Source organism: Chryseobacterium sp. Tr-659 (genome assembly GCF_011752975.1).
In the GTDB taxonomy this organism is placed as follows: Bacteria; Bacteroidota; Bacteroidia; order Flavobacteriales; family Weeksellaceae; genus Chryseobacterium.
The window spans coordinates 173,015-230,685 of the sequence record NZ_VWWP01000005.1 but is presented as its reverse complement, the minus strand read 5'-3'; the positions used below and the strand labels follow the sequence as shown (position 1 = coordinate 230,685).

The 57,671-nt window shown below is 36.4% G+C and carries 48 protein-coding genes (2 of these 48 running past the window's edge); 30 read left to right on the top strand and 18 right to left on the bottom strand.

Going from position 1 to position 57,671, the window contains the following annotated elements:
• Together F3J23_RS13175 and F3J23_RS13170 are read left to right on the top strand one after the other, a co-directional pair.
• On the top strand, positions 1 to 482 hold the 3' end of the coding sequence (locus F3J23_RS13175) for a TonB-dependent receptor (RefSeq protein ID WP_167029611.1). The gene continues 1,729 nt to the left of window position 1, outside the view; 482 of the gene's 2,211 nt are visible here — the last part of the coding sequence; its start codon lies off the left edge, out of view; the stop codon is at positions 480 to 482.
• A gap of 123 nt (positions 483 to 605) precedes the next feature.
• Positions 606 to 1,310 (top strand): class I SAM-dependent methyltransferase, encoded by a 705-nt coding sequence (locus F3J23_RS13170; protein WP_167029608.1) that lies wholly within the window; start codon positions 606 to 608, stop codon positions 1,308 to 1,310.
• A 204-nt stretch (positions 1,311 to 1,514) separates the two neighbouring features.
• Here the strand turns inward: F3J23_RS13170 and F3J23_RS13165 are convergent, their stop codons facing one another.
• Both F3J23_RS13165 and metG read right to left on the bottom strand, forming a co-directional pair.
• Complete coding sequence (locus tag F3J23_RS13165) at positions 1,515 to 2,177, bottom strand: hypothetical protein (RefSeq protein WP_167029605.1); 663 nt, start codon at positions 2,175 to 2,177, stop codon at positions 1,515 to 1,517.
• 165 nt (positions 2,178 to 2,342) lie between these two features.
• Complete coding sequence (gene metG / locus F3J23_RS13160) at positions 2,343 to 4,382, bottom strand: methionine--tRNA ligase (protein ID WP_167029602.1); 2,040 nt, start codon at positions 4,380 to 4,382, stop codon at positions 2,343 to 2,345.
• 333 nt (positions 4,383 to 4,715) lie between these two features.
• Here metG and F3J23_RS13155 point away from each other — a divergent pair, with 333 nt between their 5' ends.
• The 4 genes from F3J23_RS13155 (at position 4,716) to F3J23_RS13140 (ending at position 12,421) form a co-directional block, all read left to right on the top strand.
• Complete coding sequence (locus F3J23_RS13155) at positions 4,716 to 7,451, top strand: SusC/RagA family TonB-linked outer membrane protein (RefSeq protein WP_167029599.1); 2,736 nt, start codon at positions 4,716 to 4,718, stop codon at positions 7,449 to 7,451.
• Between the two features lie 6 nt (positions 7,452 to 7,457).
• Positions 7,458 to 9,056, top strand: coding sequence for a RagB/SusD family nutrient uptake outer membrane protein (locus F3J23_RS13150; protein WP_167029596.1), 1,599 nt, complete (start codon positions 7,458 to 7,460; stop codon positions 9,054 to 9,056).
• Positions 9,057 to 9,074: 18 nt separating this feature from the next.
• A complete protein-coding gene (locus F3J23_RS13145) occupies positions 9,075 to 10,190 on the top strand; it encodes a SusE domain-containing protein (protein ID WP_167029592.1) in 1,116 nt (371 codons plus the stop codon).
• A gap of 74 nt (positions 10,191 to 10,264) precedes the next feature.
• Positions 10,265 to 12,421: a glycoside hydrolase family 97 protein gene (locus tag F3J23_RS13140; protein ID WP_167029589.1), complete on the top strand. Its 2,157-nt coding sequence runs from the start codon at positions 10,265 to 10,267 to the stop codon at positions 12,419 to 12,421.
• A 60-nt stretch (positions 12,422 to 12,481) separates the two neighbouring features.
• Here F3J23_RS13140 and F3J23_RS13135 read toward each other — a convergent pair whose 3' ends face one another.
• Entirely contained in the window at positions 12,482 to 13,465 is a 984-nt protein-coding gene (locus F3J23_RS13135; RefSeq protein ID WP_167029907.1) for a sterol desaturase family protein, read from the bottom strand.
• A 201-nt stretch (positions 13,466 to 13,666) separates the two neighbouring features.
• Here F3J23_RS13135 and F3J23_RS13130 point away from each other — a divergent pair, with 201 nt between their 5' ends.
• From F3J23_RS13130 to guaA, 12 genes are all read left to right on the top strand, one after another.
• Positions 13,667 to 15,526 (top strand): glycoside hydrolase family 13 protein, encoded by a 1,860-nt coding sequence (locus F3J23_RS13130; protein WP_167029586.1) that lies wholly within the window; start codon positions 13,667 to 13,669, stop codon positions 15,524 to 15,526.
• A gap of 10 nt (positions 15,527 to 15,536) precedes the next feature.
• Positions 15,537 to 16,058, top strand: coding sequence for a nuclear transport factor 2 family protein (locus tag F3J23_RS13125; RefSeq protein WP_167029582.1), 522 nt, complete (start codon positions 15,537 to 15,539; stop codon positions 16,056 to 16,058).
• 15 nt (positions 16,059 to 16,073) lie between these two features.
• Complete coding sequence (locus tag F3J23_RS13120) at positions 16,074 to 17,456, top strand: MFS transporter (protein ID WP_167029579.1); 1,383 nt, start codon at positions 16,074 to 16,076, stop codon at positions 17,454 to 17,456.
• 297 nt (positions 17,457 to 17,753) lie between these two features.
• Positions 17,754 to 19,283, top strand: a complete 1,530-nt coding sequence (locus F3J23_RS13115) for a GMC oxidoreductase (RefSeq protein WP_167029577.1) — start codon at positions 17,754 to 17,756, stop codon at positions 19,281 to 19,283.
• A 4-nt stretch (positions 19,284 to 19,287) separates the two neighbouring features.
• Positions 19,288 to 20,454 carry an MFS transporter gene (locus F3J23_RS13110; protein WP_167029574.1) on the top strand — a complete coding sequence of 389 codons (1,167 nt, stop codon included), beginning with the start codon at positions 19,288 to 19,290 and terminating at the stop codon, positions 20,452 to 20,454.
• Between the two features lie 333 nt (positions 20,455 to 20,787).
• The gene (locus tag F3J23_RS13105; RefSeq protein WP_167029572.1) at positions 20,788 to 21,516 is read left to right on the top strand and encodes a pirin family protein; all 729 of its coding nucleotides are present in this window, start codon (positions 20,788 to 20,790) and stop codon (positions 21,514 to 21,516) included.
• 38 nt (positions 21,517 to 21,554) lie between these two features.
• Entirely contained in the window at positions 21,555 to 22,106 is a 552-nt protein-coding gene (locus F3J23_RS13100; RefSeq protein WP_167029569.1) for an NADPH-dependent FMN reductase, read from the top strand.
• Between the two features lie 274 nt (positions 22,107 to 22,380).
• Positions 22,381 to 23,373, top strand: a complete 993-nt coding sequence (purM, locus tag F3J23_RS13095; protein WP_167029566.1) for a phosphoribosylformylglycinamidine cyclo-ligase — start codon at positions 22,381 to 22,383, stop codon at positions 23,371 to 23,373.
• A 90-nt stretch (positions 23,374 to 23,463) separates the two neighbouring features.
• Positions 23,464 to 24,027 carry a phosphoribosylglycinamide formyltransferase gene (gene purN / locus F3J23_RS13090; protein ID WP_167029563.1) on the top strand — a complete coding sequence of 188 codons (564 nt, stop codon included), beginning with the start codon at positions 23,464 to 23,466 and terminating at the stop codon, positions 24,025 to 24,027.
• A gap of 176 nt (positions 24,028 to 24,203) precedes the next feature.
• Entirely contained in the window at positions 24,204 to 25,721 is a 1,518-nt protein-coding gene (purH, locus tag F3J23_RS13085; protein WP_167029560.1) for a bifunctional phosphoribosylaminoimidazolecarboxamide formyltransferase/IMP cyclohydrolase, read from the top strand.
• Positions 25,722 to 25,855: 134 nt separating this feature from the next.
• Positions 25,856 to 27,094: a phosphoribosylamine--glycine ligase gene (gene purD / locus F3J23_RS13080; protein ID WP_167029557.1), complete on the top strand. Its 1,239-nt coding sequence runs from the start codon at positions 25,856 to 25,858 to the stop codon at positions 27,092 to 27,094.
• 159 nt (positions 27,095 to 27,253) lie between these two features.
• Positions 27,254 to 28,783 carry a glutamine-hydrolyzing GMP synthase gene (gene guaA, locus F3J23_RS13075; RefSeq protein WP_167029554.1) on the top strand — a complete coding sequence of 510 codons (1,530 nt, stop codon included), beginning with the start codon at positions 27,254 to 27,256 and terminating at the stop codon, positions 28,781 to 28,783.
• 397 nt (positions 28,784 to 29,180) lie between these two features.
• Here guaA and F3J23_RS13070 read toward each other — a convergent pair whose 3' ends face one another.
• Positions 29,181 to 30,362 (bottom strand): alpha/beta hydrolase-fold protein, encoded by a 1,182-nt coding sequence (locus F3J23_RS13070; RefSeq protein WP_167029552.1) that lies wholly within the window; start codon positions 30,360 to 30,362, stop codon positions 29,181 to 29,183.
• Positions 30,363 to 30,414: 52 nt separating this feature from the next.
• On the opposite strand from F3J23_RS13070, the gene F3J23_RS13065 reads away from it, so the two are divergent.
• Entirely contained in the window at positions 30,415 to 31,917 is a 1,503-nt protein-coding gene (locus tag F3J23_RS13065) for a carbon-nitrogen hydrolase family protein (protein WP_167029549.1), read from the top strand.
• Positions 31,918 to 31,972: 55 nt separating this feature from the next.
• Here F3J23_RS13065 and F3J23_RS13060 read toward each other — a convergent pair whose 3' ends face one another.
• The 3 genes from F3J23_RS13060 to F3J23_RS13050 form a co-directional block, all read right to left on the bottom strand.
• Positions 31,973 to 32,149 carry a hypothetical protein gene (locus F3J23_RS13060; protein ID WP_167029546.1) on the bottom strand — a complete coding sequence of 59 codons (177 nt, stop codon included), beginning with the start codon at positions 32,147 to 32,149 and terminating at the stop codon, positions 31,973 to 31,975.
• Between the two features lie 157 nt (positions 32,150 to 32,306).
• Positions 32,307 to 32,471, bottom strand: a complete 165-nt coding sequence (locus tag F3J23_RS13055) for a hypothetical protein (protein ID WP_167029543.1) — start codon at positions 32,469 to 32,471, stop codon at positions 32,307 to 32,309.
• 154 nt (positions 32,472 to 32,625) lie between these two features.
• Positions 32,626 to 32,793, bottom strand: coding sequence for a hypothetical protein (locus tag F3J23_RS13050; RefSeq protein ID WP_167029541.1), 168 nt, complete (start codon positions 32,791 to 32,793; stop codon positions 32,626 to 32,628).
• Positions 32,794 to 33,043: 250 nt separating this feature from the next.
• Here F3J23_RS13050 and F3J23_RS13045 point away from each other — a divergent pair, with 250 nt between their 5' ends.
• The 4 genes from F3J23_RS13045 (at position 33,044) to F3J23_RS13030 (ending at position 37,711) form a co-directional block, all read left to right on the top strand.
• Complete coding sequence (locus F3J23_RS13045; RefSeq protein WP_228455336.1) at positions 33,044 to 34,666, top strand: ABC1 kinase family protein; 1,623 nt, start codon at positions 33,044 to 33,046, stop codon at positions 34,664 to 34,666.
• A 127-nt stretch (positions 34,667 to 34,793) separates the two neighbouring features.
• Complete coding sequence (locus F3J23_RS13040) at positions 34,794 to 35,303, top strand: hypothetical protein (protein ID WP_167029535.1); 510 nt, start codon at positions 34,794 to 34,796, stop codon at positions 35,301 to 35,303.
• 154 nt (positions 35,304 to 35,457) lie between these two features.
• The gene (locus tag F3J23_RS13035) at positions 35,458 to 36,810 is read left to right on the top strand and encodes a DEAD/DEAH box helicase (RefSeq protein ID WP_167029532.1); all 1,353 of its coding nucleotides are present in this window, start codon (positions 35,458 to 35,460) and stop codon (positions 36,808 to 36,810) included.
• 52 nt (positions 36,811 to 36,862) lie between these two features.
• The gene (locus F3J23_RS13030; protein ID WP_167029528.1) at positions 36,863 to 37,711 is read left to right on the top strand and encodes a DUF5829 family protein; all 849 of its coding nucleotides are present in this window, start codon (positions 36,863 to 36,865) and stop codon (positions 37,709 to 37,711) included.
• 266 nt (positions 37,712 to 37,977) lie between these two features.
• Here the strand turns inward: F3J23_RS13030 and F3J23_RS13025 are convergent, their stop codons facing one another.
• The 4 genes from F3J23_RS13025 to F3J23_RS13010 form a co-directional block, all read right to left on the bottom strand.
• Complete coding sequence (locus F3J23_RS13025; protein ID WP_167029525.1) at positions 37,978 to 38,634, bottom strand: GDSL-type esterase/lipase family protein; 657 nt, start codon at positions 38,632 to 38,634, stop codon at positions 37,978 to 37,980.
• Positions 38,635 to 38,696: 62 nt separating this feature from the next.
• Positions 38,697 to 39,158 (bottom strand): lipocalin family protein, encoded by a 462-nt coding sequence (locus F3J23_RS13020; protein ID WP_167029522.1) that lies wholly within the window; start codon positions 39,156 to 39,158, stop codon positions 38,697 to 38,699.
• Positions 39,159 to 39,405: 247 nt separating this feature from the next.
• Positions 39,406 to 40,569, bottom strand: coding sequence for an iron-containing alcohol dehydrogenase (locus F3J23_RS13015; protein WP_167029519.1), 1,164 nt, complete (start codon positions 40,567 to 40,569; stop codon positions 39,406 to 39,408).
• Between the two features lie 106 nt (positions 40,570 to 40,675).
• The gene (locus F3J23_RS13010; protein ID WP_167029516.1) at positions 40,676 to 41,083 is read right to left on the bottom strand and encodes a winged helix-turn-helix transcriptional regulator; all 408 of its coding nucleotides are present in this window, start codon (positions 41,081 to 41,083) and stop codon (positions 40,676 to 40,678) included.
• 99 nt (positions 41,084 to 41,182) lie between these two features.
• On the opposite strand from F3J23_RS13010, the gene lpdA reads away from it, so the two are divergent.
• Complete coding sequence (gene lpdA, locus F3J23_RS13005) at positions 41,183 to 42,583, top strand: dihydrolipoyl dehydrogenase (RefSeq protein ID WP_167029513.1); 1,401 nt, start codon at positions 41,183 to 41,185, stop codon at positions 42,581 to 42,583.
• A gap of 183 nt (positions 42,584 to 42,766) precedes the next feature.
• Here the strand turns inward: lpdA and F3J23_RS13000 are convergent, their stop codons facing one another.
• From F3J23_RS13000 to F3J23_RS12985, 4 genes are all read right to left on the bottom strand, one after another.
• On the bottom strand, positions 42,767 to 43,372 hold the full coding sequence (locus F3J23_RS13000) for a hypothetical protein (protein ID WP_167029510.1): 606 nt from the start codon (positions 43,370 to 43,372) through the stop codon (positions 42,767 to 42,769).
• Between the two features lie 33 nt (positions 43,373 to 43,405).
• The gene (locus F3J23_RS12995) at positions 43,406 to 43,810 is read right to left on the bottom strand and encodes a hypothetical protein (protein ID WP_167029507.1); all 405 of its coding nucleotides are present in this window, start codon (positions 43,808 to 43,810) and stop codon (positions 43,406 to 43,408) included.
• Between the two features lie 145 nt (positions 43,811 to 43,955).
• Positions 43,956 to 44,537: a peptide deformylase gene (def, locus tag F3J23_RS12990; RefSeq protein ID WP_167029504.1), complete on the bottom strand. Its 582-nt coding sequence runs from the start codon at positions 44,535 to 44,537 to the stop codon at positions 43,956 to 43,958.
• 56 nt (positions 44,538 to 44,593) lie between these two features.
• Positions 44,594 to 45,160: a Crp/Fnr family transcriptional regulator gene (locus F3J23_RS12985; protein ID WP_167029501.1), complete on the bottom strand. Its 567-nt coding sequence runs from the start codon at positions 45,158 to 45,160 to the stop codon at positions 44,594 to 44,596.
• A 231-nt stretch (positions 45,161 to 45,391) separates the two neighbouring features.
• On the opposite strand from F3J23_RS12985, the gene F3J23_RS12980 reads away from it, so the two are divergent.
• Both F3J23_RS12980 and F3J23_RS12975 read left to right on the top strand, forming a co-directional pair.
• Positions 45,392 to 47,926, top strand: coding sequence for a phosphoenolpyruvate carboxylase (locus tag F3J23_RS12980; protein WP_167029498.1), 2,535 nt, complete (start codon positions 45,392 to 45,394; stop codon positions 47,924 to 47,926).
• 20 nt (positions 47,927 to 47,946) lie between these two features.
• On the top strand, positions 47,947 to 48,882 hold the full coding sequence (locus F3J23_RS12975; protein ID WP_167029495.1) for an NADP-dependent oxidoreductase: 936 nt from the start codon (positions 47,947 to 47,949) through the stop codon (positions 48,880 to 48,882).
• Positions 48,883 to 48,973: 91 nt separating this feature from the next.
• On the opposite strand, the gene F3J23_RS12970 is transcribed toward F3J23_RS12975, so the two are convergent.
• The gene (locus F3J23_RS12970) at positions 48,974 to 50,575 is read right to left on the bottom strand and encodes a S8/S53 family peptidase (RefSeq protein WP_167029492.1); all 1,602 of its coding nucleotides are present in this window, start codon (positions 50,573 to 50,575) and stop codon (positions 48,974 to 48,976) included.
• A gap of 88 nt (positions 50,576 to 50,663) precedes the next feature.
• On the opposite strand from F3J23_RS12970, the gene F3J23_RS12965 reads away from it, so the two are divergent.
• From F3J23_RS12965 to F3J23_RS12950, 4 genes are all read left to right on the top strand, one after another.
• Positions 50,664 to 51,788 (top strand): DegT/DnrJ/EryC1/StrS family aminotransferase, encoded by a 1,125-nt coding sequence (locus F3J23_RS12965; protein WP_167029489.1) that lies wholly within the window; start codon positions 50,664 to 50,666, stop codon positions 51,786 to 51,788.
• Between the two features lie 3 nt (positions 51,789 to 51,791).
• Positions 51,792 to 52,229: a hypothetical protein gene (locus tag F3J23_RS12960; RefSeq protein ID WP_167029486.1), complete on the top strand. Its 438-nt coding sequence runs from the start codon at positions 51,792 to 51,794 to the stop codon at positions 52,227 to 52,229.
• A gap of 9 nt (positions 52,230 to 52,238) precedes the next feature.
• Positions 52,239 to 53,261, top strand: coding sequence for a UDP-glucose 4-epimerase GalE (galE, locus tag F3J23_RS12955; RefSeq protein ID WP_167029483.1), 1,023 nt, complete (start codon positions 52,239 to 52,241; stop codon positions 53,259 to 53,261).
• 145 nt (positions 53,262 to 53,406) lie between these two features.
• Positions 53,407 to 53,859 (top strand): adenylyltransferase/cytidyltransferase family protein, encoded by a 453-nt coding sequence (locus F3J23_RS12950; RefSeq protein WP_167029481.1) that lies wholly within the window; start codon positions 53,407 to 53,409, stop codon positions 53,857 to 53,859.
• A gap of 90 nt (positions 53,860 to 53,949) precedes the next feature.
• On the opposite strand, the gene F3J23_RS12945 is transcribed toward F3J23_RS12950, so the two are convergent.
• Positions 53,950 to 54,942 carry an acyl-CoA thioester hydrolase/BAAT C-terminal domain-containing protein gene (locus F3J23_RS12945; protein ID WP_167029478.1) on the bottom strand — a complete coding sequence of 331 codons (993 nt, stop codon included), beginning with the start codon at positions 54,940 to 54,942 and terminating at the stop codon, positions 53,950 to 53,952.
• A gap of 135 nt (positions 54,943 to 55,077) precedes the next feature.
• Positions 55,078 to 57,671, bottom strand: the 3' portion of a protein-coding gene (locus F3J23_RS12940) for a TonB-dependent receptor domain-containing protein (RefSeq protein WP_167029475.1). The gene runs 16 nt beyond the window's last position; 2,594 of the gene's 2,610 nt are visible here — the last part of the coding sequence; the start codon falls outside the window, past its right edge; its stop codon occupies positions 55,078 to 55,080.

The window sequence follows — 57,671 nt, the reverse complement described above, 5'->3', positions numbered from 1 at the left end:
CATTCCAGATCCTTGTCAACGATCTGAAATTAAGAAATATGGGAATTGAAGCTGAGGTTTCCTATGCTTTAAGCAATGGTGTTTATTTCGGGGCAAGCGGACTTTTGATCAAATCTGAAGTAGACAATAAAGGCGAGTGGCAGAAACAGGAAATTTACAATGCTTCTCCTTCAAAATTGGTAACTTATATCGGGTATAATATCAAAAACTGGTCATTCAGATTCCAGTCTTTACAGAATTTCAAGCAGAAAGACGAACTTAATAATGTAGTGGAAGGATACAATACTTCGGATCTGATGATGGGGTATAGGTTCAATTGGGGAAGATTCAATCTGGGAATCCAGAATATATTCAATACAGATTATCAGACGATCTGGAGCAAGCGTTCTCAGGTTTTATATTCTACGTACGGACTTCCGGAATTGTTTAACTATAAAGGAAGAGGAAGAACATTCAATCTGTCATATACTTTTGAGTTTTAGTCACCAATAGTCAATGCTGTTTAGAAAGTGAATGCTTACTCTGATGCCAGAAAGCAAAACAATAAACGTTACGCTTTGAATTTTGAATCCTGAAGCAGTATCTTTGCATTTTTGAAAACGATTATGAAAGATTTAATGGGCAGAGCAATCTGGGATTATTATCACAATGAAAATCCTGAAGATCTGCAGACCGAAACATCAATTTCTGAGCTGGATGAACTTCCTGTGGGATATTTATTCAGAGATTTTGAAGAGATGAATGCTATTGAGCAGAAGGCACTTCAGTTATCCGAAGGGAAGGTTCTTGATGTGGGAGCTGGAGCGGGTTCTCATGCTTTGTACCTTCAGAATGAAAGAAATCTGGATGTTTTAGCATTGGATATCTCTCCGAAGTCTGTTGAAGTCTGTAAGCTGAGAGGGATTAAAAAAGCAGTTTGTGAGAATATGCTTGATGTTTCGGGAGAAACTTTCGATACCATTTTGTTATTGATGAACGGTACGGGAATTTTCGAAAAGCTTGCTAAAATTGATACTTATCTTCAGAAGCTGTTAACTTTATTGAATGATAAGGGGCAGGTTCTGATCGACAGCACAGATATTCTTTATATGTTTGACCGTGATAAGGATGGCGGAGTCTATATTCCTGCCGGAGGATATTATGGTGAACTCGGGTATGTTGTTCATTATAAAGGAGAGTCTGAGGAACCCATTACCTGGCTGTATCTTGATTTCAATACGCTGAAAAATGCAGCCGAAAATAACGGTTTCAAAATAGAAAGAGTTTTGAAAGATGAAGATTCTTATCTGGCGAAACTCACTAAAAAATAATTCATTGTGAGCTAAAGGCGGAGCAATTTCATAAGTAAAATACATTGCCATTCTGTAACAGGGATGGCAATTTTTATGTTGTAGTTCTTTCTAGCCCCGATAGTAACGGTTACCCCACAGCGGGCCGGAGGACTTTTAGGCTTCATTGAGGATCGCAGTTGGCGCGAGGAGTAAAAGTGGATAGCGGGAATAAGCTCCAATAATTTATCTGAATAAATGGATCGCCCTTGCTATCGGATAATATGAAAACCATTTCAAATCATAAAAATACATCATAGCAGCGGTTATGATACATAAAATAGCAGGCAGAATATAGGGAGCAGCACGATAAGGAAGCTTTTTGGGTACGGCTAAAACCGAGATTACAAGCAGTCCCAGAGCTCCAACAGCAATAACTCCCATTTCGGGACTGTATCTGGAGTGGTTATTGAAATCAAAATAAGAGAGCAGGACGTATCTTTGTACAAAGAAAAAGATACTGCCAAATGCTAAGGTAAGAATAGCTGCGAAATACTTTTTTAGCTTGATGAGGTTCAGGAAAAGTAAAATACAGCCGGGAATGACACTAAAAAATACACTGCAGACCAAAATAGTCATTCTTGAATAGAGCCTTATGGCAGTTGGATCTTCCGTAATATGATCTTTCCAATATTCAACTTCTTCCTGATTTTTAGCTTCTTCTGTTTCTTTTTTATGCTGAATTAACTGCTGGACAGCTGTTTTCTCCTGCTCTGTGAATACACGCCCTCTTTCTTCCAGAATTTCAAAAGCCGCCTGCACAGCCTCCGGAACAAATCGGTTGCCTTCTTTTAAATAATTTTCCAGTTCAGAATCTGAGAGTTTTCTTAATACGTTTTTGTTAACCATAAATAATGGAAGCAAATATAAAATAAAAAGTAGATCACATAGTAAAATATCAATAGAAATAGGCTTTAGCCCATTTATTTTTTGCCATTTTTACTTTACTGCCATCTACAAAAAAAGACTATTCACACGTGAATAGCCTTTTTATTTTATTCGAAAATACGGTTGTTATCCGATCTCAATACCGTTTTCAACATTGCTGTCGTCCGGTGTTACGAAAGATAATTTTCCGTCTGGTTTTGTCGTTAACAATAGCATTCCCTGAGATTCAATTCCTCTGATCTTTCTTGGAGCAAGGTTTAATAAGATCATTACCTGCTTTCCGATCACTTCTTCAGGAGTAAAACTCTCTGCAATTCCTGAAACAACAGTTCTTACATCTACTCCTGTATCCACTGTAAGTTTCAATAATTTATCTGCTTTTTCTACTTTTTCAGCTTCTGTAATGGTAGCAGTTCTAAGATCTATTTTAGTAAAGTCATCAAATGTGATCTCTTCTTTCATAGGGTTTGCGTTAGGGTTTGTTTTTTTATTGTTTTGTTTTGTGTCTTCCAGTTTCTGGATTTGAGCTTCAATGACATCATCTGAAATTTGAGAGAATAAAATTGGAGCGTTAGCCATTATTGAATGGCCAGCTTCAATTAATACTTTTGAATTCTCAACTTCAGACCATGTTTTTTGTTCTACATTAAAAATTTCATATAATTTTTGTGCAGTAAAAGGTAAAAATGGTTCAGCTAGATTTGCTAATGCCACGGAAATTTGAGCTCCAATAAATAATGTATTTTTGGTTTTCTCAATGTCATTTTTAACCGTTTTCCAAGGCTCTTCATTTTGTAAGTATTGATTCCCAAATCTTGCAAGATTCATAAATGCTGTTAAGGCATTTCTGAATTCATAATTTTCAAGAGAGTTTCTAATTTCTATAGCCCTTTTGCTAATTTCTTCTAATTCTGGTGCATTTACATCTCCTTCGGGAACTTTTCCTTCAAAGTTTTTATTAATTAATACTGCAACACGATTAATAAAGTTACCGAAAATATTAGCTAGTTCAGAATTATTTTTAGTCTGGAAATCCTTCCATGTAAAGTTATTATCTTTAGTTTCCGGAGCAGATGAAAGAAGTGCATATCTTAAAACATCCTGTTGCCCAGGGAAATCTTCTACATATTCATGAGCCCACACTGCCCAGTTTCTTGAAGTTGAGATTTTATCGTTCTCAAGGTTCAGGAATTCAAAAGCAGGAACATTTTTAGGCATAATATAATCTCCGTGAGCTTTCATCATCGATGGGAAAATAATACAGTGGAATACAATATTATCCTTTCCGATAAAGTGTACCAGATCACTGTCTTCGCTTTGCCAGTAATCTTTCCAGTTTTTTCCGTTTTTCTCAGCCCATTCTTTAGTGAAAGAAATATATCCGATAGGGGCATCAAACCAAACATAAAGTACTTTTCCTTCAGCATCAGGAAGAGGTACCGGAACCCCCCAGTTCAGGTCTCTGGTCATGGCACGCGGTTTTAGTCCGTCATTTAACCATGATTTAACCTGTCCGTAAACATTAGGCTTCCAGTCATCTTTATGACCTTCAATAATCCATTCATTTAAGAAGTCTTCATATTCATTTAATGGCAGATACCAGTTTTTTGTTTCTTTAAGAATAGGAACATTTCCGCTCAGCATAGATTTCGGATTGATCAGTTCCGAAGGGGAAAGGGTAGAACCGCATTTTTCGCACTGATCTCCATAAGCATTTTCGTTGCCGCAATTCGGGCAGGTACCTACAATATATCGGTCTGCAAGGAATTCTCCGGCCTGCTCATCAAAATACTGCTCAGACATTTCTTCAGTGAATTTCCCTTTTTCATATAAAACCTTGAAGAAATCCTGGCTGGTTTCATAATGATTTTTAGAAGTTGTTCTTGAATATTCATCAAATGAAATTCCCAGATCAGAAAAAGATTTTTTAATGATCTCGTGATATTTGTCAACGATATCCTGAGGAGTAACTCCTTCTTTCTTAGCTCTTATGGTAATAGGAATCCCATGCTCATCCGAACCACAGATAAACGCTACATCTTTTCCTAATCTTCTCTGAAATCTTGCGTAAACATCCGCAGGAATATAAACACCTGCCAAATGCCCTATATGAACCGGACCGTTTGCATAAGGCAAAGCTGCCGTAATCATCTTTCTGTTTGACATTTATAGTAAAGTTTTGACTACAAAGATAAGGATTATCTCTTGAATACCGCTATTTGTGGAGTTATTATGATTAACAGGCGATTTTCAGGGACTGAATATGAAATAAAGTTAAACAAATGTTTAACTTTATGTTAAATACAGCCTATGTATTATGTCAAGCATAGGATCGTTTAATTTATTGAAATTTAGAATTTTAATTATTTTAAGTTTCGTAATATACATAATTTTAACTTAAATTATATTAAAATTATAATAATTCTAATTTTTTTTTAAATTGCAAGACTGGCTTCAGGCCAGAATAAGACTGAAAAACGAAACTATAAAAATAAGATTGTGAAGAATTTTACAACGGTATTAAAAATAGCGCCTGCTTTTTTACTGGCAAGTACAGTAATGCACGCGCAGACTAAGGACTCTATTCCTCAGGAAAAGAAAATTGAGGAAGTGGTTTTGATCGGGTATGGGAAGCAGAAGAAAACAGATCTTACGGGATCAATTTCTTCAATAAGTTCCAAAGACTTTAACGGAGGAGCTGCAACTGCTGATCAATTGATTGTAGGGAAGACTCCGGGGGTTCAGATTACAGGAAATAGTGGTGCTCCGGGTTCCGGTTCCACGATAAGAGTGAGAGGAGGATCTTCTTTTATTAATAATGATCCTTTAATTGTAATTGATGGAGTTCCTATTGATTTTAATAGTTTAAGTGGTGCTACCAATCCATTATCATTGATTAACCCAAATGATATTGAAACTTTTGATATCTTAAAAGATGCCTCTTCTGCAGCTATCTATGGTAACAGAGCTTCAAACGGGGTTATTTTGATTACTACGAAAAAAGGAACAACGGGTAAGTTTAAAGTTAATTTCAATACAAACTTTTCTGTTTCTACTAAAATGGGAAATGTAGATGTTTTGAATGGGGATCAGTTTAGGACTTTTGTAAACACCTTTGGAACGGCCTTACAGAAAACGTATCTGGGTAATGCTAACACAAATTGGCAGGACAAGATTTATCAGCAGGCATGGGGAACCGATAATAATGTTTCTTTTTCCGGAGGGATCAAAAAATTACCGTATCGGGTATCTATAGGGTATAATGAACAAAACGGGATTGTAAGAACCAATGAGTTTAAAAGAACATCTTTAGGTTTAAACTTTTCTCCGAAGTTTTTTGATAATCATTTAACAGTTAACGGTAATTTCAAAGGAACTTTTTCTGAAAACAGATTCCCTGACAAAGGTGCAATTGGTGCTGCTATTTACTTTGATCCTACCCAGCCTGTATTTTCCGGAAATTCAAATTATGGAGGATATTATGAATGGCTGGATCCTCAGAACCTTGCTACCGGGTTAAACGTAAATGGAACTAGAAACCCTTTAGGTTTGTTATACAGCAAAAGAGATTTATCCTCTGTTTTCAGAATTATACCTAGCTTACAATTAGATTATAAATTTCATTTTTTACCTGATTTAAGATTGAATATAACAGGATCTTATGATTACGCTAAAAGTGATGGTTCTGTAAATGTTTCAAAAGATTATGCTCAGGGAATTGGAACCTTAGGATCTTACCGTTCATATTCTCAGGAAATTAAAAGTAAATTATTTGAATCATACCTGAATTATATAAAGAAAATAGAAGCGATTAATACGAATGTTGATATTATTGCCGGATATTCTTATCAGGATACACGTTCAATAACTCCTGAAGCTCCTACCTATTATGGTAACCAGAAGACAGATTTTTCAACACCGGGAGATACAAGAAGAACTTTATTATCCTTTTATGCCAGAGGTATCTTCACAATTGCCAATAAATATGTAATTAACGGATCAATAAGAAGAGATGGTTCTTCCACATTCTGGAATGGAGCTGATAAACATAACTTGTGGGGTAATTTCCCAGCGGTATCAGTTGCATGGAAAATCAGTGAAGAAAGTTTTCTGAAAGATATCAAAAGTATTAATTCATTGAAGTTAAGAGCAGGTTGGGGGAAAACAGGACAACAGGAAACAGGTAATTTTTATCCTGCTTTCGGTTCTTATTCTTATAGTAACAGCAGTACGGCACAATATCAGCTTGGGAATAACTTTTATACTTTGCTTCGTCCGGATGTATATAACCCGAATTTGGTATGGGAAACAACGACAACTAAAAACTTAGGACTGGATTTTGAAATTCTTAACAGCAGAATCAGTGGATCCATAGATTATTTTGACAAAAAATCGGAAAATCTTATTGCTAAAGTTCCTACCTGGGCAGGAGATTTGAGTAATTTTAATATTAAAAATGTTGGAGTAATTGCAAACAAAGGTTTTGAAGCTAATTTGAATATCATACCGATCAAGAAGGATAACCTTACATGGGATGTTAATTTTAATGCTACTAAATTTAATCCTAAAGTTGAAAGCCTTTCTCAATATGTAGATTCTGCATATAAAATTCCTGCAGGAAGTATTTCCGGAGTGAATAACTATATACAGGCAATTACTGTAGGGCAGCCATTGAATGCATTCTATGTTTATCAGCAAGTGTATGATAGTAATGGAAGGCCTCTTGATGGGGTGTATGTTGATAGAAATAAAGATGGTAAAATAACAGAAGATGACAAATATTTCTATAAATCTCCAACACCTGATGTTATTCTGGGATTTTCTACAAAAGTAAGATATAAGAATTGGGAATTTGGAACGGCACTTAGAGCCGTTTTGGGTAATTATGTCTATAATAACTCTGCTTCCAACAGTTCAATCGCAAATATTCAGGCTAATAATTTCTTAAGTAATACCAATACAAGTGTATTAACTACACAATTCGCTACAACTCAGTTGTTTTCAGATATGTTTATAGAAGATGCATCATTCTTAAGAATGGATAACCTTACGGTTGGTTATAATGCGGGTGAATTTATGGGTAAAGGAACTAACTTGAGAATAAATGCCATGGCTCAGAATGTATTTGTGATTACTAAATATAAAGGTGTAGATCCGGAAGTTTTTGGAGGAATTGATAATGGATTCTATCAAAGACCTAAAGTTTATTCACTTGGTTTTAACTTTCAATTTTAATCTGATATGAAAAATACATATTTATATAAAAAAATAATTATAGGGTCTATTACTTTAGGAACCTTGATTTCAGCAGGATCTTGTACAAAAGATCTTGAAAGAGAGCCTACTTTAGGCTTAACATCCTCGATATTATATAAAGATTTTAATAACTATAAACCAGCTTTAGCTAAGATTTATGCCGGGCTTGCTATTGGAGGTCAGGGAGATGAGAACAATGCTGATGGAAATACGGATATTGGAGGTATTGATGGTGGTTTTTCCAACTATCTTCGACAAATGTACAGTATGCAGGTATTAACAACAGATGAAGCTGTTATTGCATGGAGTGATGCCGGGCTTCCGGAAATGCATAATATGACCTGGAATGCATCAAATCCATTTATTGCTGCTATCTATTATAGAATTTTTAACGTAATAGCAGTAAGTAATGAGTTCATTAAAAATACCACTGATCAGAAGCTTTCTGAGAATGGAATTTCCGGAAGTAATCTTACAGAGGCAAAATATATGAATGCCGAAGCTCGTTTTTTAAGAGCTCAATCTTATTATCATGCTTTGGATTTATTTGGAAATGTACCATTTGTTACTGAAACTACGGATATTATTAATAACCCGCCACCAAGAATAGCAAGAGAAGAATTATTCAAATTTGTAGAGTCTGAGCTATTAGCTTGTGCAGATAACCTGAAGGATGCCAGAACAAATGAATATGGTAGAGCGGATAAGGCTGCGGCTTGGGCACTCTTGGCTAGATTATATCTTAATGCGAAAGTATACACGGGAGCAGAACGAAATACAGACTGTATTACTTATTGTAATAAAGTAATTAATGCAGGATATTCTTTAAAATCAAATTATGGGTCATTATTCATGGCAGATAACAATGTGAATAACCCTGAAGTAATTCTTTCCGTTAATTATGACGGTTTGAGTACCAAAACTTATGGAGGTTCCACATTTATGGTACATGCTGCTGTTGGAGGATCAATGCCTGCAGCACAGTTTGGTATTAATGGAGGTTGGGGTGGTATAAGAACAACAAAATCTTTTGTTGCCTTATTCAATAGTTCTCCAAATGACCAGAGAGGAAACTTTTATACCAGCGGCCAGAATTTAGAAATTAATGATTTAACTATTTTCACAGATGGTTATGGTTTTATTAAATATAAAAATATAAAATACGCCAATAACCAGCCAGGATCAGATGTTACAGGAAACTTTGTGGATGCTGATATTCCATTGTATCGTTTAGCTGACATCTATCTGATGTATGGTGAAGCCACAGCGAGAGGAGGAGCTGGAGGAAATATAGGTACGGCTTTAGGCTATGTAAATGCATTGAGAACAAGAGCAGGAGCCAATCAGGTTGCATCCGTTAATGTTGATTTTTTCTTGGATGAAAGAGCAAGAGAGATGTCTTGGGAGGCAACAAGAAGAACAGATCTTATCCGTTATGGGAAATTTACTTCCAGTGCATATATATGGCCATGGAAAGGAGGCGTAAAAAATGGTAAAGCTGTAGATGAGTATAGAAACTTGTTCCCAATACCGGCCAATGATATCGTTGCAAACCCTAATCTTATTCAAAATACCGGATATTAATCATTAAAACTATTAAAAATGAAACATTTTTTTAAAATATTGACAGTAGTTTTTACTGCACTTTTGGTTACTTCCTGCGAAAAAGATGAAGATCAGGCTGTTATCAATGAAACATCTGCTAGTAAAATATCCGCAGATAAAAGTGCAATAGTTCTTAATGAGCTTAATGCTAATGATGCTGTAATCACTTTTACGTGGACAAAACCAATATTTAATATTGCTGTAGTTCCTACCCAAAAAGTAGAATTTGGAATTAAAGGTGACAACTTCAAAAAAAGTGCTGCCATTGACTTTTCCAATGATATGACTTCAAGCTCTTTTACTCATGCAGCCATGAATGCAGCTATGTTTACTATTGGAGCTTTACCGGATGCTGTAAATGATATCGAAGTAAGATTGAAGACTTCTGTAGGATCAGCAGCTTTTTACTCCAATGTAATAGCCCTTAAAGTAACTCCTTATACTCCAAATCCTGATTTGGTATACCCTAAAATTAATGTTCCGGGAGCCTATGCCGGAGCAGCTGGTTATGCAAATTGGACGCCAGCCAATTCCCCTAATTTGTTTTCTCCTGAGAAGAATGACAAATACAGAGGTTTTATCTTTATTAAGGATGCATCAGGAGATAATGGGAAATATAAATTTGCTATTAACCAGGATTGGCCGGGAAACAAAGGAGATGATGGAACTAATACCGGAAAATTAAAAGCAGATGGATCGGATATAGTACCTGCAGCAGCCGGAACTTATTATATGAAAGTAGACTGGGTAGCGAATACTTATTCTTCTGTGTTGGCCAACTTTGGTGTTATCGGAGATGCAACTCCTACAGGCTGGGGATCTGATACAGATTTTGTATATAATCCTGCCACAAAAACTTTTGTGATCAATTCAATTGCATTATCAAATAATGGGGTGTTTAAATTCAGAGCCAATGATGATTGGGTAATGAAATTCCAGCCAAAAGATACTGATCAGACTCTGACATCCGGAACTGCTGTTCAATCATACTTCAGTCCGGAAGGAACTGTAACAAATGATCCTGGATATAAAGTTTCACAGGCGGGCAATTATAAAATTGAACTGGATTTACATAATTCAGCATATTACAAGTTAACAGTTACTAAATTGTAAAATCAAATTAAAATAAAAAAAGTGCTGTGGTAAAGCAGCACTTTATCTATTTTTTAAGTTAATAAATAGTCATTATGAAGAAAATTACAGTTGGAGCACTTTTGCTCTCAATGATGTTTGTAGGGGTGAAAGCCCAATCTTTAAAATCTCCGGATGGGAAGTTTGAAATGAACTTTCAGTTGAAAGAAGGAGTACCTTACTATAACCTGAAATATAATGGGGCCGTAGTAGTTGAAGATTCTAAATTGGGATTGAGATTATTTAAAGACACAGCTATAAAGTTTGCTTCCGAGATTGCCAAGCCGGAAGATGCAAAATACGATCTGAACAATGGTTTTGCGAAAACAGATGAAAAAAGAGACTCCAAAAATGAAACCTGGCAGCCGGTTTTAGGAGAAAAGAAAAATTATATTAACCATTACAATGAATTAGCGGTTACATTGAACCAGGCTTCCACAGACAGAAGCATTGTAGTGAAATTCAGATTGTTCAATGACGGTCTTGGATTCAGATATGAATTTCCACAACAGAAAAATCTGAATTATTTCGTTATTCGAGAAGAAGATTCTGAAATCGATTTCCCTACCGATATGAAGGCCTGGTGGATGGTGGCAGATTATGATTCTCAGGAATATCAGTATCAGGAAACTAAAGTTTCTGAAATTCCTTCCAGATGGGATAAAGCCTACGATGCCAATGCTTCACAGACTTTGGTTAAAAATGCCGTACAGTCTCCGCTGATGCTTAAAAAAGAAGGAAAAGAGCCTTTGTATATTAACGTAGCAGAAGCTGCCGTATTGAATTATCCCGCTTCACATCTTGAAGTGGATGCACAGAACTTCAGATTCAAAACTCATTTGACTGCTGACAGACAAGGCGCGAAAGGATATATTCAAACCCCGTCGGTAACCCCTTGGAGAACAATTATCGTAGCTCCGAAAGCTGAACAGGTAATGGATTCCAAAATGATCTTTAATCTTAACGAACCTACAAAATATACCGATACTTCTTACATTCACCCTACAAAATACATGGGTGTTTGGTGGGAAATGATCATCGGAAAATCACAGTGGGCATATTCTACTGCTGAAAACGTTCATTTAGGAAAAACAGATTTTTCAAAACTAACTCCGAATGGTAAACATGCAGCCAACAATACGAAAGTTAAAGAGTATATTGACTTTGCTGCAGAAAACGGATTTCAGGGATTATTAATTGAAGGCTGGAATATCGGATGGGAAGACTGGTTCGGACACTCTAAAGAATTTGTTTTTGATTTCATTACTCCATATCCGGATTTTGATATTAAAATGCTGAATGATTATGCACATTCAAAAGGAATTAAGCTGATCATGCACCATGAAACGTCAGGTTCAGCAACGAACTATGAAAGATGGGCAGACAAAGCCTTCCAGACCATGAACAAATATGGTTATGATGCTGTGAAAACAGGATATGTAGGAGATATCATTCCTAGAGGAGAACATCATTATTCTCAATGGACGATCAATCACTACTACAGAATCGCTGAAAAAGCCAACGACTATAAAATCATGGTCAATTCTCACGAATCTGTACGTCCTACAGGAGAAAGCCGTACCTACCCGAATTATATTTCCGCAGAAGCAGCTCGTGGAACAGAATATGAAGCATTCGGAGGGAACAAGCCGGATCATCAGACCGTTCTTCCATTTACAAGATGGATGGGTGGCTCTATGGACTACACGCCGGGAATCTTCCAGACAAAGTTAGACTATTATTTTCCTGGAGATAACCGTTTTGTGAAAACAACTCTGGCTAAGCAGCTTGCATTATATGTAACGATGTATATGCCGCTTCAGATGGCAGCAGATCTTCCTGAGAATTACAAAAAGCATATGGATGCATTCCAGTTTATCAAAGATGTTGCTGCGGATTGGGATGATACGAAAATCTTGTCAGCTGAACCTGGAGATTATGTGATCACTGCAAGAAAAGCAAAAGGAACGGAAAACTGGTTTGTAGGAGGGATTACCGATGAAAACAAACGTGAGTATACTGTAGACTTCTCATTCCTTGACAAAGGAAGAAAATATGAGGCAACCATCTATGAAGATGGAAAAGATGCCGATTATATAGACAATCCTCAAAGCTATAATATCTATAAGAAAGAGATTACAAGCAAATCTAAAATTAATTTTAAAATGGTAAGAAGCGGCGGTTTCGCAATTTCTATTAAACCAGTAAAATAATCTGAAGATACACTAAGGTGCCCCGGTTCGTTGAATTTCAATGTCCGGGGCTACTTTTTTTTATTTATCCAGTGCCTCTGTATATTCAAATTCTGCTTCAGGAACTGGCTCTTTTTTTACTGCAGATGCTTTATTTTTTATTTTTTCGAGATATTCCTTTTGAAACTGTTTTACCGTTTTTCCGGTACCATCATGTCTCCATCCCGGAGAATAGAAAAGGTATTTCAATCGGGTTTTAAAAGAAATTCCGGGCTGTCTGATATCTTTACCTATTCTTCGCCATTCATAGAACAGGGTAGTTGCCGGATCTTTAGACTCCATTTTAGGATAGATACCATATTTCACAGGAACCTCGGGGTCCTCTTTTTCAAATGTTCCGAAGATCTTGTCCCAAATGATCAGTCCCATTCCCATATTACGGTCCAGATATTTGATATTACACGCATGATGTACCCTGTGATGAGAAGGAGTAACCAGAATATATTCTAAAAATCCCATACTTTTAATGGATTGGGTATGAACAAAAGTACCATAGATCTGTATGGCAGAATAAGCCACCAGGATGTGCCATGGATGAAATCCTATAAATGCCAATGGAGAAAAGAAAAGATATCTGTATAATGGCTGGAACACAGGGCTTCTGAAGCCTGTACTGATGTTGAAATAATCAGAATTATGATGAGTAATGTGTACTGCCCAGAAGATACGGGAGTGATGATCCACATAATGATGAACATAATAAGCAAAATCCTGGGCGAGAAATACAGCGATCCAATACCAAACCCCAACTTCCCAGTCGAAAAGACGATGCTGATAGAAAAACATCATCACAAACAACGAAAAACCTTTCATGATGATGTCTAGCCCATAGTTGAGCAAAGCAAAAAGAACATTCGTTGCCACATCTTTAGTTTCATAGATTTTTTCCTTGTTAAAGTGGCTGTAAGCCATTTCTATAAAAATAATAGCAGCAAACATGGGAATGGTCCAGGTATAAACAACATCCGGCCCCTCTGTTTTGAACATATTACTGAAGTCCAACATTTTTTCTGTAAATCTAAAGATAAAAATCATGAGAATTTAACTTTATAGATGAATTTTTTGTGAAAAATGTAAAGGATTATTGAAAAACATTAGAATATAAATGCCGAATTTTTAAAATTGACGTTGATCGAGACAAAAAATGTGTATTCTGATATGTTTTGATCGTATATATGAAAATTTAATGCTAAATTGAACATTAATATGAAGACAATATATGCCGCATTAGCCCTTTCCGTAGCTTCTGTTGCTTTTTCCCAAAAAACGTTGGAAAGAGTAGAGCCTGCTTTCTGGTGGAAAGGAATGAAAAATCCTGAACTTCAGATCCTTGTTTATGGAAAAGGAATTGCTAATAATGAGATCAGTCTTTCAGACGGAATCAGAATTAAAGACATCCAAAAGGTTGAGAACCCTAATTATGTTTTTATTACGGTAAATACCAGTGAAATCAATGTTCCGAAATTTACCATCAATATTAAAAAAGATAAAAAGCAACTCGGTTCTTACACCTATGAACTGAAGGAAAGAATCTCGGGTTCTGCCAATCGGGAATCTTATACTTCAAAAGATGTGATGTACCTGATTATGCCCGATCGTTTTGCCAATGGCGACGAAAAGAATGATTCCAGGCCGGAACTTACCGAAAAAGCCAACCGGAATTTACCCAACGGCAGGCATGGAGGAGACCTGCGGGGAATCATCAATAATGTTGATTATATTCAGAATCTCGGAGCAACAGCTGTTTGGCTGACGCCGGTTAATGAAGACAATGAAAAAGTATATTCCTATCATGGCTATGCCCAAACCGATCTCTATAAAATTGATGCCCGATACGGAACGAATGAAGATTACAGAACATTATCCCGTGAACTGAACAAAAGGAATATGAAGCTCGTGATGGATTATGTCACCAACCACTGGGGTGTTTCCCACTGGATGATTAAAGATCTGCCGACAAAAGACTGGATTCATTGGTTTGATGACGGAGAAAAGGGCTTCAAAAGATCCAATTATAAAATCACATCACAATTCGATCCCAATGCTTCCGAAATTGATAAAAAATATGCGATGGACGGATGGTTTGATGCCACAATGCCGGATATTAATCAGAAAAATCCTCTGGTTTTAAAATATTTGACACAAAATGCAATCTGGTGGATTGAATACGCTGAATTAGGAGGTTTTCGTGTAGATACCTATCCTTACAATGATAAGGAAGCAATGGCTAAATGGGCTAAAGCGATTACTGATGAATATCCGAAATTCAATATTGTAGGAGAAACATGGCTTTCCACTGCTGGTCATATTTCAGCATGGCAGAAAGGCTCCAAAACAGGTGAGGCAGCAGGGTATAATTCTAATCTACCTTCTGTAATGGATTTTGTTCTGTTCAGCGAAATGCCTAAAGCTTTTCAGGAAAAACAAGGCTGGGACACCGGAATGAACCGTATTTATGAATCTTTTACAAGCGATTTCCTTTATCCTGATGTTGATAATCTATTGGTTTTCTTTGAAAATCACGACACCCAAAGGTGGAATGAAATCTTCAAGGCAGATCCTAAAGCCTATAAAATGGGACTTGCTCTCATTTCTACAGTTCGTGGAATTCCTCAGATCTACTACGGATCGGAAGTAGGAATGCGCGGAGATAAAGAAAAAGGCGGTGATGCAGACATCCGCAGGGATTTTCCGGGTGGCTGGAAGTCTGATCAACAGAATGCTTTCAATCCTTCAACACAAACTTCCGAACAGAAAGAATTTTTCCAGTTTACCCAAAAAATATTGAACTGGAGAAAAGGCAAAGAAGTGATTCATAACGGAAAAACTAAAAATTTCGTTCCTAAAGACGGCGTTTTTACTTATTTCAGATATAACGAAAAAGAAAGCGTAATGGTGGTGATCAACAATAATGAAAAAGATCAGGCGTTAGACTTGAAATATTTCGCGGAAGCACTTAAAGACTTTACAAAAGGAAAGGATATTATTTCAGGAAAAGAATTCACACTACAAAATACAATGAATGTTCCTGCTAAAACGCCTTTGATTATTGAACTTGAAAAATAACGATTTATATATGAAAAAACTAACAACTGCTTACACTCTGATCCTTTTTTTATTAGGATTCTCTTTAATTTCAGCACAGTCAAAAAACAAATTTGAAAAAGAAAAGTCAGAGATCAGTACAATGCTGGATGCATTCAATGCAGCAGCTGCAAAAGCAGATTATAATGCCTATTTCAATTATTTTGCCGATGAATCTACTTTTATTGGGACAGATGCTACGGAAATCTGGGATAAAAAAGCTTTCATGGTCTGGGCTAAACCTTATTTTGACAAAAAGAAAACATGGAATTTTACTGCTCTTAAAAGAAATATTTATTTCAGTAAAGATGGTAAACTGGCATGGTTTGATGAATTACTGGATACCCAGATGAAAATATGCAGAGGTTCCGGAGTAGTGGAAAAAATCAACGGAAACTGGAAGGTGAAGCAATATGTACTTTCCATGACGGTTCCTAACGAGGTTGTTGATAAAGTGGTTGCAGACAAAACTGCACTTGAAGATATCCTGATCGGGGAATTAAAAACGAAATAATACGAAAAGACAACAATGGCAAAAAAAATAAAACCGGATCTCTCACTTACTCAGATCATCAATATGAGTATGGGGTTTTTAGGAATTCAGATGGCTTTCGGATTGCAAAACGGAAATGCCAGCCGTATTCTGGCCAATTTGGGAGCCGATGTTCATGAATTATCATGGTTCTGGCTTGTAGCACCTGTTACAGGACTGATAGTACAACCGATTATCGGGCATATGGGAGACAATACCTGGAGTCCGCTGGGAAGAAGAAAGCCTTATTTTTTAATTGGTGCCGTTTTATGTGCCATAGGATTGGTTTTGCTTCCGAACGCAGCTTCCGTAACGCAGATGTTTGCTGCTAATGCCCTTTTATTGGCTGTTATTTTTCTGGCCATGATGGACGCTTCTGTTAATATTGCAATGGAACCGTTCAGAGCATTGGTAGGAGATATGCTTCCGAAACATCAGGGAACCATAGGGTTCTCGGTACAAACCATTCTGATCGGGTTTGGAGCAGTACTGGGTTCCTATTTGCCGGATTGGTTAACACGAATGGGAATTTCAAATGTTGCACCCAAAGGATTTGTAGCCGATAATGTAATCTATTCCTTTTATGTAGGTGCTGTGCTGCTTTTAATATCAATTCTGTACACGATTGTTACTACCAGAGAATATTCTCCACAGGAATTTGCAGCGTTTGAAGATGGAAAAGAAATAGAAAAAGAACATTCTAAATTCTCAGATATTTTTAAAGATTTTGCAGCCATACCTGCGCAAATGAAAAAGCTGGGAATCGTTCAGTTTTTCTCATGGTTTGCTCTGTTTACGATGTGGGTTTTTACAACGAGCGCCCTGGCAACCCATCATTTCGGGCTTTCGCCGGAAGATACCCATTCCAAGGAGTTTAATAATGCCGGAGATCTTACAGGAAAGCTTTTCGGAATGTATAACCTATGGGCAATCCCTTTTGCATTCTTACTGACTCCGATTGCGAAGTGGATCGGTAAAAAACAAACTCATGCCTTAGCCCTGTTTTGTGGTGGGTTAGGATTGATTTCAATGTACTTCATTAAAGATGTCAATAATCTCTGGATCTCAATGATCGGATTAGGGTTTGCCTGGGCCAGCATCCTTGCAATGCCTTATGCAATGCTGATTGAGGTTATTCCTTTAAGAAAAATGGGAGTGTATATGGGAATATTTAATTTCTTTATTGTCATTCCGCAGATCATTAATGGGCTGTTTGGAGGTCCTATTGTAAGTGATGTTTTCGGAAAACAGGCGATGGATTATGTAGTTGTAGGAGGCGTATGTATGCTGATCGGCGCTTTGGTAACACTCATCTTTGTTCAATCAGAAAATGAAACACCTAAGGAAATTGAAGAGGAAATAAAACAGGTACACTTTTAAGATCAGAAAATTAAGATACAATATTAAAATATCAATAGAAGCGGGCTTTAGTCCGCTTTTTTGTTGATGCCCCGATCAACCGGCTTTAGCCAAAACCCAAAAGTTGAAATCCTATCCCGTAAATTTTAGTTTCACAGCCTGTGCTTTTAAAATCCTTATAGAAGAGCCATTTTACCATTTTACCTTTTTGCCCTTTTACTTTTTATAAATTATTCATACAATCAATTGAAATTTAACATTTTGTTAAGCAGATTCTGCTTTTTTAATGGCTAAATTAGATACATCAAATTGTAGAAAATGTACGATATCATCATCATAGGAACCGGAGCAGGAGGTTCAACCATTGCCTATAAACTGGCAGACAGCGGAAAAAAAATATTGATTTTAGAAAGAGGAGATTATGTTCCCGTAGAAAAAGAAAACTGGAGTTCCATAGAAGTTTTTCAGAAAAACAGATATACAACCACAGATGTATGGCTGGATAAACACGGAAAAGCTTTCCGGCCGGGAATGCATTATAATGTTGGTGGAAACACCAAATTCTACGGGGCGGCCTTATTCCGTTTAAGAGAAGAAGATTTTAAAGAAATACAGCATTATGGTGGAGTATCACCGGAATGGCCCATTCAGTATGATGATTTAAAAGAGTATTATCTGGAAGCCGAAAAACTTTTTCATGTACACGGAAAAAGAGGCTCAGATCCCACTGAACCTTTTGATTCCGAACCTTATCCCAATCCGGCATTGCCTCATGAACCAAGAATTCAGGAGATCTTTGATGAATTGACAAACTATGGATTACATCCTTTTGAATTGCCCATAGGAGTCAATTTTAAACCCCATGCAACAGCAAATGCTCCCTATACATTAGACCGTTTTGATGGATTTCCGGATGCTTCCGAAAGAAAAGGCGATGCCCACCTTTGCGCATTGTCAAAAGCGCTGGAATATCCTAACGTTGAACTGATGGTGAACACAAAAGTAATACAGCTGAATACCGATAGTTCAGGGCAGAAAATTACAGAAATAGTAGTAGAGCAAAATGGTGAGACCAAAGTTTTTACTTCAGAACTTGTCATACTTTCTGCAGGAGCAATTAATTCAGCGGCAATATTACTGCAAAGTAAAAGTGATCAGTTTCCCAACGGATTGGCTAATTCTTCAGACCAGGTAGGCAGAAATTATATGTTTCACCAAAATACAGCATTAATTGCCCTTTATACAGAACCCAATCCCACAAAATTCGGGAAGACATTCGGAATTAACGATTTCTATCACGCAGCCCGGGGATATGAATTTCCGTTAGGCCACATACAAATGCTGGGTAAATCAGATGAAAATCAAATTAAAGCAGACAGTCCTGTTCCGGCACCCGGATTCACTTTTGACCTCATGGCCAGACATGCGGTCGATTTCTGGCTGACATCGGAAGATCTTCCGGATCCTGAAAATAGAGTAACGGTAGAAAACGGACAGATTAAGATAAGTTACACGGATAACAATCAGAAAGGACATGAGTTTTTAAAAACCGAATTGATTAAAGCTTTAAAAGCATCCGGTAAATTTGAAAGTTTCCTGTTCAAAGGGTATTACTTCAGCAAAGGAATGGATATTGCTTCACCGGCTCATCAAAATGGGACAACAAAAATGGGAACTGACCCGGAAAGCTCAGTAGTAGATATTAATTGCAAAGCCCATGATCTGGAAAATCTGTATATCGTAGATGGAGGATTCTTTGTTTCCAGTGGTGCGGTGAATCCGGCGCTCACAATCATGGCAATGGCATTGAGAGTAGGAGAATATCTAAAAAAGAATGTTTTGAGATAAACTTATGAACAGCAAGAAAGTCATCATTGCCATCGTATTTCTGTTAGCCTTTCTCACCGGAGTTAATTTTGTAATTTTTCCGGCTCTGGGAACAGCTTTTACAGATCCGTCTTTATTTGGACTTTCATCCTCTCAGTTTGGAAATCTGTTTATTCCTCAGGTGGTTTGCATTATCATCTCTTGTTTAGGTACGCCGTTTCTGGTGAATAAATGGGGCCCTAAAATAATTCTGGCTTCAGGAGTTCTGTTGATGCTTATTTCCACAGGTACTTTATGGGGGCTGCATTACTTTATCACAGAAAAAACATTCTTATTTCCGGTATTAATGGTGCTGGTGGCTTTTACAGGTTCTGGATTCGGATTATCTATAACTACCTTAAACCCTTTAGCCGCAAGCTTATTTGAAAGAGGAAATACATCTGCCATTTTAATTCTTCAGTTTCTGGTAGGACTGGGTACATCAACATCTCCTTTAATGATGAATCTCATCGGAGATATTAAAAACTGGATGTATGTTCCCGGAATTATATTTATTACAGTGTGTATTGTATGGATTATTTTTCTGTCATTAAAAATTGAAAAAGGAACTTTTTTTGAACTTCCCGGTCATTTTAGAATTCCCGGAAAATTATGGTGGTTTTTTGGTGCCATTGTATTGTATGGTTGTGTTGAAGGTACCTTTGGGAGCTTTGGAGGAGTTATTCTTAAAAACAAAGGCCTTGATAACAGTAATGCAAGTCTCGGTCTTTCTCTGTTCTGGGGAGGAATTGCTCTAAACCGGCTTTTGTTCGGAATATTTTCAAAAAGATTTGATTTGTCTCCATTCTTTCTCATCGCACCAATCGGCGTTGCCGCTTTTATCCTGTTACTATTAGTGTATCCTGATATTAAGTTGCTTCTATTTGTGATGTTTGGAACAGGTTTTTTTATGGGAAGTATCTTTCCAGGTTCTATTGGCTGGGGAACAGTAGAGTTCCCTGCGTATTCGGTGCTGGTATCCGGATTTCTGATGGCAGCTAATCAGATAGGGACCGGTATTGTAACGAATGTTTTAGGAAGTTTTTCCGGCTATATGTCTACTATTCTGGAAATGCTGATCTTTTTAATGGGGATGATCTGTATTGTATTTTTCTATCTTAAACGAAACTCAAGAATCAAAGATGCCTTTTAATGCAAAAATTTCAACCCTGTCAAGGTTCAAAACCTTGACAGGGTTCAGGGTGACGGTCCGGTGTTGAATCCGATACACATACTGATCTGTTTTTGGAATGATAAAAAGAACCCAATCTTTCAGGAGAACCTTTTATAATTAAAAGAGAAATGAGAAGAAACCTATTTAGATGGGGGCGGGGCGGCCTTCTTCACTCTTTCATCAGCTTTGCTTTCTTTGCTTTTTCACCTTCTCGCTTTTGCACCCTTTTGCTCTCAGATTTTCTTTCTTAACCTACATCAACATTTTTAAATATCCATATCCCGTACATTTGTACCATAAATAATCATAAAAATGAAAACAGTATATCATAAAGCAGATTCAAGAGGCCATGCTAATCATGGTTGGTTAAATTCTTATCATACATTCAGTTTTGCTAACTATCAGAACAGAGACAGAATGAACTTTGGTGTTTTAAGAGTTTTGAACGACGATACCGTTTCTCAGGGAATGGGATTCGGAACACACCCGCACAGAGATATGGAAATTATTTCAATTCCTTTGGAGGGCGATTTGGAACATAAAGATTCAATGGGAACTACAGCTGTGATCAGAAAAGGAGAAATCCAGGTGATGAGCGCCGGAACCGGTGTTATGCACAGCGAATACAATAAAAATAAAGATGAAGAAGTAAAATTCCTTCAGATCTGGGTTTTCCCGAGAGAAGTGAATGTTGAACCGAGATATGATCAGAAAAGTATCAAAGAAGGAGAAAAAATTAACGGGTTTCAACAGATTTTGTCACCGAATAAAAATGATGATGGAGTCTGGATCCATCAGGATGCATGGTTTAATTTAGCCAACTTTAAAAAAGGAAACGGCAAAAATTATATGCTGAACAAAAAAGGAAACGGTGTTTATGCATTTGTTTTAAAAGGAAGTGCAAAAATTGGAGACCGTGTTCTGAATGAAAGAGACGGATTAGGAATCTGGGACACGCAGAGTTTTAACATCGAAGCGGTAGAAGATGCTGAGGTACTATTAATGGAAGTTCCGATGGAATTACCGGCTTATCTTAAATAAAGAACTAAATTTGTAATCTTAAAAAATAAACCCCACATATGAAAATTTTAGCAATAGCAGGAAGTAATTCAGAAGTTTCAATGAACAAACAGTTGGTAGCATATGCTTCCACATTATTTGAAAATGCAGAAGTAGAAGTAGTAGACCTGAATCCTTTCGAAATGCCGATCTATAAACATGAAAGAGAACTGGCTGGTGGAGTACCTCAGGAAGCTCACGATTTTGCCGCTAAGGTTGATGGTGCAAATGTACTGCTGGTGGCTTTGGCAGAGCATAACGGAACCTATTCTACAGCATTCAAAAATGTGTTCGACTGGGTATCCAGAATCAAGGACAGAACTGTTTGGAATGAAGTACCAATGCTATTGATGTCCACCTCTCCGGGAGGAAGAGGCGGAGCAGGAGTTTTGGAAGCTGCATCGAAACGTTTTCCTTTCCACGGAGGAAATGTGGTGGAAACTTTTTCACTTCCTTTCTTCAATGATAACTTTGATAAAGGTGCTCAGAAAATTTCTAACGAAGAAAAAATCACTGAGTTAAAGGAGAAAATTAAGAAGATTGCAGCCATTGAAACTATCCTTGAAAAATAGAATTTGAATATTAAATTAAAATTACTATTTTTGCAAAAAGAAAAGAGATGAAAATTCAGACCTCCTATAAACAATGTTTTTCTCATAAAGGGAAAGTTGTGGGCTCTGAAATTCTGAGATAAAATAACGGCCGATAATCTGAAAAGATTGTCGGCTTTTTTGTTTTCAAAAATCAAGTAAAGTAATAATAAAAAGACATGAGACATCAGATGTCAGATATTAGATTTACAAATAGTCTGAAGTCTGGAATCTAGGATCTAAAAATCTAATTAAAATGAGCAACACTTACAAATCAGCAGGAGTAGATAAAGAAGAAGGATACAAAACGGTTGACAAGATCAAAAAAGCGGTCGGTGAAACCCATAATTCCAATGTACTTAATCATTTGGGAAGTTTTGGTGCTTTCTATGAAATCGGAGGATACAAAAATCCGGTTCTTGTTTCAGGAACAGATGGAGTAGGAACAAAGCTGAAAGTAGCTTTAGATACTAAAAAATATGACTCTATCGGGGTAGACTGTTTTGCAATGTGTGCCAATGATATCCTTTGTCACGGTGCAAAACCATTATTCTTCTTAGATTATCTGGCTTGTGGAAAACTTGATTCTGAAATTGCAGCTGAAATCGTTTTAGGAATGGTAGAAGCTTGTAAGGATAACAACTGTGCATTGATTGGTGGAGAAACTGCTGAAATGCCGGGAATGTACCAGCCAGGAGATTATGATGTTGCAGGATTCTGTGTAGGAATCGTAGAAAAAGATCAAATCATTGACGGTTCTACCATCAAAGCTGGTAACAAAATTATTGCATTACCAAGCTCAGGATTCCATTCAAACGGATTCTCTTTAGTAAGAAAAGTATTCCCGAACTTTGAAGAAGAGTTTGAAGGAAAACCTTTATACGAAACACTTCTTGTTCCTACAAGATTATACTATAAAGACATTCATAAAGTATTAGAAGAAGTAAAAGTAAGCGGAATTGCTCATATTACCGGAGGTGGTCTTTATGAAAACGTACCTAGAATTATTCCGGAGGGGCTTTGTGCTTCTGTGGATGGTTCAAAAATCAGAATTCCTAGTGTAATGCTTGAGTTGGAAAAAAGAGGAGGAGTAACTCGTGAAGAAATGTTCGGTACTTTCAATATGGGAGTAGGAATGGTGATCGTAGTAGATGCTGAACATGCTGAAAAAGTATTACACCTTTTAGATGATGCTTACGAAATTGGAGAAATCACTGAAGGAGAAGAGAAAATCAATTTATCAATATAATGTACCAGTTTATCAATGTACCAGTGTACCAGTGTACCAATTAAAACGATTGTTGCATTGTTAGACTGATACATTGTTACATTAATAAATATGAAGAACATTGTTGTACTCGTATCCGGTTCCGGAACCAATCTGCAGAGGATTATAGATACTATTGAAGCTGGGGAAATCCAGAATGCAAGAGTAAGTTTAGTAGTTGCAGACAGAGCATGTTTCGGATTGGAAAGAGCAAAGAATCACAATATCGAAAATATACTGATTCCGAGAGGAAAGAATTTCAGTAATGAACTGGCTAAAGTAATTCCGGAAAATACAGATCTTATTGTATTGGCAGGGTTTTTATCCATTCTAAAATCTGAATTCTGTGAAAACTGGAATGGTAAAATAATCAATATTCATCCTGCATTGCTTCCGAAATTCGGAGGAAAGGGAATGTGGGGAATGCATGTTCATAATGCCGTTATTGAAGCCGGAGAAAAAGAAAGCGGGGCAACCGTTCACTTTGTAACTCCCGGAATAGACGAAGGAGAAGCCATCCTTCAGAAATCTTTCGAAGTAACAGCAGATGACACGCCGGAAACATTGGCACAGAAAGTTCACCAGATTGAATATGAAATATTTCCTTTAGCGATCAATAAGGTCCTTGGAAACTGATAATGTAACAGTTTAACAATGTACCAGTTTACCGATATTGAAGATATTGTTACATTGCTAGACTGATATATTGTTACCCTAATAAAAGAATCTAAGTAAAATAAAAAGTAAGCCCGGAGGTGAAAGACCCGAGCACAGTTTGAAATAGCTGTAAAAAGTAAAAAATTGAAAGTAAGATGAGTAAAAAGAGAGTTTTAATCAGTGTTTCTGACAAGAGCGGATTAATCGAATTCGCGCAGTTTTTGGAAGCTCAGAATTATGAGTTGATCTCTACAGGAGGAACGTTCAAACATTTGAAAGACGCTGGTTTAAATCCCATTCAGATTGATGAGGTAACCAATTTCCCTGAAATGTTGGACGGAAGAGTGAAAACTTTACACCCGAAGGTTCACGGCGGGCTTTTAGCAGTTCGTTCCAATGAAGAACACATGAAAACAGTTCAGGAACATGGGATTGGTCTGATTGACATGGTTATCGTAAATCTTTACCCTTTCTTTGAAAACGTGAATAAAGACATTTCTTTGCACGAAAAAGTAGAGTTTATAGATATTGGCGGTCCATCAATGCTTCGTTCTGCTGCAAAAAACTTTGACTCTGTTACCGTAATTACTGATGTAGAAGATTATACAACAGTAAAACTGGAAATGGAACAAAACGGAGATACATACATCGAAACCCGTAAAAAGCTTGCAGGAAAAGTATTTAACCTGACTTCTGCTTATGATGCAGCCATCTCAAGAATGCTTTTAGATGAAGAATATCCTGCTTATTTAAATGCCTCTTATAAAAAAGTTTCTGACCTGAGATATGGTGAAAACCCTCACCAGACAGCCGCTTACTATGTTTCTACTTTCGAGAACGGAGCAATGAAAGATTTTGAGCAGCTTGGCGGTAAAGAACTTTCTTTCAACAACCTTCGTGATATGGATCTTTGCTGGAAAGTAGTAACGGAATTCAAAGAAGAAATGGCATGTTGCGCGGTAAAACACTCCACACCTTGCGGAGTTGCAATCGGAACCTCAGCATTGGAAACTTATCAGAAAACTTTCGAATGTGATCCTGTTTCTATCTTTGGCGGAATTGTTGCTATGAACTATAAGATCGATGCTGCAACAGCTGAAGAACTTAACAAAACATTCCTTGAGATTGTAATGGCTCCTGATTTTGATGAAGAAGCTCTCGAAATTTTAAGAAAAAAGAAAAACCTTAGAATCATTAAAATTGTAAACCCTGTTTCAGACAAACAGACTTGGGTTAAGATTGATGGTGGTATTCTGGTTCAGGATAATGATACTCATTTCTCTGATGATATCAAGGTGGTTACAGATGTACAGCCTACAGAAGAGCAGAAAAAAGCATTGCTTTTCTCTCAGAGAGTCGTAAAATATGTGAAATCAAACGCGATTGTTGTTTCGAACGGAATTCAGGCGTTCGGAATTGGTGGCGGACAGGTAAACAGAATTTGGGCAACACAACAGGCTATTGAAAGAGCAAAAGAGAAATTCTCAGGAAATCTTGTATTGGCTTCTGATGCATTTTTCCCTTTCCGTGACGTGGTAGATTTCTGTGCTAAAGAAGGTATCAAAGCAATCATCCAGCCTGGAGGAAGTGTTAAAGATCAGGACAGTATAGAAGCTGCTAATGAGCATGGTATTCCAATGATGTTTACAGGTGTAAGACACTTTTTACATTAATTAAATAGAGTTAAAAGATTAAGAAATTAAGAAACTCAGAAATTATAATCAGCAGCTATCTTAATTCCCAAATCTCTTAATTTCTTAATTTGAAAATTATATATTTGTAAATTAGACTAGATAATAAATAAAGTATGAGAATATTAATCATAGGTGAAGGCGGTAGAGAATCTGCTTTAGCGGCAAAACTTCAGAATGACCCTAGAATTTCTAAAATGTTTTTTGCCAACGGGAATGCTACTACCGATGTAATAGGGAAAAATGTTCATTTATCAGAAATCAAAGAACTTAGAGATTTCGCTATTAAAGAAAAGATTGATCTTACGATCGTAGGTCCCGAAGCTCCTCTTGTATCAGGTATAAAGGACGAATTCAAAAAACACGATCTTAAAGTTTTCGGTCCTACTCAGAAAGTGGCAAGCCTGGAAGGAAGTAAGGCCTTCTCTAAGAAATTTATGCAGACCTATGATATCAAAACGGCTAAAGCTGTGGTATTTGATTCATACAATGATGCTAAAGAATATATTCAGAAACAGCAGTATCCTTTAGTAATCAAGGCGAGCGGTTTAGCAGGTGGAAAAGGTGTTGTCATTTGCGATAACCTTGAAGAAGCTGAAGCTACAATCCACGACTTCATGATCAGAAGAATCTATGGAGATGCGGGAATCCGTTTAGTTATCGAAGAATATTTACAAGGTTTTGAAGCTTCCATCATCGCTTTCTCAAACGGTGAAAAACTTTTCCCTTGTATCGCTGCAAAAGACTATAAAAAAGCAGGAAACGGTGATACAGGACCAAACACAGGAGGTATGGGATCAGTAGCACCAAGCCCGGAGTTTACTCAGGCGCATTATGAAGATTTCGAGAAAAACATTCTTGAACCTACCATTAAAGGTCTTAAAGCGGAAGGTTTCGGATTCAAAGGGATCATCTTCTTCGGATTGATGGTAACTAAGAACGGCGCTTACCTTCTTGAATATAACATGAGATTCGGAGATCCTGAAACTCAGGTATTGATGGCTCTTATGGAAAACAATCTTCTGGATGTAATTCAGGATTGTATGGAAGGAAAAGACATTGAACTTAAATTCAAAAACGAAAAAGCTGTTTGCTTGGTAATGTGCTCAGGAGGTTATCCTAGAAACATTGAAACAGGCTTTGAAATCGTAGGAGAAGATAAATTAAAGCACAGCAAACTATTATATGCAGGTGCTATCAGAAAAGGAGATAAAGTGGTTTCCAATGGCGGTAGAGTACTGAACATTGTGGCTACGGGAGCTACTTACGAAGATGCCCGCAAAAATGTTTACGAAGATGCAAGCCATGTACATTTCGATTACGGCTTCTACAGAGAAGACATCGGAAAGTTTTAATAAATCACGAAAAAAGATTTGGAGTTATTCCAAGTCTTTTTTTGTAAAACAGTTAATATTAGAAATAAGAGTTCAGATGCTAGATTCCAGACTTCAGACCCAAAATCTGACATCTGATGTCTGAAATCTGACATCTTTCAAACAAATCAATTATCAAAAATGAACAACGGTATTATTATTTTAGATTTCGGATCCCAGTACAACCAGCTTATCGGAAGAAGAATCCGTGAGATGGGAGTATATTCTGAAATTTTGCCTTACAATACACCATTACAAGATATTATAGCAAAACAGCCAAAAGGGATCATTCTTTCCGGTGGACCAAGCTCTGTAAACGCAGAAAATGCCCACCTGGTAGAGAAAGCATTATACGAGCAGGGAGTACCTGTATTGGGAATTTGCTACGGAATGCAGATGACAGCTCACCTTTTAGGAGGAAAAGTAAACAAAGGAGAAAAGGGAGAATACGGAAAAGCGAATCTTGAGATCGTTAAGGAAAGTTCTTTGCTGAAAGGAGTTACTCAGAACTCTGTGGTTTGGATGAGTCACTTTGACGAAGTAGGAGAGCTGCCTGCAGGTTTTGAATTGAATGCAAAATCAGGAGTAATTGCTTCTATCTCCAATGAAGACAAGAAAATCTTCTGTGTTCAATTCCACCCGGAAGTTTCCCATACAGAAGAAGGAGGTAAAATGCTTGAAAATTTCGTTTTCGGAATCTGTAACTCAGAGAAAAACTGGAAATTAACCAATTATATTGAAAAAACAGTTGAAGAAATCCGTGAGAAAGTAGGAGACAACAAAGTAATCCTTGGTCTTTCAGGAGGTGTTGACTCTTCTGTAGCAGCAGTTTTGATCCACAAAGCAATTGGTGATCAGCTGACTTGTATCTTCGTAGATACGGGATTATTGAGAAAAGATGAAGGGAAGAAAGTAATGGATCAGTATGGAGAGCATTTCCATATGAACATTAAAATGGTGGATGCTAAAGAAAGATTCCTTTCAAAACTAGCTGGTATTGATGATCCTGAAGCGAAGAGAAAAATCATCGGAAACGAGTTTATCCACGTATTTGACGAAGAATCTCATAAAATTGAAGGTGCTAAATTTTTAGCTCAGGGAACCATTTATCCTGACGTTATTGAAAGCCAGTCTGTAAACGGACCATCTGCGGTAATCAAGTCTCACCACAACGTTGGAGGACTTCCTGAAGATATGGAATTCGAATTATTGGAGCCGTTAAGAGAGCTTTTCAAGGACGAAGTAAGAAGAGTAGGAGAAGAATTGGGAATTCCTCACCACATGGTATACAGACACCCTTTCCCAGGCCCTGGATTAGGAATCAGAGTATTGGGAGCTGTAGACGCTGAAAAAGTAAGAATCCTTCAGGAGGCTGATGATATCTTCATCGAAGAATTATACAAAAACGATCTTTACGAAAAAGTATCTCAGGCTTTTGTAGTGCTTCTTCCGGTAAAATCTGTAGGAGTAATGGGAGATGAAAGAACTTATGAATATACAGCAGTAGTTCGTTCTGCAAACACCATCGACTTCATGACGGCAACTTGGAGCAGACTTCCTTACGAATTCTTAGATACTGTTTCCAGTAGAATCATCAACGAAGTAAGAGGAATCAACAGAGTAGCTTACGATATTTCAAGCAAACCACCTGCAACCATTGAGTGGGAATAATTTTGACTTGAATTTAAAATATAAATCCTGCCCGTTTGGGTGGGATTTTTTTGTTAAAACTGTTTTAATGATATAACAATGAGTATAATATTTATCATAATTAACAAACCATATGTTAACTTAAATAATAGATGTTGATGGAAAATGATATAATTGGATAACATTGTTCCCATCAAATAAAAAAAAACTAGATTTTTGGTTTCTTCAGTACTTATTTCGGATACTGAAACTAAGTTTATATTGTGAGCTACATTAATTGTTGAATGAGGATAAAAAACTCTTAAAATAAAAATTATTAAACTACTCATAACTAATGTTAATGCATATGGCTTCATATATTCAAAAATAAATAGATGGGATGTATCCGTTAGTATTATTCGGGTTATTCTGACTGATATTACTTTACATTCTTTAATTGATCTTTTGCCCGTACATTAGCAGGATCTAATGCCAATATTTTTCTGTAACATTCTTTGGCTTTCTCTTTAAAGCCTTTTTTCATATAAGCTTCAGCAAGGCTGTCCCATACATTGAGGGACGAAGGATAGTTTTGTGCATTGATTTCAAAGATAGAGATGGCTGCATCAGGTATTTTTCTATCATATAAGGCTACATAACCTATCGTATTCATATAAGCTTCATCGGGTTTAAGATCTAAGGCCAGCTTTTGTGAAATACTTTCATAGGTTTTTGTGACCACGGAAGGATCTTTCATAATATCATTAATATCAATATCCAAACCTTCAAAAATATAACGAAGACCATAATACGTACTGGGAAGAGGAACCGTTAAATGCTTTTCATCAGGGAAATATTGAATTTTTGAAGATAAACCCGGAGAAGAATTGGCTTGTAGTAAATTATAAAACTCTTGCCCCCATTGATAATGCCTGCCATCCTCTTTAAAATTGTTGGCTAATGAAATATAAACTCTTGCTTTAAGATTGTTTTCATTTTGTAAAACCTCCCGGGCTCTTTTTCCTATATAATTGTGATCCCAGAACCATGAAGGATCAATAAGCAGGTAATAGCTGAATAATTGAGGGGCTTCCAAAAGACAGTTGATAGCCAATAATCCACCCAGTGAATGTCCAATAATCATATTTCTCGAATAAGTTCTGTATGATTTATTGATTTCAGGCATTAGTTCCGTTTCCAGAAATTTCATAAAATTACTAGCTTTTCCGCTGGTGCTAAATGCGGCTATGTTTTCCAGATCCAGATAATTCAATGAATGAGTCGGAGTAAAGTCTCTTGTTCTGTCTGTATTTTCAACCGCTACAATAATTAATTCGGGAATCTGCATTTTGAGTTGAGTGGCAGCATTCATAGACTGAACTATCCCGGCTATTTCTTTAAATTTACTGTCGTCCCCATCCAGAACATAAGCAACGATATATTTTTTTAACGGAGAATTATCATAAGATGGGGGAAGATAAATCTTATAGACACGGTTTTCATTCAAAATCTTAGATTGAATATTGTATTTTTTTCCTATTGAAATTGTGTTTTCATTGGTCTGTCCCCATAAAACAGTACTCGTAAAAAAGATCAGTATTATCAGGAGTGAATGTTTCATATATTTTTATGGTTCGGTTATTTATCACTAAATTTAAGTAAAATTACATCAAATGCAAATAGAAACAAGACCCCTGAACGTTCAGGATTATGATGAGCTGGCACAAACGATGAAAAGAGCTTATCCGCAAATGTCAGAATCAATATGGTCTAAGAAAAGTATTGAAAAATTAACAAGAATATTTCCTGATGGGCAAATCTGTATTACTGTAGACGGAAAACTGGCTGCTGTAGCACTTTCCATTATTGTGAATTATGATGAATTCGGTGATGATCATACGTATAGCGATATTACAGGGAATTATACCTTCAATACACATACTTCAAAAGGAAATGTTTTATATGGAATAGAAGTCTTTGTAGACCCTGAATTCCGTGAGCTGCGTCTGGGAAGAAGATTGTATGATGCCAGAAAAGAATTATGTGAATTACTTAACCTAAAATCAATAATTCTGGGTGGCAGAATTCCGAATTATCACAAACACAGCCATGAACTTTCTCCCAGAGAATATATACGAAGAGTAAGAGATAAGGAAATTTATGACCCCGTGCTGTCTTTTCAGCTTTCAAATAATTTCCTTCCAATCAGGGTTTTGAAAAAATACCTTCCTGAAGATGAAGCTTCCAGAGAGAATGCTGTTCTTCTCCAATGGAATAATATTTATTACAGCAAAAACCCGAATACCATGCAGGACAGTATTATCCGTCTTGGATTGGTACAGTGGCAGATGAGACATTTCAAAGATATAGACGCTTTTTATGAACAGGTAGAATTTTTCGTGAATGTAATGGGAGATTACAAATCTGATTTTGTACTGTTCCCAGAATTGTTCAACACGCCGCTGCTGGCCCCATTCAATAATCTTTCTGAAAGAGATAGTATGATAGAATTGGCTAAACTTACCGAACAGATTAAAGAAAGAATATCAGAGCTGGCAATCAGCTATAATGTGAACATCATTTCCGGAAGCATGCCTGTTTTCGAAAACAATGAACTATACAATGTGAGTTATCTTCTTCATCGTGACGGGCGAATGGATGAATACAGAAAAATCCATATTACTCCTAACGAAAAACGGTATTACGGAATGAAAGGAGGAAATGAAATAAAAGTTTTTGATACAGACTGCGGAAAAATAGGACTGGTAATCTGTTATGATGTAGAATTCCCGGAATTACCAAGAATTTTAGCCGATCAGGGAATGAAAATCCTATTTGTTCCCTATCTGACAGATACTCAGAATGCTTATATGAGAGTGCGCCACTGTGCGGCTGCAAGAGCCATCGAAAATGAATGTTATGTTGCCATTGCCGGGTGCGTAGGAAACCTTCCGAAGGTTAATAATATGGATATCCAGTTCGGACAGGCCGCTGTATTTACACCTTCAGATTTTGCCTTTCCATCCAACGCCGTTAAAGGAGAAGCTACTCCGAATACAGAGATGACCTTAATTGTAGATGTAGATTTGAATCTGTTAACAGATCTTCATCATAATGGCTCTGTTCAGGTGATGAAAGACCGCAGAAGAGATCTTTATGATACCTATCTTAAATAATAAAACAGAATGCATTGGCATTCTGTTCTTATTTTACCTAAAATTTTTCAATAAATTAAAAATACTCCGGGCAAACTACATCTGGACACATGAAATCTGGACATGTTTGTCTTCCATCAGTAGGACAGCATTCATAAGTACAGTTTTTACCAATAATGATACCGCCTCCTTTGCCTCCTGAAATTCTTTTTAATTGTTCTCTTGAAAGTTTGTTGTTACGTGAGTTTTTCATGTTAATTTTTTTTTGATGAGTTTAATGGTACACTATAAAAAAATATTTTATAGTAGTTATTTTCTGAATGTAATTGTAAGTTTTTATGAAATAAAGCCTATTAACTGTACTTAGCAGAATAAAGCGGCATTTATCTAAAAGTTAATGAAGCCTATTATTAATACTCCGGGCAAACTACCGTAGGGCAGATCATTCCAGAACATCTTGGGATTCCTGGAGGAGGACAGCATAGACGTGAACATTTGCCATCAATAACAATTCCATTTCCTGAAATTCCTTTTAGTTGTTCTCTTGAAAGCTTGCTTTTGTTTAAGTTTTTCATGTTAATTTTTTTGATGAGTTTAATGGTATACTATAAAAGAAATATTTTATAGTAATTGTTTTCTGAATATAATTGTGAATTTTATATGAGATAATGCCTGTTAACTGTATTTAACAGAACAAAGTGGCATCTATCTGAAATGTAATGGAGTATCTTATAAATACTGTGGACATACTACCGCAGGGCAGATTAATCTTGGACATTGTGTAACTCCTGGAGGAGGACAGCATTGGTTGGAACAGTTTCCGATTGGGATAAGAGCACTTCCTGAAATTGATTTTAATTGCTCTCTTGAAAGTTTGCTGTTACGTAGATTTTTCATGGTGTAATATTTTTGTTTATTTTAATGTTTGTACTGCGTAAATATAAAAAAATATACAATATGTTGTTATTATTTAGATAAATTTGTTAATATGTTGAATGATTTTTATTCAAAATACTTGTTTTGTGTTCATTTTGTTAATTGAATAGGGGGGCTTAAACGTTCTTTGTAAAAAATAGCATTAGGAACGGTTTTTGGAGTAAATTGCACCTACTATAGATACATTATGTTTGACAAGCAGCAAAGAAAATTGAAAAGATCCGCAAAGCTGATTTCCGTGTTGAGTAAATACGGTTTTAAAGACCTTCTGGCAAGAATGAACGGAGGAAACAAGCAGGAAGAAGCTTCAAATTCAGATGAAATTATTTCAAAAGGAACTGTCTATGAAAGAATAAGACTGGCTCTCGAAGAGCTGGGACCTACCTTTGTAAAGCTTGGCCAGACATTCAGCAGCCGCGAAGATCTTCTGCCGCCGGAACTCATTCAGGAGCTGCAGAAACTTCAGGATAAAGTAGAAATGGTAGACATGGATGTAGAAGATGCGCTGGAAAGTGAATTCAATATTTCTGTTAAAGATTATTTCCTGGAAATCCAGAAAGAGCCTTTGGCTACAGCATCCATTGCACAGGTTTATAAAGCGGTTTTGCTTGATGGAAGCTCTGTTATCTTAAAACTCAGAAAGCCCGATGTACAATCTGTTATTGAAGACGATCTGCTGCTTATCAAAGATATTGAAAAGCTGATTTCTGCTTATTCTGAGATAGGAGAAAAGCTTAATCTGAAACAAGCTATTTCTACTTTTGAAAGGTCTCTATTGGAAGAAGTCTCTCTGATAAATGAGAAAAACAATATTCAGCAGTTCCGTCTCAATTTTAAAAACAATAAAGAAACCTATGTTCCGAAAGTCTATGAAGAATTTTCAAACAATAATATTCTTTGTATGGAATTTATTGATGGAATAAAGGTTACGGATAAATCTGTTCTTCTGGCCAATGGGATTGATCCTGTAAAAGTTTCTGAAGCCGGATTGAGACTTTTTGTTTCCCAGATCCTAGATTACGGATTCTTTCATGCTGACCCGCATGCCGGAAATATCTTAGTAAAAAAAGATGGCAAAATTGTTTTTATTGATTTTGGAGCCGTAGGAAAAATTCAGCCTAATGATAAGGAAATTCTTGAAAATCTGATTGTAAGTTTTGTAGCAAAGAACTCTCATAAAATAGTCCGTTATCTCAAGAAAATGGCGATAAGCTATGAAATTCCTGACGAGAGAAGATTCGAAAATGATGTGGAGGATATTCTGAATTTCGTTCACAGCTCATCATTGCAGGAGATTAATGTACAGGTAATAATCAATAAAATGAAGGATATCTTAAAAGATAACAGACTTTATATGCCTGATTATTTCTACCTTTTATTTAAAGGAATCAGCCTGATAGAAGGTGTTGGAAGGAATATTAATCCGGATCTTGATATTGTGAAAAGCCTCCATCCCTATACAAAGAAAATATTCACTAAAAAGATCAACCCTAAAAACCTTCTGAAAACAGGAATGGACAGGATGATGAATTTTACGGATAATGTAGATGAAATCCCGAAAGAGCTTCGTTCGGTACTTCAAAAACTGGATGAAAATAAATTTACGGTTTCCAGCGAGATTAAAAATATTGAAAAGACCAATCAGCTGATTAAATCAAGTGTTATCAACCTTATCTTAGCCATGATTTTAGGAGCTAATATTATTGCAACGGCAATCGTGTTTACATCAGAATCTGGGCCAAGAATAGGAGAATTGTCTGTGGTTGCTGTTCTTGGATTTGTTTTTTCTGTTATTTTAGTGTTAATACTTTTGCTGAGGGTGAGCAGGAAGTAGGAAAAGAATGTTTAAGACACCAAATTATTGAACTTATTAGGGGATTCGCTTTATGATATGGAGACTCGTTCCTGCATTCATAACCAATTATTTCGAACTTACGAATCCCAAGCTAAAAAATCTGATTATGAAAAAACTAATAATAACAAACGTCCTGTTTTGGGGATCATTTGCTACCGCTCAGGAAGGAAACAACGTAAAAATTCAAGGTGATTTTGATGGAAACGGCAAGAAAGAATATGCTTATACGAAAGTGTCAGACTGCGGTGATGAATGTGAAGGAAAATGTGAAACCATCATTTATTTCAGTGATAAAAATATAAAACCGTTTACTATTTCACCCGCCAAAGGAGGAACTTTGTTTAATCTGGGAGATCTTAACGGGGATGGTAAAGATGATCTGGGATTTTACCCCGATTGGTGCACCAGCTGCTGGCACCCTTTTTATGTTTATACTTTGAGTAGTACAGGCTGGAAATCTTTAGTTCCTTCTATTCCTACTCATTGTAACCAGTGGGAAGCCGATAAATTTCCGATCAGGAAGGATCCGAAAAAGAAAGGTTATGTTATTATTACTTCCAGCAAATGGGAAGATGATGATATTAAAATCAAAGTCAATAGTGTAAAGGTGAATTGAGTAAAAAAGCTGGATAATGGAGGCGGGAAGAAGGAAAAAAATGGCCTCTGATGCTATATCATTTTGATCATAAATTCAGCCGTGAAGTCTGATAATTTTCAAGCTTCAAACCTCTTGGTTCTATACTACAAAATTAAATACCTATCTTTGCAAAATGGAAAAACTCACTTTTGCGGATTTTGACCTGCCGGTTAAAATTCTTGATGTTTTAGCGGATCTGGAATTATTTGAACCCACACCAATTCAGGAGAAAAGCTTAAAACCTATTCTTTCCGGAAGGGATGTAATGGGAATTGCTCAAACCGGAACCGGAAAAACATTAGCTTATCTTTTGCCCGTTCTTAAAACATGGAAATACAACAAAACAGGAAATCCAACTGTTTTGGTGCTTGTGCCTACAAGAGAATTAGTAGTACAGGTAACTGAAATCCTTGAGAAACTGACAGAAAATATTACTGCAAGAGTAATCGGAATATACGGAGGTAAAAATATCAATACCCAAAAATTATTGTTTGACGGAGGATGTGATATTTTGGTAGGAACTCCGGGAAGAGTGATGGACCTTTCCATAGATAATGCGATCTCCCTGAAAGAAGTGCAAAAGCTTATCATTGATGAATTTGATGAAATGCTAAACTTAGGTTTCAGACCTCAGCTAACCCATATCTTTGAAATGATGAAAGAGAAAAGGCAGAACATTCTTTTCTCAGCAACCATGACAGAAGCGGTAGATGAAATGCTGGATGAATATTTTGCAAGCCCTGTAGAAATTTCATTGGCGAAATCCGGAACTCCACTTGAAAAAATTGAGCAGACCGCTTATAAAGTTGAAAACTTCAATACCAAGATCAATTTGCTTGAACATTTACTGAAGAATGATACAGATATGTCCAAAGTTTTGATCTTCAATAATAATAAGAAGCATGCTGATCTTCTTTTTACCAAGATTGATGAACTTTTCCCTGAACAGTTTGATGTGATCCACTCCAATAAATCTCAGAATTACAGGCTTAAGGCAATGAAAAGTTTTGAGAATGAAGAAGTGAGAGGTCTGATTACAACTGATGTTATGGCAAGAGGTCTTGATATTTCCAATATTACCCATGTTATCAACTTTGAGACGCCTGATATTCCTGAACAATATATTCACAGAATCGGTAGAACCGGTAGAGCAGATAAAGAAGGAAAAGCATTGACTTTCGTGACTAAGAAGGAAGAGCCTTTGATTCTTGATATCGAATTATTGATGGATAAAGAATTAAAATTTAATGACTTCCCTGAAGGTGTTAAGATTAATCCTAATAAAATTGCCTCTGAAAAAGATGAAGTGGTGATGAAAAATCCTGCACAGGTAAAACTAAATGAAGGAGGAGGTGCTTTCCACGAGAAAAAAGCTAAGAATACAAAAGAAAACTGGGGTGGTCCTTCCAAAAGAAAAGCTCCTAAGAAGTTCGGAGCAAACAGAGCACAGCAGAAAGCAATTTCCAAATCAAAGAGAAAGAAATAAAGAAATCCCGTTAAGGGATTTTTTTATTAGATTTAATACCAAATAATTTAAAATGATAAGGAGTCTTTTTTTCTTCATTTTTCTCCTGATATCAGGTTTTAAAGCTTTTGGCCAGGATGAAGGTTTGAAATTAAATCATATTTATTTTGTTTTGGATTCTGCTGATTTTGAAAGGTTCAAAGCAAATAAACAGCTTGCCAACTGGGCTAATCTGGACAAAGGACTGCCAAATTTTGATCCTGTAGATGAAAAAGCTACAACGGTTTATTTACGGGGAAAGTCTACCTATCTTGAAATAATGGGACCGGATAATAAATTTGGTGAGAAGACGGGAGCAGTGGGAATAGGCTTTTCCTGGGATGTTCATGCACCGTTTTCAGATAATATCAACAAAAAAGTGAAGAAAAAAGGACTGAAATTCGAAAGATCAGAATCAATGTGGGATTTTGGAAACGAAAAGGTCCTTTGGTATTCTGCCTACTATACCCATCTGAAAGGAAGTGCTGCTATCTGGTATGCTTTCTACAACCCCGACTTTCTGACCCACTTGTACCATACCCAATACAGTTCTTTTCGCAGAGAAGATTTTCTGGAAAAGAAAATGAATACAGATAAAGCAATCAAAGATCTTTCAGGAATTGTACTGGACTGCAGCCCTGAAGATTATAAGAAAATTGCCGAAGAGCTGAGATCTTTCGGGGTCAGAATAAAGGCTTCTGGTAAAAATTGGATAACTTTTGAGCCAGACTCTGTTGAAATCAGGCTTAATCAGACTGAATTAAAGAAAACGGAGCTCAGGGAACTAAAATTAAGAACCGGATATGAGCTGAAAGAAAACCTTAAAATAGGAAACCTCCGACTTGAAAGCAGAAGAAAAGAACTTGTAATAAAACTACATTAATTATTACTGAAAAACTAAGCTAAAGAAGCCCTTACTGCTTCATATAAACGATAATTGCCCATCATTATCATAATCCGTTTTTAAGCCTTTTCATATTATTTTATAATTTGGCCTGGTATTACAAAGGAATTGAAAAAAATACGATATAATTAATTAACTTAAAAATCTCTTTGTGTATGTTGGATCACAACTATGTAGCATCATTTTTATTGATGAATGTACTTCGTAGAAACAAAAAAACTCCGGTTTTCGGAGTTTAACTTTAGCTATTTCATATAAGGTTTCATAATTTTTGCCCAGATTTTATATCCTTCCGGTTTAAAGTGGAGCATATCTTCCACAAAGATATCTTTTCTTACATTTCCGTTGGAGTCTTCCATTGCTTTGGTAACATCAATGAATTCAGCATGAGGTTCCTTTTTCATAAAAGCAGCAATCTTTTTATTGGCGATTTTCATCTGTGGCCAAATCACCTCTCTGCTCGGAGAATACTTAATTGAGATGTAATCTACTTCAATATTGGGAAATCTCTCACGTATTTTTTGATAAAAAGCCTTAAACCTTTCAACAACTACTTTTGCTTTAAGTTTGTGATTATCTGCAAAATCATTTTCACCACAGTAAATAATAATCTGCTTAGGCTGATACGGAGCCAGAAGATCATCTGCAAAATAATTAAGATCTGTAAGCCTTGAGCCTCCGAAACCTCTGTTGATAATCATTTTACCCGGAAAATAATCGTCAATATCTGTCCACTTAGTGAAAGATGAGCTTCCCAGAAATAAGATGGCATCCTTTGGAGGCGGGTTTTGTTGATCCTTTTTTTTGAACTCCTGGATGTCTTGCCAGAACATCGGCTTTTTTTCCTGAGAAAAGGCAATGGTAAAGCACAGCAATAGAAATGCTGTCAGAATCTTCTTCATTATATTCAGTTTTAAATTTAAGATAAAAGTAATAAAAAACTCCCGATCATCGGGAGTTTATGCTATCTTTTGTAAGTTATGTAATTAATATCCGGGATTTTGTCTCCATCCATATCAAAATTTCCAAATTGTTGAGCTAATCTCAGATCTTTACTGGTTAAAACATCAACTCTGTAACTCATATTTTCTTCCTTGTCAAATTTAATTCCTAAAATCTTTGTGTCTCCGTCATAAGTGAATCTTCCTTCGCTTTTAGCATTAGGCTGGCAGTCTGCTCCAGTTCCTGTATAGGCCGTATAGCTTACATAAAAATCTGTTCTGAAGAAAAGCGTATTTTTAGTTGCACATCCTGTAGAAATCTCAGTTTTAAGCACCGTTTTATTGTCTTTTCCGGAAATTACTTCCCTTTTAACTTCCTTCCAATCTCCCTGCATAATCTCCATTTCATATGCTTGAATATCATCATCTTTACAAGAAGTAAGTGCCAGGGCAGAAAAGGCAAATAAAAGTAGTTGTTTTTTCATTTTTACAAATTTAAGAATGTGCTAAAATATAAATAAATTTGAAATATCCGTAATGAAATAACGACTTTTTAAACGAATGTTTATAAATTAAATAATTATAGAGGGTGATATAATGGTTTTGAAAAACAAATAAGGATTTGAATTTTATAAAATGAAAGATTAAAAATGTTCTCCACTCCATATCAAAAGAGGCGGGTTTTAACCCGCCTGCTATAAAAATTATATGCCATTGGCTTTAGCCAAAAAATTAATAACTCATCTCCACAATCTTATGCGCGTCCTGCGGAGTCAGTTTTTTATATTCTCCAAGTCCCAGCCAGTTTCTTTCAGTAAAGGCTTTTTCTACTCTTTCAGCAGTTCCTTTGTAATCTTCCGTATATTCAGAAAGTTTGGTATTGATATGAAGACTGTGGAAGAATTCCTCCAGTTTCTTGATTCCCAGTTCCGCTTTTTCTTCTATACTTCCATCTTTAATACCCCAAACTCTTTCAGCATACTGAGCCAGTTTTCCTTTTTTATCTTCAAAATTATAGCGGTAGTGAGACGGTGCAATGATAGCCAGGGTTCTTGCATGATCAATGCCGAAATAAGCTGTCAGTTCATGTCCCATAGCATGTACGGCCCAGTCTGTGATTACTCCCTTCTGGATAAGGCCGTTTAAAGCCATTGTACAGCACCACATAAAGTTTCCGGCAGCATCATAATTAAAGTCATCTGCCAATACTTTTGGAGCCGTTTCCTGAAGACTGATCAGAATGCTTTCCGCAATTCTTTCCTGAAGATCTGCAGACGAAGGAGCGGTCATATATTGTTCCAATACGTGAGTGTAAGCATCAGTGATTCCGTTCACGATCTGATTTTTTGGAATAGATCTGATCACTTCCGGATCTAATACTGAGAATTGAGGAAATAATCCGGGGCCTCCTGATGAAAGCTTCTCATTCGTTTCTCTTCTGGAAATTACATAACCTGAATTCATTTCAGAGCCCGTGGCAGGAAGAGTTAAAATACTTCCGAAAGGCATTCCTTCCCCCTCAAAAGTTCTTACCGATTTTCTCAGAATATCCCAGGGCTCACCATTATAATGGGCAGCCGCAGAGATGAATTTTGTCCCGTCAATTACAGATCCGCCACCTACAGCAAGAAGATAAGTAATATTTTTTTCCTTTATAAAACTTAATGCATTGATTAAGACTTCATACTCCGGATTGGCAGGAACCCCGCCAAATTCATATACCTCATGATCCTTCAAAGCTTCTTTTACCTGATCGTAAACACCATTATTTTTGATGCTTCCGCCGCCGTAGATCATTAATATTCTGGCATCTTTAGGAATTTCATTGGAAATTTTAGCGATTTCGCCTTTCCCGAAAAGTATTTTTGTCGGATTTTTAAACTCGAAATTAAGCATTGTTCTAAATTTATTTTAACCCAAATTTACGGAATGAAAAAGGAAAAGTGAGTTAATGAAATTTTAAAATTACTATGATTGAATTTCATGAAAGCTATTGTTGTATTTAATCTTTTGCAGAAAGATATTTTTTTGCTCTTTTTATAAAATCTTCTTTATCCCTTTTGATGTCTTCCATTAATTTTTTACGGTCATCAGGAATCGTTAAATATTGATCACCCCAAAGATTAATTTCCACGATTACAGGAACCAGATCAATACCTTTTTGAGTGAGGAAATACAGAATCTTTAACTTGCTGTCCGGATGGTCCTTCTTATCGATAATTCCATGATCCAATAAATTTTGCAGTCTGGAAGCAAGGATATTGCTTGCTATTTTTTCATCAGCTTTCTGGAAATCTCCATATGTGCATTCCTTTTTGATCATGAGATCACGAATAATTAGCAACGACCATTTATCTCCCCACATTTCCAATGAGCAGCTGATAGGACAGTCTGATCTTTTTTTACCCATAATATTAATTATAAAATAATACTTGCAAAACGAAAGTATTTGTTTTAAATTCGCTTTTATTTTGCAAGTAAATTTAATCATAAAAAATTAATAAATCAAATGGATCATTATGATATTGCCGTAATAGGGTCAGGCCCCGGAGGATACGTAGCTGCGATAAGAAGCGCACAGTTAGGTTATAAAACCGTAATCATAGAGAAATATGACACGTTAGGAGGAACATGCACCAATGTAGGCTGTATTCCAACCAAGGCTTTGTTGGACAGTACTCATCATTATGCAGAAGCACAGCATAAGTTTAAAGAACATGGAATCAATCTGGAGGAAGTAAAACTCGATTTTTTACAGATGTACAGAAGAAAATCGGATGTGGTTTCCAAAAATACAGCTGGGCTTGATTTCCTGATGAATAAAAATAAGATCACGCGTTTGAAAGGAACGGCAGGTTTTATCAATAACACAACCATACGGGTCATTAACGAGACCGAAGTAAAGACGATTACAGCGAAGCATTATATCATTGCGACAGGCTCAAAGCCGTCAACTATTCCGGGAGTTGAAATTGACAAAAAAAGAATCATTACCTCTACAGAGGCTTTATCATTAAAGGAAAAACCAGAATCTATGGCGATTATTGGCGGAGGAGTAATAGGGGTAGAAATGGCTTCTATTTTCAATCGTATCGGCACAAAAGTAACCATTCTTGAGTATGCAGACCACCTGATTGCCGCAATGGATAACGAACTGGGAAAAACATTACAGAAAATCCTTAAAAAAGAAGGAATTGATATCCGTTTAAATCAAGCTGTTTATAAAGTAGAGAATTCAGGTTCAACTGCTAACGCTTTTTTCAAAGACAAGAACGGAACAGAAGAGAGCCTGGAGGCGGATTATATTTTGGTAGCAGTGGGAAGAAGTCCATATATAAAAGGCCTTGGGCTTGAAAATACGGATGTAGAACTTGACAGTCGTGGATTTATTAAAGTAAATGAAAACAATCAAACCTCAGTTTCTACAATCTATGCTATCGGAGATGTGATTGGCGGGGCAATGCTGGCTCACAAGGCTGAAGAAGAAGGTGTTTATGTTGTGGAAACCATTAACGGACAAAAACGTCATATTCACTACAACCGTATTCCTTCTGTCGTTTATACCTGGCCTGAAGTAGCCTCAGTAGGATATACTGAAGAAGAGCTGAAAAAAAATAACATAGCATATAATATAGGAAAATTCCCGTTTTCTGCCAGTGCAAGAGCGAGGGCATCAATGGATATGGACGGTTTTGCAAAAGTGCTGGTAGACCCTAAATATGGTGAAGTGCTGGGAGTACATATCATTGGTGCAAGAGCAGCCGATTTAATTGCGCAGGGTGTAATTGCACAGGAATATGAAGTCACAGCTGAAGATATGTTCCGTATTTCCTACGCACACCCAACCTATTCTGAAACTCTAAAGGAAGCTTATCTCATTGCATCCGGACAGGGAGCCGTTAATATATAAAAAAGTATATTATAAAATTAAACCATTAAGGTTGATAAAGAAAATGAGAATAATGAATATTTGCCTTTTATTCATTTTTAAAAATCTTAATGGTTTATAAAATATATCAGAAAATCAATTTTATCGAAGATAAAATGAACCCCTATAATCTTATTTGTGTCTTAGTATTTCCCAAAAAAATAGTTACAAAGCAGAACAGTTTTCATCCTTTGCATAAACCCCATTGCTTTTTGCGTCTAATTTTCCGGTTTTTCTATTGATTTTAACTAAAAAAGACTCTTTCACAGCCGGGCAGCCTTTCGACTGCATCAGATACATGGAGATATGACGGTCTTCAATTTTGTAAGTCCCGGTAAAACGATTGCTGGTATCTACCGAATAACCATAAGTTTTGGCCAGTAAAATAGCTTCAGGAAGATTGTCCACGGTTCCTATAAAGTCTCTTAATTGCTCCTCATTAGAAAAATAAACAGATCTTTCATTTTTGCATGCAAGAATGTATGAAAAACAGTTGTTACCAATACATTTCTGGAAGAATCCTTTTTCCGGTACAGGTTCATTAATGGTCATAAAATCAGGAGCCTGGCTCTCATAGATAACCGCTTTTTCATAATCGGTATCATTGCTGAGAACCCGCCAGTACGCATAAGCTTTATCCGGAACAATGAACGGGTAGAGTAGATCTATATTATCTAAGATTTCCGGTATTTTTTTAAAATCGGGAGGGACCGCTTTCTGGCCGAAAACCAAGCCGGATAATAACAATAAAGTCGGAAACAACACTCTCATTCAATTGTTTTTACAAATTTAGCAAAGTTAAATTTATTGCAACACAATTTTGTAATAGCCTTTTTCATCTTTTACGTCAATTCCGATGCCTGTAAACGTTAATTTATTGATCTGAAAACCATCACAGCCTCCTTTAAATTCCGATGATTGGATTGAAAAATCAAGATTTTTAATGTTAGAATAAAACTTATAGTTTTTTGTTCCGTTATAGGCCCCTACATTTTCTAAAATAACCCTGTTGTCGGATGTTTTCGTTAATTGTACATTAACATTATTCTCGTCCTGAACTGAATAGGTTGTTAATGTTCCGTTCGTGATAAGATTTTCATTATTGGAATTGGCGAACTCAAAAACAATGGGTTGTGGTGCATTATAACAATCTTTTTCACAAGAGATGAACAGAAGTGTTATGAAAAGAAAGAGGAATGTTTTTTTCATAGATTTATGGATGGTGTGAGGAGTAAAATTAATTATTAATGTTTTGTAATCAAAATTATTTTACATCTGAATAGTTAAAATGAACCAGACTATTTTAAAAACCTGTACAAGTTTAGATTCATGACTTGCATGATGAGTACCCGATTTATAAAAACTTCATCGGATATCCCACTGCTACATTCCCATTGATAATTTTTTTAAGCCTGGATTCCATCATTTTTTTGGTCAGAGGTTTCAGGTGGTCGGTATATAAGATTCCCAAAGTATGATCGTATTCATGCTGGACAATTCGGGCGGTTAATCCTGTGAACATTTTTGTATGTTTTGTGAAATTGTGATCAAGATATTCAATAGTAATGGCCCAGGGCCTTTTTATTTTTTGGGAAAGTCCGGGAATACTCAGACAGCCTTCATAATCATCCCAGGTTTCTTCCGATCTGTCAATGATTTTTGCATTGATGAAGGTTTCTTTAATTCCTTTATCATCCTTTCCGAAATATAATATCTGATCTTCTGTGTCCAGATTTTTATAAATAATTTGGCTGTCCGCAACAAAAAGCTGTAAAGGTTTTCCGATCTGAGGAGAAGCAAGGCCGCAGCCATTGGCATTTTCCATAGTATCCCACATATCGGTTATCAATTTCTGGATTTCAGAAGTGTTTTCCTTGATTTTTGAGCATTTTTGCTTTAAAATGTGATTTCCGTAAGCAAGAATAGATAAATTCATTGTCATATTTTCCTGCAAAGTTCAGGAGAAGAGAAAATATATACAATGAACCTATGTTAATTAATCTGTCTGCGGATTCTGCTTAAAGCCTGTGGAGTAATTCCAATATAAGATGCAATATATTTTAAAGGGACACGCTGAAGAAGTTCCGGCTGTTCTGTGAATAATTTCAGATACCGTTCCTTCGCATTAAGTTGAAGCAGAGAAAGTTCCCTTTTGCTTTTATTCAAAAACAGTTTCTCAGAAGCGAAACGCCCCAGATGATTGCCTACATGAGTCTGGCTGTATACCTTTTGAAGATCATCATAAGAGATCTGCCAAACTACAGTTTCTGTCAGAGACTGCATTTCATATTCGGAAGGAGTTTGGGTAAGGAAAGAATCATAGGCGCAGCTAAACTCTTTTTCAAAGCTAAAGCTGAAAGTGTAGCCATATTCATCATCAGGAATATAAAATCTCACCAGTCCGGATTCTATAAAGGATAAGTAATTTTCTGTATCGCCCTGCTGGGTAATGATCTCATTTTTAGCATATACTTTTCTGTGGAAATGTCCCGCTATAAATGCCCATTCCGATTCTTGCAGTTTTACAATCTGTTCATAATATTCTCTGATGTAGCCCATTAGATTGAATTGTTCTGTAAAGGTAGCAAAATCCTGTCAAACCTTTAGATGTACGATATGATCAAAATAAAAAGAAGTAAAACCTGTTGCTGGAAAGACAAAGACTAATTAAAGGATATCAAAAAACGGTTCATTTTCCTGAACAAAAATTAATATAAATTTTACTTTTAAGACCTTATTTTTTGTCATTTATCAATTCAACTAATTCTAAAATCACTTACATTTGTTATTATGATACACGACCAACGCGCAGAAAAATTCAGGCAGATCGTGGAGAATAAATTCCAGATCTACAATTCATTATTTATGAGCCTGCCCTATGATAAAATGACCAATATCGGGATGCTGCTTCCGTTCCTTTACGAGGAAAGCAGAACCGGCTATGATGCTGGAAAAACTCCCGAGGAAATCGTAGAAGAATTCTTTAAAAACCATACCGATCTTCAGACGGAAGAACAGAAACTCGAACTGCTCTTCAAGATCATACAATATATAGAAAGACAGGTGGTCCTGTTTGATAGTATTGAAGATGCAGCTTTTCCAAACCTCCATTCTGAAAGTGACAACGGAACCGTAACCAATCTTTTTGAACGTTCTTTTCAGGATCATAAAATTGAGAAAGTACGAGATAAGTTGAAAGATTTCAGCGTAAAAGTAGTGTTTACTGCCCACCCTACACAGTTTTATCCAAGTTCTGTACAGAGAATCATTCAGGATCTGAGAGGAGCTATTACAAATGATTCTGTAACACAGATCGATATGCTTTTGCAGCAACTGGGAAAAACACCTTTCGTCAATAAAGAAAAACCTACCCCAGTAGATGAAGCATTAAGCATTATTTCATACCTGAGATATGTATATTATGATACTATCGGAGAACTGTTCACAAAGATCAAAAAGACTTTTGGAAACGGACATTTTCATTTGCATGAAGACATTATTCAGTTAGGCTTCTGGCCGGGAGGGGACCGGGATGGGAATCCTTTTGTAACAGCAGATGTTACGAAAAGAGTAGCGGAAGAACTGCGTTCAGCCATTTTGAAGTCTTATTACAGCCATTTGAAATTCATTAGAAGAAGATTGAGCTTCAGAGGGGTTTCCGAAGTGTTAACTCAATTAAGCGAAGAACTGTATGCTGCTATTTTTAATGGAAAGAGCATTGCTGCAGAAGATATTTTAAAAAGGGCTAATGAAGCGGAAAAAATCCTCGTGAATGAGCATAATTCCTTGTTTTTGGACCTTCTTGTTAATTTCAGAGATCGGGTAATGATTTTCGGGACTCACTTTGCCACGTTGGATATCCGTCAGGACAGCAGGATTCATCAGAAGGTAATTGATGAGGTCTTTGCAAAAACATATGGAAATGAAGAAGCAGATCATGAACAGAAATTCAACGCATTGATTGGCATCTCAGAAACCGTTAACCCTGAAGATTTTGAAGATATTGTTAAAGATACTCTATTAACCGTTTCACAGGTTTTAGAAATTCAGAATCTGAATGGATTAAGAGGAATGAACAGGTATATTATCTCTAATTCCGATGCAGTGAAAGATGTGATGAATGTGTATGCATTCTTTAAGGTTTGTGGTTATAAAGAGGAGGATATCAATATGGATATTGTTCCGCTTTTTGAAACAATGGAAGGACTTGCGAATGCTGAGCACGTAATGAACGAATTGTATCAGAACCCTGTGTATAAAAAGCACCTTGAAAAAAGAGGAAATCAGCAAACAATTATGCTTGGATTCTCAGACGGAACCAAAGACGGAGGATATTTAAAGGCCAATTGGGAAATCTATAAAGCCAAAGAAGTGCTGACGAAACTTTCTGAACAGAATAATATCAAAGTTGTGTTCTTTGATGGCAGAGGTGGTCCGCCTGCAAGAGGTGGAGGGAAAACCCACGATTTTTACGCTTCACAAGGGAAAACTATAGCCAATAATAAAATTGAACTGACTATCCAGGGGCAGACAATCACGAGTATTTTCGGAAATAAAGAACAGGCAAAATATAATTTTGAACAGCTGCTGACTGCCGGAGTTGAAAATGATGTATTCAAAAATGCCAAGAAAGATCTTACAGAAAAAGAAAGATCTCTAATCATTGAGCTGGCGGATATCAGTTATCAAAAGTATTCAGATCTGAAAGCCCATCCTATGTTTGTTCCGTATCTTCAGGAGATGAGTACTTTGGAGTATTATGGAAAAACCAATATCGGAAGCCGCCCATCTAAAAGAGGAAATGGCAGTGAACTGAAATTTGAGGACTTGAGAGCAATTCCGTTTGTAGGATCCTGGTCACAGCTAAAGCAGAATGTACCTGGGTTTTTCGGTTTCGGTTATGCGATGCAGAAGATGAAAGAACAAGGCAGATTTGAAGAAGTAAGAGAACTGTACAAAGGTTCTGATTTCTTTAAAACATTAGTTCTGAACTCGATGATGAGTATGAATAAATCTTATTTCCCTTTAACTTATTATATTAAAAATAATCCCAAGTTCGGCGCTTTCTGGAATGTTCTTTTCGATGAATATGAGCTTTCCAGAGAAATTATGCTGGAGCTTACCGGGTTTAAAATGCTTCAGGAAGAAGATCCGTTGTCCAGAAAATCGGTGAAGATTCGTGAGAAAATTGTACTTCCATTGTTGAGTATTCAGCAATATGCTTTAATGAAGATCCAGAAAGGAGAAGGAAATAAAGAGGCTTATGAAAAACTGGTTACACGTTCTCTATTCGGGAATATTAATGCGAGCAGAAATTCTGCTTAACTTATTTTAAAATTTAATCTATGAAGGCATACCTTTTATACGAAGCCGGAGGAGCCGATAAGCTGGTTCTTGGTGAAGTGGAAAAACCAGTTTTAAAAAGCGGGGAAGTTCTAATAAAAGTAAAAGCCATTGGTATAAATCCGGCAGATACTATTTATCGTAATTCAGATGCATTTATTACTGCTGCATTTGGTAAAGAGCGGCCTGTAATAATCGGTTGGGATATATCTGGTGAAATTGTAGAAAAAGCCGAAAATACCCATGGGTTTGAAGTGGGAGATGCTGTTTTTGCGCTTTTACAAAATGCCAGTGGTTATGCCGAATTTGTAGCAGTAAACGTAAAATTGCTGGCCCTTAAGCCAGACAATATTTCTTTTGAAGAAGCGGCAGCTGCTCCAATGGCTGGTTTAACCGCCTGGCAGCCATTAGTTCATGGAATGAATATCAAAAAAGGAGATAAAATTCTTATTCATGGGGCTTCAGGAGGGGTTGGACATTTTGCGGTGCAAATAGCCAAGCATCTTGGAGCTGAAGTAATCGGAACATCTTCTGCTAAAAACCGGGAGTTTGTAATGTCCCTTGGTGCTGATAAACATATCGATTATCAAACTGAAAATTTCTGGGAAGTAATTAAAGATGCGGATTTTGTTTTTGATACTATTGGTGGAGAAACTTTGGAACATTCTATTGACGCAGCCAAACCTGGAGGCACAATTATTTCAATATTGGGGCCTGCTGACGAAAAGCTGAAGGCTAAAGCAGAAGAGAAAAATATAAAATTATCCTTATGGGGAATGCAGTTTAACGGAGACGATCTTCGATCCTTTGCAGATGTAATGTCTAAGGGAGCAATAAAGTCTCATATTGCTAAAACTTATCCTTTCACTTCGATGGCTGAAGCGCATACTCAGGTAGAAACCCGCCGTACTGCAGGAAAAATAGTGCTTATCATGTGATTTTTGGGTAAAAACTAAAAAGGAATAATAAAATTGAATAATTTTTTCAGTTTAAAATACAAAGCCGCTCTATTTTAGAGCGGCTTTGTATTTATTCCTTTAAGAATTTTTCATAATAAGTTTTATTCTTGGCTTGAATTTTCAAATAGTAAGTTCCTTTTGGAAAATCTTCTACTTTTATTGATTTCTGGTTGTTGCTTTTTCTGATTGATCTTCCCAGATTATCATAGATTTCCAGAGACTGAACTTCCTGGTCTGATGCAATATTCAGAATACTTTTAACAGGGTTCGGAAATAAAGTAAATGTTTCTTTTTTTACTATTTCGGAAGTATTCAGAACCATATTGTATAAACTTCCGAAGTTGAGAATCCCGTATCCTGTCTGATCTGAATGATTGGGATAAAGAGAAGCTGTTTGTCTCAGTTTTGTTCTCATCTGCTCACGGTCCATTGTTGGAAAAGCTTGAATAAGGCAAGCAACACCTCCCGCAGCGATCGGAGTAGAAATAGAAGTCCCATTAACAATAATGGTAGCATTATTATAAACGGTTGTTGTACCCGTACCCTGGGCACTTCCGTCAGGTTTTACCACTCCAAGTGAATTGGGCCCGAAAGAAGAAAATCCTGAAGCAGTTCCGGCGGAATCTACAGATCCGATAGAAAAAACCTTAGCATTGTCAGACGGTGTGGTAAGATAATGCCATGGCTGTTGTCCTGCATTTCCTGCTGCAGCAAGAACAAAAATACCTTTTTCTGCGGCAATTCCTGCTCCACGGGCAATGAAAGACTTGCTGCCGTTCATATCTGCATATGTATAATTGTATCGGGTATCATCAAAGACATTATATCCTAATGATGAAGTGATGACTTCCACACCTTTTCTGTCTGCTTCCTCGGCAGCTTCAATCCAGTACATTTCTTCCTCAGGAATTTCAACAGTTGCATTTTCACTGCGGTACAGGTAGAAATCTGCATCTGGAGCCGCTCCTACAAAAGTATCTTCCAAATAACCGCCGATAGCACCCAATACTACAGAGCCATGTGTACTAAGAGATGCATTATAGATATCATTTGTCTTGGTAACAAAATCATAAGCTGCTTTGATGTGATTTCCATTCCATAATCTTGAAAAAGCAGCCCCTGTATCTACTGTTGGAAACCCTGCGTCTATCACTGCAATTGAAATACCGGTACCTGTATAACCTGCCAGATGGAGCGGGCGTATGTTCACCTGGTCGATCTGTCCGGAACCGGAACCATAATTAAAAGTAGTCAGTGTTTTATTAATACTTGCATCATCCTGCCACTTTCCGGGTGTCATTTTTACTACCGGAGAGGTGTTTCTTGCAAAACTTTCGATAGATTGTACATACGGTTGTGCCTGCAGTATTGTCTTTTGTGCAGGAGTGGCATTTACAGCAGCTCCGTTAAGCCATTTGGAATAATCTATAACCGTAAAGCCGAGATTCTGCAGATTTTGAAGATAAGATTGTTCAATAGGAGCATCCTGATCATTCAGTGATATTCCCAACGCAGTACGCCTGTTGAGTGATTTCTGACTGAGTTCCGAAAGCGGATTCGCATAGAAAGCAGCCTTATTAGGCTTATCTGTAAAGTAAACAAAAACAAGTTCTGTTTGGGCAGATACATTAAGGTAACCTGTTAGGAAACAAAAGAGTAAAAATTTTTTCATAGAATTTATTTGTATAAAGATAAAAACAAAATCAATAAAATTTTTGATAGGATATTAAATTCCTTATTTTTACAGAAATATTTATTATATGAAAAAAATTCAGATGGTTGACTTGCAAAGTCAGTATTACAAAATAAAGAATGATGTAGACAATGCAGTGTTGAATGTAATGGATTCTGCGGCATTTATTAACGGTCCTGAAGTAAAGTCTTTCCAGAATGAATTGGAGTCTTATTTAGAAGTAAAACATGTGATTCCATGTGCTAATGGTACAGATGCATTACAGATTGCCCTTATGGCTTTAGATCTGAAAGAAGGAGATGAGATCATTACAGCAGATTTTACTTTTGCAGCAACCGTAGAAGTTATTCATTTGCTTAAATTAAAATCAGTATTGGTAGATGTGGATTATGATACATTCACAATTTCTACAGAACAGATTAAAAAGGCGATTACGCCAAGAACAAAAGCGATTATTCCGGTACATATTTTTGGGCAATGTGCCAATATGGAGGAGATTTTGAAAATTGCTGAAGAGCATAATTTATATGTAATTGAAGATAATGCTCAGGCAATCGGTTCAGAATATACATTCTCTGATGGAACTGTAAAACAGGCAGGAACAATGTCTACAGTAGGGACAACGTCTTTCTTCCCTTCAAAAAACCTGGGATGCTATGGAGATGGTGGTGCTATTTTTACCAATAATGATGAGCTGGCTCACCGTTTAAGAGGAATTGTAAACCATGGAATGTATGAAAGATATTACCACGATGAGGTAGGAGTTAACTCCCGTTTAGATAGTATTCAGGCTGCAGTATTAAGAAAAAAACTTCCTCACCTTGATTCTTACAACGAAGCAAGAAGAAGGGCTGCAGATTACTATGATGAAGCTTTCGAAGGAAATCCAAATATTCTGACTCCAAAAAGAGCTGAAAATTCTACTCACGTATTCCATCAGTATACATTAAGAATCCTGAACGGAAAACGTAATGAACTTCAGAAATTCCTGACAGAAAAAGAAATTCCTGCAATGATTTATTATCCGGTTGCATTAAGAAAGCAGAAAGCCTATTTCCAGGAAAGCAATGACGCCGATTTTGTGAATACAGACAAACTTCTGGATCAGGTAATATCTCTGCCGATGCATACAGAATTAGACGAAGAGCAGCTGAAGTATATTACGGATGCCGTGCTTGAGTTTATGAGATAATTAATGAAAAATAGAATATTTAAATATAGAATAGTTGGAATAGTGGTATTTCTATTCGAATTGTTTTTACTTTTTTTATTTGGCTTTGGTACTTATGATTCATTTATAGAATTGAGTATTGAACGGATATTTTCGGTAGAGAGTTTTATTTTTCTCTTTGCAGCGTTCATATTTATAAGCACACTTTTAAGTTTAATTTCACTTATACTTAAAAACAAAAAAGCTATTCTTTATTTAAATTTAAACTATATTTTGATTGTATTATTTTTTGTTTCGGGATACATTAAAATCTTGATTGAGAAATCGTTTGAAGAAGGTGATATTTTTAAATTATTTTTCACCTTTTCTGTTATAACAGCTTTTCTCGTGATAACCAATGTTTTTAAAAATAAAAAAGTACAATTTTTAGAACTTGACGATATAGGAAAACGCAAAGATTAAAAAATAAAGATGGCAATACTTGTTACGGGAGGACTTGGATATATTGGTTCTCATACGGTTGTGGAACTTATCAATAGCGGCTTTGAAGTGGTTATCGTAGATGATTTATCCAACACGGAGCGGTTTATTTTAAATAATATAGAGGAAATTACAGGCAAAAAGCCTATTTTCTACCCCTTTGATTTAAGAAGAAAAGAACTTCTTACCCAGGTTTTTGACGCCCATCAGATTGATGGATGTATTAATTTTGCAGCATCAAAAGCTGTAGGAGAGAGTCAGATAAAACCTGTAGACTATTATGAAAATAATTTATTCTCATTAATTAATATTCTTCAGGAATTTAAAGAAAGACAAATTTCTAATTTTATTTTCAGTTCATCCTGTACAGTTTATGGACAGGCGGATGAAATGCCGATTGATGAAGATACACCGTTAAAAGCACCGGAAAGTGTATATGGGAAAACAAAACAGATGGGAGAGCAGATTCTTATTGATTTTGCTAACGCCTATCACCGAAAAATATCGTTGTTAAGATATTTTAATCCGATAGGAGCACACCCGTCTGCAAAACTTGGAGAACTGCCAATAGGAGTTCCTAATAATTTAGTGCCATACGTAATGCAGACTGCCTCAGGAATTCGTGAAAAACTGAACGTCTGGGGAGATGATTATGGTACAGAGGATGGAACAGCTGTTCGTGATTATATTTATGTGGTGGATCTTGCCAAAGCGCATGTTGCAGCTATAAAGAAATTAATGGAAGATCCTTCCGAAGAAGCTTTGATTGATATCTATAATCTGGGAACAGGCAAAGGATCATCAGTTCTGGAAGTTGTGAAAGCTTTTGAGAAGGCTAATAACGTGGAGGTACCTTATCAAATCTGCGCAAGAAGAGAAGGAGATATTACCATCGCATACGCTAATCCGCAAAAAGCTGAGAAAGAGCTCAACTGGAAGTCTGAAACCTCTCTGGAAGAATCTTTAAGAACAGTCTGGGAATGGCAGAAATATTTAGACACCAGAAATTCGTAAATTTAGGTGGCCGGAAATATACTGTTATTTGAAAAGAATAATTTAAAACAACTATAACAAATTACAAAAACACCTTCTTTGAATTATGGTCTTTTTCCTATTTAAAAGAAAATCCATTTCAATGAAGTTTTAATTTAAAATTAATATGAAGACACAAAGAATAGGTATTACATTTTCCTCATTTGACTTATTGCACGCAGGACACATCAAAATGCTTGAAGAAGCTAAAACCGTATGTGACTATTTAATCGTAGGACTTCAGATTGATCCGTCCCACGACCGTCCCAATAAAAATAAGCCAAGTCAGACTATCGTTGAGCGTTATATTCAGCTGAAAGCTGTAAATGCGGTAGATGAGATTATTCCTTATTACACGGAAGAAGACCTGCTGGATATTCTGAAATCATTTGTAATTGATGTAAGAATCATTGGAGATGATTATATGGATAAGGACTTTACTGGTAAACAGTATTGTGAAGAAAAAGGAATTGAAATCTTTTACAACAAAAGAGACCATAGATTTTCCACCAGTGATCTGAGAAGAAGAATTTATGAAGCTGAAAAAGATAAATATTCAAAACCTGAACCTGTAAAATAAATTTTCAGGCAAAATATTTCAAATATTATAAATGATAAAAAACAGCTGTAAACAGAGACTTTACAGCTGTTTTTCGTTTTTAAGGCTTTTCTATTTAAAATCTTTTTCAATGAGGTTCAGGAAATCAAAAAACATTTCTTTCCAATGGTTTATTTTGGTTCCGTCTTCTTTTATTTCTTCAAAATTATGGTTGCAGTTCAGATAAACTTTGCTTTTAAGATTTGTTTTTCTGTGGCGGATGAATTCTGCCGTAATTAAATCGCTGGTTTCTACAGGAACCTTATCATCATGGCTTCCAATGGTAACGAAGATTGGGATTTTTAACTTCAGGAGATTTTCTATGGGCGGTTCGTTTATGGCAGTATTCCATTTATAAGTATCACCATTGAAATAGTCTTTTACAGAATCCGGATTTTGATAAACCTGATTGTAGCCTTTCATCAATTCATCAATTTTATCCTGGGCTTGGGCAGCGCTTAATTTTGCTTCCTGCATTTGCCTTCTGATGAAGAGTATATCATTAAATATCTGAGGTGTCGCATTCCCTGCCGAAAAACAAATATGGGTGATATTTTTGTTGATAGTGGCTAGCTTTGCAACCACATCACTGCCTTCAGAATGACCAAGAACAGCAATTGTTTTTGCGTTGGGATAGATTTTTTTCTTTATATAATTAATAACCTTATTGGCAGTTTCAGCTCTCTCTAAGACATTATTCCTACGTATAAAGGTCTGGGATGGAGTATAATTATTTAAAGTTTTTGCGTAGTAAGGAAGTCCAACTTTTTGTATATAAACGAATGCATAGTCTTTAGGAAACTCAGCCATTAATTTTTTTGGATAATTATTATAACAGCAGGGTTCTTTATCATCACCATTTACAATGGGCAAATCGCCACTACCTTGCAAATAGAGAAAAACTTTTTCTTTTGTTAAATGATCGGATGTATGAATATAAAAACGGATAGTATCACCTTTATCCGGAATGATGTATTCTTTAAGTTTTTGTTTGTCGGGAGTCTGCGCCAAAGTGAGTAGGGGAAAAAAAAGTAGAATTAACAGGTTTCTTTGAAATTGTCTCATGGCTTATTTTTAGTTTCGAAGATATAATTTTTATATGTTATAGATTTACATTAATAAATTTCACGAACTGAAAACTATTTATTTAAATTAAGCATAAAAAAAATCCCGAAAGTTAATTTCGGGATTTTTTTTGTATTACATCGGGCCGCCTTGTTGGTCGTCGCCTGCTGCATTGGAATTGATATCCTTTTTCTTCTTAGGTTGATCTACTTTTTCACCCTGCTTGAATCTATAAGTGAAAGATAAGGCAAACTGTCTTGGCTGCCACTGCATATAGTTTCTTCTTGTATAATCACTGTTGAAGCTGAACACTTCTCTGCTTCTTGTATTAAAAATATCCTGAATATTGAAGGAAATTGTTCCGTCACCTTTCATAATGGTTTTTGAAGCACCAAGATTCAGTGCATACATATCCTGAGTATTTTGGTTAGCCGCTTTCTGTGCTCCTCTATAGAATCCCTGTAACTGTACGCTTAATGTTTTGTCAAGTTTGAATGTGGTATTCAGACGTGCTCTCGTAGAGAATCCGTTTCCTGTAAAATTCATATTACGGGTTTGCAGCTGACTGTTTTTGTCTAAAGCAGTATAATAAGCAATTCCCGTTGTTTTATATCCAAACATATCAAGGCTACCCATTATTTTCAACCATGCAAAAGGATCGTAAGTAAAGTTCAGATCCAAACCATATCGGTCATCATTCCCTAGGTTGATTGGTTTTGTATAGAATACTCCAAGACTTTCATCAGGTCTGTACACCAGCATTTTAGTGTCATCTGTTGCATGTCTGTAATATAAAGTAGGGTTAATTGTAAATTTCTTTTTGGTAATATTATAACCTACTTCAAATGAGTCTACGTAAGATGGGTTCAAATCGATATTTCCTTCAAAAATATTCTGGCTGTTGCTGTAATTGGGGAAAGGTACCATAAAGAAAGACCTAGGTCTGTCTATTCTTCTGGAATAATTAACCAAAATCTGGTTATTCTTAGATACATCATAGCTTAAGAATACACTCGGAAACAGATTGTTGTAATTCTTAGTCTTATTGATCGGGGGATCATTAGGGTTCTGATTGATGTAATTGATCTTAACATTGGAAAGTTCATCCCTTAATCCCAGTTGGTATCCGAAATTTCCGATCTTACTTCTGAACTGAAGGTAAAATGCATTGAAAATTTCCCTGTAATCTGTGTTATTGTTATAGTTCGGAATATATTTATTCCCGGAGGTACTGCTTACAAAATTATCATAAGTATTATCATTGACGTCTAATCTGTATCCTGCTTCAAGCTTAGATTGTTCTCCGATTGGAAGTTCATAATCTGCTTTTCCGATCACTGTTTTGGTTACCGCATGTCTTCTGGTCACATCATTTACATCAGGAAGGAGGTCGTTGGTCTCAAGGATATTAGCGTTATTATTGCTTCTGTTTCTTTGCAAACTCAACGAAACAGATAAATTCTGTCCCTTATCATCAAATTTGTGATCTAAACCTATATCTCCCTGGAAAGCTAAGTTATTGAATACGCTTTTAGAATCTCTGTTTCCGTAAGGGTTCAATAAGTTCCACTTTCCTGCTATAGAGCTCATATCATTGGGCGAATCTCTGAAAAATCTGTAGAAACTGTCATAAGTATCAAGAATTTCATTTCCGTCTCCTTCAAATGTTCTTACCAGCCCGGTTAGATTAATGGATGTCTTTTCAGACAAATCATATACAAAACCAGCACTTACATTATAGTTTTTATTATAAGTATTATTCACCGAGTTTTGCAGCTGATGCACAAGCACATCATCCGGTTGTTTAAAAGGAACTACATTAGGAAATTGAAGGTTGTGGTAAGTTGTTTCCGAATTGTTCTTAGTCTTGTTTTCTGTGTAGCCGCCGCCGCCATTCAAAAACCAGGTCCAGTTATTTTTTCTCCAGCTTAAGTTGGTATTCAGGGCAGTTCTCGGGTAATAGCCTAATGTCCCTACAACGCTACCGTTAAACCCGATCTTTTTATTCTTTTTAAGGATGATATTAAGGATACCGGAAGTTCCGCTTGCTTCAAATTTAGAAGAAGGGTTGGTAATAACCTCAATTCTCTCAATCTGATCTGCCGGAATACTCTGCAATGCATTAGCGCCATCATCAATTCCCAGAAGGGCAGAAGGCTTACCGTTGATCAGAAATTTTACATTGGAGCTGCCTCTCATAGAAACCGTACCATCAGTATCTACGGAAACAGAAGGAACGTTCGTTAAAACATCCTGAAGACTTCCTCCTTTGCTTACGATATCCTGTGAAGGATCATATGTTTTTTTATCAAGTTCTACTTTATAAGGCTTAGTTGCAGCTGCAGTGATAACAACCCCTTGAATTTCATTTGTTTTCCCATCAATTGTTGTAGCCGCTTCAGGTTCAATGGATAAAGCCCCGATATTGCCTGATGCAGGGATGTTTTTGGTGACTACGCTTTTTTTGTAATCAATAGCCTCAACGGTAATGTCATATTCTCCTGGAGCAAGCTGTAGCTTGTACTGTCCTTTTTCATCTGTCAGAACAGCATCACTTAATGATTTGTTTGCTTTGTTGCTGAAAGTTACGGAAGCATAAGGAACCGGCTGGTTTTTCTTATTGACAATCGTTCCTGAAATTCCTGCTTTTTCCTGTGCAAAAGCCATTGCTGCCGCCGAAAGTACTAATGTAAGTCCTAAAGTTTTTCTTGTGAAAATATTGACAATTT

What these genes read in the sequence shown, in the direction of transcription:
- F3J23_RS13170 (WP_167029608.1), top strand. Translation starts at nt 606, where the DNA reads ATGAAAGATTTAATGGGCAGAGCAATCTGGGATTATTATCACAATGAA.
- F3J23_RS13165 (WP_167029605.1), bottom strand. Translation starts at nt 2,177, where the DNA reads ATGGTTAACAAAAACGTATTAAGAAAACTCTCAGATTCTGAACTGGAA.
- metG (WP_167029602.1), bottom strand. Translation starts at nt 4,382, where the DNA reads ATGTCAAACAGAAAGATGATTACGGCAGCTTTGCCTTATGCAAACGGT.
- F3J23_RS13150 (WP_167029596.1), top strand. Translation starts at nt 7,458, where the DNA reads ATGAAAAATACATATTTATATAAAAAAATAATTATAGGGTCTATTACT.
- F3J23_RS13145 (WP_167029592.1), top strand. Translation starts at nt 9,075, where the DNA reads ATGAAACATTTTTTTAAAATATTGACAGTAGTTTTTACTGCACTTTTG.
- F3J23_RS13140 (WP_167029589.1), top strand. Translation starts at nt 10,265, where the DNA reads ATGAAGAAAATTACAGTTGGAGCACTTTTGCTCTCAATGATGTTTGTA.
- F3J23_RS13135 (WP_167029907.1), bottom strand. Translation starts at nt 13,465, where the DNA reads ATGTTGGACTTCAGTAATATGTTCAAAACAGAGGGGCCGGATGTTGTT.
- F3J23_RS13130 (WP_167029586.1), top strand. Translation starts at nt 13,667, where the DNA reads ATGAAGACAATATATGCCGCATTAGCCCTTTCCGTAGCTTCTGTTGCT.
- F3J23_RS13125 (WP_167029582.1), top strand. Translation starts at nt 15,537, where the DNA reads ATGAAAAAACTAACAACTGCTTACACTCTGATCCTTTTTTTATTAGGA.
- F3J23_RS13120 (WP_167029579.1), top strand. Translation starts at nt 16,074, where the DNA reads ATGGCAAAAAAAATAAAACCGGATCTCTCACTTACTCAGATCATCAAT.
- F3J23_RS13115 (WP_167029577.1), top strand. Translation starts at nt 17,754, where the DNA reads ATGTACGATATCATCATCATAGGAACCGGAGCAGGAGGTTCAACCATT.
- F3J23_RS13110 (WP_167029574.1), top strand. Translation starts at nt 19,288, where the DNA reads ATGAACAGCAAGAAAGTCATCATTGCCATCGTATTTCTGTTAGCCTTT.
- F3J23_RS13105 (WP_167029572.1), top strand. Translation starts at nt 20,788, where the DNA reads ATGAAAACAGTATATCATAAAGCAGATTCAAGAGGCCATGCTAATCAT.
- F3J23_RS13100 (WP_167029569.1), top strand. Translation starts at nt 21,555, where the DNA reads ATGAAAATTTTAGCAATAGCAGGAAGTAATTCAGAAGTTTCAATGAAC.
- purM (WP_167029566.1), top strand. Translation starts at nt 22,381, where the DNA reads ATGAGCAACACTTACAAATCAGCAGGAGTAGATAAAGAAGAAGGATAC.
- purN (WP_167029563.1), top strand. Translation starts at nt 23,464, where the DNA reads ATGAAGAACATTGTTGTACTCGTATCCGGTTCCGGAACCAATCTGCAG.
- purH (WP_167029560.1), top strand. Translation starts at nt 24,204, where the DNA reads ATGAGTAAAAAGAGAGTTTTAATCAGTGTTTCTGACAAGAGCGGATTA.
- purD (WP_167029557.1), top strand. Translation starts at nt 25,856, where the DNA reads ATGAGAATATTAATCATAGGTGAAGGCGGTAGAGAATCTGCTTTAGCG.
- guaA (WP_167029554.1), top strand. Translation starts at nt 27,254, where the DNA reads ATGAACAACGGTATTATTATTTTAGATTTCGGATCCCAGTACAACCAG.
- F3J23_RS13070 (WP_167029552.1), bottom strand. Translation starts at nt 30,362, where the DNA reads ATGAAACATTCACTCCTGATAATACTGATCTTTTTTACGAGTACTGTT.
- F3J23_RS13065 (WP_167029549.1), top strand. Translation starts at nt 30,415, where the DNA reads ATGCAAATAGAAACAAGACCCCTGAACGTTCAGGATTATGATGAGCTG.
- F3J23_RS13060 (WP_167029546.1), bottom strand. Translation starts at nt 32,149, where the DNA reads ATGAAAAACTCACGTAACAACAAACTTTCAAGAGAACAATTAAAAAGA.
- F3J23_RS13055 (WP_167029543.1), bottom strand. Translation starts at nt 32,471, where the DNA reads ATGAAAAACTTAAACAAAAGCAAGCTTTCAAGAGAACAACTAAAAGGA.
- F3J23_RS13050 (WP_167029541.1), bottom strand. Translation starts at nt 32,793, where the DNA reads ATGAAAAATCTACGTAACAGCAAACTTTCAAGAGAGCAATTAAAATCA.
- F3J23_RS13040 (WP_167029535.1), top strand. Translation starts at nt 34,794, where the DNA reads ATGAAAAAACTAATAATAACAAACGTCCTGTTTTGGGGATCATTTGCT.
- F3J23_RS13035 (WP_167029532.1), top strand. Translation starts at nt 35,458, where the DNA reads ATGGAAAAACTCACTTTTGCGGATTTTGACCTGCCGGTTAAAATTCTT.
- F3J23_RS13030 (WP_167029528.1), top strand. Translation starts at nt 36,863, where the DNA reads ATGATAAGGAGTCTTTTTTTCTTCATTTTTCTCCTGATATCAGGTTTT.
- F3J23_RS13025 (WP_167029525.1), bottom strand. Translation starts at nt 38,634, where the DNA reads ATGAAGAAGATTCTGACAGCATTTCTATTGCTGTGCTTTACCATTGCC.
- F3J23_RS13020 (WP_167029522.1), bottom strand. Translation starts at nt 39,158, where the DNA reads ATGAAAAAACAACTACTTTTATTTGCCTTTTCTGCCCTGGCACTTACT.
- F3J23_RS13015 (WP_167029519.1), bottom strand. Translation starts at nt 40,569, where the DNA reads ATGCTTAATTTCGAGTTTAAAAATCCGACAAAAATACTTTTCGGGAAA.
- F3J23_RS13010 (WP_167029516.1), bottom strand. Translation starts at nt 41,083, where the DNA reads ATGGGTAAAAAAAGATCAGACTGTCCTATCAGCTGCTCATTGGAAATG.
- lpdA (WP_167029513.1), top strand. Translation starts at nt 41,183, where the DNA reads ATGGATCATTATGATATTGCCGTAATAGGGTCAGGCCCCGGAGGATAC.
- F3J23_RS13000 (WP_167029510.1), bottom strand. Translation starts at nt 43,372, where the DNA reads ATGAGAGTGTTGTTTCCGACTTTATTGTTATTATCCGGCTTGGTTTTC.
- F3J23_RS12995 (WP_167029507.1), bottom strand. Translation starts at nt 43,810, where the DNA reads ATGAAAAAAACATTCCTCTTTCTTTTCATAACACTTCTGTTCATCTCT.
- def (WP_167029504.1), bottom strand. Translation starts at nt 44,537, where the DNA reads ATGAATTTATCTATTCTTGCTTACGGAAATCACATTTTAAAGCAAAAA.
- F3J23_RS12985 (WP_167029501.1), bottom strand. Translation starts at nt 45,160, where the DNA reads ATGGGCTACATCAGAGAATATTATGAACAGATTGTAAAACTGCAAGAA.
- F3J23_RS12980 (WP_167029498.1), top strand. Translation starts at nt 45,392, where the DNA reads ATGATACACGACCAACGCGCAGAAAAATTCAGGCAGATCGTGGAGAAT.
- F3J23_RS12975 (WP_167029495.1), top strand. Translation starts at nt 47,947, where the DNA reads ATGAAGGCATACCTTTTATACGAAGCCGGAGGAGCCGATAAGCTGGTT.
- F3J23_RS12970 (WP_167029492.1), bottom strand. Translation starts at nt 50,575, where the DNA reads ATGAAAAAATTTTTACTCTTTTGTTTCCTAACAGGTTACCTTAATGTA.
- F3J23_RS12965 (WP_167029489.1), top strand. Translation starts at nt 50,664, where the DNA reads ATGAAAAAAATTCAGATGGTTGACTTGCAAAGTCAGTATTACAAAATA.
- F3J23_RS12960 (WP_167029486.1), top strand. Translation starts at nt 51,792, where the DNA reads ATGAAAAATAGAATATTTAAATATAGAATAGTTGGAATAGTGGTATTT.
- galE (WP_167029483.1), top strand. Translation starts at nt 52,239, where the DNA reads ATGGCAATACTTGTTACGGGAGGACTTGGATATATTGGTTCTCATACG.
- F3J23_RS12950 (WP_167029481.1), top strand. Translation starts at nt 53,407, where the DNA reads ATGAAGACACAAAGAATAGGTATTACATTTTCCTCATTTGACTTATTG.
- F3J23_RS12945 (WP_167029478.1), bottom strand. Translation starts at nt 54,942, where the DNA reads ATGAGACAATTTCAAAGAAACCTGTTAATTCTACTTTTTTTTCCCCTA.